Annotated in this window: 47 protein-coding genes and 1 tRNA gene (2 of these 48 running past the window's edge); 26 read left to right on the forward strand and 22 right to left on the reverse strand. The window is 63.1% G+C overall.

Going from position 1 to position 57,671, the window contains the following annotated elements; translation table 11 throughout:
• The 6 genes from NKI99_RS06720 to NKI99_RS06745 all read left to right on the forward strand — a co-directional run.
• Positions 1 to 114 carry the 3' portion of an acyl-CoA dehydrogenase family protein gene (locus NKI99_RS06720; RefSeq protein WP_023810113.1) on the forward strand. Its footprint begins 1,128 nt before the window's first position, so the window shows 114 of its 1,242 coding nt (coding positions 1,129–1,242); its start codon lies beyond the left edge, outside the window; it ends in the stop codon at positions 112 to 114.
• Positions 115 to 166: 52 nt separating this feature from the next.
• A complete protein-coding gene (locus NKI99_RS06725; protein WP_023810112.1) occupies positions 167 to 1,204 on the forward strand; it encodes a zinc-binding dehydrogenase in 1,038 nt (345 codons plus the stop codon).
• A gap of 215 nt (positions 1,205 to 1,419) precedes the next feature.
• Positions 1,420 to 2,583, forward strand: coding sequence for a glycosyltransferase 87 family protein (locus NKI99_RS06730; RefSeq protein WP_023810111.1), 1,164 nt, complete (start codon positions 1,420 to 1,422; stop codon positions 2,581 to 2,583).
• Positions 2,576 to 3,565, forward strand: coding sequence for a glycosyltransferase (locus tag NKI99_RS06735; RefSeq protein WP_023810110.1), 990 nt, complete (start codon positions 2,576 to 2,578; stop codon positions 3,563 to 3,565). Before NKI99_RS06730 ends, NKI99_RS06735 begins: the two co-directional genes overlap by 8 nt.
• Positions 3,562 to 4,371 (forward strand): ChbG/HpnK family deacetylase, encoded by an 810-nt coding sequence (locus tag NKI99_RS06740; protein ID WP_023810109.1) that lies wholly within the window; start codon positions 3,562 to 3,564, stop codon positions 4,369 to 4,371. Before NKI99_RS06735 ends, NKI99_RS06740 begins: the two co-directional genes overlap by 4 nt.
• Positions 4,368 to 4,778 (forward strand): GtrA family protein, encoded by a 411-nt coding sequence (locus NKI99_RS06745; protein WP_023810108.1) that lies wholly within the window; start codon positions 4,368 to 4,370, stop codon positions 4,776 to 4,778. Before NKI99_RS06740 ends, NKI99_RS06745 begins: the two co-directional genes overlap by 4 nt.
• A gap of 61 nt (positions 4,779 to 4,839) precedes the next feature.
• Here NKI99_RS06745 and NKI99_RS06750 read toward each other — a convergent pair whose 3' ends face one another.
• The 3 genes from NKI99_RS06750 to NKI99_RS06760 form a co-directional block, all read right to left on the reverse strand.
• Positions 4,840 to 7,971, reverse strand: coding sequence for an efflux RND transporter permease subunit (locus tag NKI99_RS06750; protein WP_352610292.1), 3,132 nt, complete (start codon positions 7,969 to 7,971; stop codon positions 4,840 to 4,842).
• Positions 7,968 to 9,131, reverse strand: a complete 1,164-nt coding sequence (locus NKI99_RS06755) for an efflux RND transporter periplasmic adaptor subunit (RefSeq protein WP_023810106.1) — start codon at positions 9,129 to 9,131, stop codon at positions 7,968 to 7,970. The genes NKI99_RS06750 and NKI99_RS06755 overlap by 4 nt, the downstream gene beginning before the upstream one ends.
• 193 nt (positions 9,132 to 9,324) lie before the next feature.
• Positions 9,325 to 10,152 (reverse strand): MurR/RpiR family transcriptional regulator, encoded by an 828-nt coding sequence (locus NKI99_RS06760; RefSeq protein ID WP_023810105.1) that lies wholly within the window; start codon positions 10,150 to 10,152, stop codon positions 9,325 to 9,327.
• A 144-nt stretch (positions 10,153 to 10,296) separates the two neighbouring features.
• Between NKI99_RS06760 and NKI99_RS06765 the strand changes: the two genes are divergently transcribed.
• From NKI99_RS06765 to NKI99_RS06820, 12 genes are all read left to right on the forward strand, one after another.
• A complete protein-coding gene (locus NKI99_RS06765; RefSeq protein ID WP_352610295.1) occupies positions 10,297 to 11,115 on the forward strand; it encodes an N-formylglutamate amidohydrolase in 819 nt (272 codons plus the stop codon).
• 18 nt (positions 11,116 to 11,133) lie between these two features.
• Entirely contained in the window at positions 11,134 to 12,696 is a 1,563-nt protein-coding gene (locus NKI99_RS06770; RefSeq protein ID WP_023810103.1) for an amino acid permease, read from the forward strand.
• 87 nt (positions 12,697 to 12,783) lie between these two features.
• On the forward strand, positions 12,784 to 14,154 hold the full coding sequence (locus NKI99_RS06775) for a glutamine synthetase family protein (RefSeq protein ID WP_352610298.1): 1,371 nt from the start codon (positions 12,784 to 12,786) through the stop codon (positions 14,152 to 14,154).
• A 184-nt stretch (positions 14,155 to 14,338) separates the two neighbouring features.
• Positions 14,339 to 15,727: an aldehyde dehydrogenase family protein gene (locus NKI99_RS06780; RefSeq protein ID WP_023810101.1), complete on the forward strand. Its 1,389-nt coding sequence runs from the start codon at positions 14,339 to 14,341 to the stop codon at positions 15,725 to 15,727.
• A gap of 17 nt (positions 15,728 to 15,744) precedes the next feature.
• Entirely contained in the window at positions 15,745 to 16,917 is a 1,173-nt protein-coding gene (locus NKI99_RS06785; RefSeq protein ID WP_352554230.1) for an iron-containing alcohol dehydrogenase, read from the forward strand.
• Between the two features lie 242 nt (positions 16,918 to 17,159).
• Positions 17,160 to 18,266, forward strand: coding sequence for an ABC transporter substrate-binding protein (locus NKI99_RS06790; RefSeq protein ID WP_127290572.1), 1,107 nt, complete (start codon positions 17,160 to 17,162; stop codon positions 18,264 to 18,266).
• Between the two features lie 63 nt (positions 18,267 to 18,329).
• Positions 18,330 to 19,244 (forward strand): ABC transporter permease, encoded by a 915-nt coding sequence (locus NKI99_RS06795; RefSeq protein WP_023810098.1) that lies wholly within the window; start codon positions 18,330 to 18,332, stop codon positions 19,242 to 19,244.
• Positions 19,241 to 20,032: an ABC transporter permease gene (locus tag NKI99_RS06800; protein WP_023759707.1), complete on the forward strand. Its 792-nt coding sequence runs from the start codon at positions 19,241 to 19,243 to the stop codon at positions 20,030 to 20,032. Before NKI99_RS06795 ends, NKI99_RS06800 begins: the two co-directional genes overlap by 4 nt.
• 30 nt (positions 20,033 to 20,062) lie before the next feature.
• Positions 20,063 to 21,127 carry an ABC transporter ATP-binding protein gene (locus tag NKI99_RS06805; RefSeq protein ID WP_352610301.1) on the forward strand — a complete coding sequence of 355 codons (1,065 nt, stop codon included), beginning with the start codon at positions 20,063 to 20,065 and terminating at the stop codon, positions 21,125 to 21,127.
• A 273-nt stretch (positions 21,128 to 21,400) separates the two neighbouring features.
• Positions 21,401 to 22,951, forward strand: a complete 1,551-nt coding sequence (locus NKI99_RS06810; RefSeq protein WP_352610303.1) for a cation:proton antiporter — start codon at positions 21,401 to 21,403, stop codon at positions 22,949 to 22,951.
• Between the two features lie 164 nt (positions 22,952 to 23,115).
• Positions 23,116 to 24,018: an endonuclease/exonuclease/phosphatase family protein gene (locus NKI99_RS06815; RefSeq protein ID WP_023810095.1), complete on the forward strand. Its 903-nt coding sequence runs from the start codon at positions 23,116 to 23,118 to the stop codon at positions 24,016 to 24,018.
• Positions 24,015 to 24,860: an EamA family transporter gene (locus NKI99_RS06820; protein WP_013529691.1), complete on the forward strand. Its 846-nt coding sequence runs from the start codon at positions 24,015 to 24,017 to the stop codon at positions 24,858 to 24,860. Before NKI99_RS06815 ends, NKI99_RS06820 begins: the two co-directional genes overlap by 4 nt.
• A 7-nt stretch (positions 24,861 to 24,867) precedes the next feature.
• On the opposite strand, the gene NKI99_RS06825 is transcribed toward NKI99_RS06820, so the two are convergent.
• From NKI99_RS06825 to NKI99_RS06885, 13 genes are all read right to left on the reverse strand, one after another.
• Positions 24,868 to 26,103 (reverse strand): MFS transporter, encoded by a 1,236-nt coding sequence (locus NKI99_RS06825; protein ID WP_031212831.1) that lies wholly within the window; start codon positions 26,101 to 26,103, stop codon positions 24,868 to 24,870.
• Positions 26,104 to 26,255: 152 nt separating this feature from the next.
• Positions 26,256 to 26,564: a Dabb family protein gene (locus NKI99_RS06830; protein ID WP_023810093.1), complete on the reverse strand. Its 309-nt coding sequence runs from the start codon at positions 26,562 to 26,564 to the stop codon at positions 26,256 to 26,258.
• A gap of 17 nt (positions 26,565 to 26,581) precedes the next feature.
• The gene (locus NKI99_RS06835; protein WP_023810092.1) at positions 26,582 to 28,210 is read right to left on the reverse strand and encodes a GMC family oxidoreductase; all 1,629 of its coding nucleotides are present in this window, start codon (positions 28,208 to 28,210) and stop codon (positions 26,582 to 26,584) included.
• Positions 28,211 to 28,222: 12 nt separating this feature from the next.
• Positions 28,223 to 28,981 carry a 3-ketoacyl-ACP reductase gene (locus NKI99_RS06840; protein ID WP_023810091.1) on the reverse strand — a complete coding sequence of 253 codons (759 nt, stop codon included), beginning with the start codon at positions 28,979 to 28,981 and terminating at the stop codon, positions 28,223 to 28,225.
• Positions 28,978 to 30,480, reverse strand: a complete 1,503-nt coding sequence (locus NKI99_RS06845; protein WP_352610306.1) for a GMC oxidoreductase — start codon at positions 30,478 to 30,480, stop codon at positions 28,978 to 28,980. The genes NKI99_RS06840 and NKI99_RS06845 overlap by 4 nt, the downstream gene beginning before the upstream one ends.
• A gap of 88 nt (positions 30,481 to 30,568) precedes the next feature.
• Complete coding sequence (locus NKI99_RS06850; RefSeq protein ID WP_023810089.1) at positions 30,569 to 31,684, reverse strand: ABC transporter ATP-binding protein; 1,116 nt, start codon at positions 31,682 to 31,684, stop codon at positions 30,569 to 30,571.
• A 4-nt stretch (positions 31,685 to 31,688) separates the two neighbouring features.
• Complete coding sequence (locus NKI99_RS06855) at positions 31,689 to 32,633, reverse strand: carbohydrate ABC transporter permease (protein ID WP_023810088.1); 945 nt, start codon at positions 32,631 to 32,633, stop codon at positions 31,689 to 31,691.
• The gene (locus NKI99_RS06860) at positions 32,630 to 33,586 is read right to left on the reverse strand and encodes a carbohydrate ABC transporter permease (RefSeq protein WP_024502750.1); all 957 of its coding nucleotides are present in this window, start codon (positions 33,584 to 33,586) and stop codon (positions 32,630 to 32,632) included. Before NKI99_RS06860 ends, NKI99_RS06855 begins: the two co-directional genes overlap by 4 nt.
• Before the next feature lie 104 nt (positions 33,587 to 33,690).
• Entirely contained in the window at positions 33,691 to 34,944 is a 1,254-nt protein-coding gene (locus NKI99_RS06865) for an ABC transporter substrate-binding protein (RefSeq protein ID WP_292139034.1), read from the reverse strand.
• A gap of 57 nt (positions 34,945 to 35,001) precedes the next feature.
• Positions 35,002 to 36,513, reverse strand: a complete 1,512-nt coding sequence (locus NKI99_RS06870) for an aldehyde dehydrogenase family protein (RefSeq protein ID WP_352610309.1) — start codon at positions 36,511 to 36,513, stop codon at positions 35,002 to 35,004.
• A gap of 10 nt (positions 36,514 to 36,523) precedes the next feature.
• Entirely contained in the window at positions 36,524 to 37,300 is a 777-nt protein-coding gene (locus NKI99_RS06875; protein WP_128303133.1) for an enoyl-CoA hydratase/isomerase family protein, read from the reverse strand.
• On the reverse strand, positions 37,293 to 38,894 hold the full coding sequence (locus NKI99_RS06880; protein WP_128303132.1) for an acyl CoA:acetate/3-ketoacid CoA transferase: 1,602 nt from the start codon (positions 38,892 to 38,894) through the stop codon (positions 37,293 to 37,295). Before NKI99_RS06880 ends, NKI99_RS06875 begins: the two co-directional genes overlap by 8 nt.
• Positions 38,891 to 39,949, reverse strand: a complete 1,059-nt coding sequence (locus NKI99_RS06885; RefSeq protein WP_023810081.1) for a LacI family DNA-binding transcriptional regulator — start codon at positions 39,947 to 39,949, stop codon at positions 38,891 to 38,893. The genes NKI99_RS06880 and NKI99_RS06885 overlap by 4 nt, the downstream gene beginning before the upstream one ends.
• Positions 39,950 to 40,189: 240 nt before the next feature.
• On the opposite strand from NKI99_RS06885, the gene NKI99_RS06890 reads away from it, so the two are divergent.
• Positions 40,190 to 41,344 carry a dihydrodipicolinate synthase family protein gene (locus tag NKI99_RS06890; protein WP_352610311.1) on the forward strand — a complete coding sequence of 385 codons (1,155 nt, stop codon included), beginning with the start codon at positions 40,190 to 40,192 and terminating at the stop codon, positions 41,342 to 41,344.
• A gap of 189 nt (positions 41,345 to 41,533) precedes the next feature.
• On the forward strand, positions 41,534 to 41,743 hold the full coding sequence (locus NKI99_RS06895; protein WP_128303130.1) for a hypothetical protein: 210 nt from the start codon (positions 41,534 to 41,536) through the stop codon (positions 41,741 to 41,743).
• A gap of 154 nt (positions 41,744 to 41,897) precedes the next feature.
• On the opposite strand, the gene NKI99_RS06900 is transcribed toward NKI99_RS06895, so the two are convergent.
• Together NKI99_RS06900 and cpdR are read right to left on the reverse strand one after the other, a co-directional pair.
• Positions 41,898 to 41,972: transfer RNA gene (locus NKI99_RS06900), tRNA-Val, on the reverse strand.
• Positions 41,973 to 42,088: 116 nt separating this feature from the next.
• Positions 42,089 to 42,451 (reverse strand): cell cycle two-component system response regulator CpdR, encoded by a 363-nt coding sequence (gene cpdR, locus NKI99_RS06905; RefSeq protein WP_006199474.1) that lies wholly within the window; start codon positions 42,449 to 42,451, stop codon positions 42,089 to 42,091.
• A 163-nt stretch (positions 42,452 to 42,614) separates the two neighbouring features.
• Here cpdR and NKI99_RS06910 point away from each other — a divergent pair, with 163 nt between their 5' ends.
• Both NKI99_RS06910 and hisN read left to right on the forward strand, forming a co-directional pair.
• A complete protein-coding gene (locus NKI99_RS06910) occupies positions 42,615 to 43,556 on the forward strand; it encodes an N-formylglutamate amidohydrolase (RefSeq protein WP_128303129.1) in 942 nt (313 codons plus the stop codon).
• 327 nt (positions 43,557 to 43,883) lie between these two features.
• Positions 43,884 to 44,657: a histidinol-phosphatase gene (gene hisN, locus NKI99_RS06915; protein WP_023810077.1), complete on the forward strand. Its 774-nt coding sequence runs from the start codon at positions 43,884 to 43,886 to the stop codon at positions 44,655 to 44,657.
• Between the two features lie 97 nt (positions 44,658 to 44,754).
• On the opposite strand, the gene NKI99_RS06920 is transcribed toward hisN, so the two are convergent.
• Complete coding sequence (locus NKI99_RS06920; protein ID WP_352610314.1) at positions 44,755 to 45,732, reverse strand: alpha/beta fold hydrolase; 978 nt, start codon at positions 45,730 to 45,732, stop codon at positions 44,755 to 44,757.
• Between the two features lie 480 nt (positions 45,733 to 46,212).
• Here NKI99_RS06920 and NKI99_RS06925 point away from each other — a divergent pair, with 480 nt between their 5' ends.
• Entirely contained in the window at positions 46,213 to 46,680 is a 468-nt protein-coding gene (locus tag NKI99_RS06925) for an Hsp20 family protein (protein WP_013529716.1), read from the forward strand.
• Between the two features lie 71 nt (positions 46,681 to 46,751).
• Here NKI99_RS06925 and NKI99_RS06930 read toward each other — a convergent pair whose 3' ends face one another.
• Complete coding sequence (locus NKI99_RS06930) at positions 46,752 to 47,801, reverse strand: threonine aldolase family protein (RefSeq protein ID WP_352441859.1); 1,050 nt, start codon at positions 47,799 to 47,801, stop codon at positions 46,752 to 46,754.
• Positions 47,802 to 48,295: 494 nt separating this feature from the next.
• Here NKI99_RS06930 and gltB point away from each other — a divergent pair, with 494 nt between their 5' ends.
• Complete coding sequence (gene gltB, locus NKI99_RS06935) at positions 48,296 to 53,032, forward strand: glutamate synthase large subunit (RefSeq protein ID WP_128303126.1); 4,737 nt, start codon at positions 48,296 to 48,298, stop codon at positions 53,030 to 53,032.
• Positions 53,033 to 53,173: 141 nt separating this feature from the next.
• Entirely contained in the window at positions 53,174 to 54,628 is a 1,455-nt protein-coding gene (locus NKI99_RS06940; protein WP_023810073.1) for a glutamate synthase subunit beta, read from the forward strand.
• 158 nt (positions 54,629 to 54,786) lie between these two features.
• Here the strand turns inward: NKI99_RS06940 and NKI99_RS06945 are convergent, their stop codons facing one another.
• Complete coding sequence (locus NKI99_RS06945; RefSeq protein WP_023810072.1) at positions 54,787 to 56,001, reverse strand: SGNH/GDSL hydrolase family protein; 1,215 nt, start codon at positions 55,999 to 56,001, stop codon at positions 54,787 to 54,789.
• A gap of 128 nt (positions 56,002 to 56,129) precedes the next feature.
• Positions 56,130 to 57,350: a lytic murein transglycosylase gene (locus NKI99_RS06950; protein WP_352610317.1), complete on the reverse strand. Its 1,221-nt coding sequence runs from the start codon at positions 57,348 to 57,350 to the stop codon at positions 56,130 to 56,132.
• A gap of 209 nt (positions 57,351 to 57,559) precedes the next feature.
• Between NKI99_RS06950 and galU the strand changes: the two genes are divergently transcribed.
• On the forward strand, positions 57,560 to 57,671 hold the 5' portion of the coding sequence (galU, locus tag NKI99_RS06955) for a UTP--glucose-1-phosphate uridylyltransferase GalU (protein WP_352610320.1). 794 nt of this gene lie beyond the right edge of the window; 112 of the gene's 906 nt are visible here — the first part of the coding sequence; its start codon is at positions 57,560 to 57,562; the stop codon falls past the right edge of the window.

Genomic DNA, 57,671 nt, shown 5'->3' on the forward strand with positions numbered 1-57,671 from the left:
GCGCGGTCGTGGACGCATCTGCGGACCTTGCGCCTTGCCGACGGGCCGGACGCCGTGCATCGCCGTCAGGTGGCGCGCACCGAGCTGAAGAAATACACGCAAGAAAAGGTCTGAGCGCCGGCATCGTCATCTGGCGATGCCGACAGTCCAAGCACGGAGTGTTCCAATGGCCGTCCCCTCCGAAATGAAGGCGCTGCTGCTGGTCGGCGACGGCTACACCAGGACGCCGAGCGGCAGTGTGCTGGAGGCGATGGAGCCGTATCTCGAGCCGGGCAACATCGCGGTGCCGACACCCGGACCGACGCAGGTGCTGATCAAGGTCAGCCTCGCCTCGATCAACCCCTCCGACATCGCCTTCGTCAAGGGCCAGTACGGCCAGCCGCGCGCCAAGGGACAGCCGGCCGGCTTCGAGGGCGTCGGCATCGTCGTCGCCAGCGGCGACGAGACCTATCCCCAAAGCCTGATCGGCAAGCGCGTCGCCTTTGCCACCGGCGTCACCAACTGGGGCTCGTGGGCCGACTATGCCGTCGCTGAAGCTGCTGCATGCATTCCGCTGCTCGACACGGTCCGCGACGAGGATGGGGCGGCGATGATCGTCAACCCGCTCACCGCGCTCGCCATGTTCGACGTCGTCAAGGAGGAAGGCGAGAAGGCCTTCGTCATGACCGCCGGCGCCAGCCAGCTCTGCAAGCTGATCATTGGCCTGGCCAGCGGAGAGGGCTTCCGGCCGATCGTCACCGTGCGCCGCGACGACCAGATCGCGGCGCTGAAAGCGCTCGGCGCGGCGCACGTCCTCAACGAAAAGGCGCCGGATTTCAAGGCAGCGCTGCGCGAGGTGATGAAGGCCGAACAGCCGCGCATCTTCCTTGACGCGGTGACCGGGCCGCTGGCTTCCGCCATCTTCGACGTCATGCCGAAGCGTTCGCGCTGGATCATCTATGGGCGGCTCGATCCCGAACACACTGTTATCCGCGAGCCCGGCCAACTGATCTTCCAGCACAAGCATATCGAAGGGTTTTGGCTGAGCGAGTGGATGCGCCAGTTCCGCGATCGCCGCGGCCCGGCGATCCTGGAAGCGCAGAAGCGTTTTTCCGATGGGCGCTGGTCGACCGACGTGACGGCGGTGGTGCCGCTTGCCGAGGCGATGGCGCGGGTGCCAGCGGAACTGGCCAAGCCGAACGGCAAGGTGTTCATCCGGCCTTAGGCCAATTCGAAAGATTCGAGCAGCTTGGACGGGAGGGGCCTCGGAGGGCTTTGCGGGCAGAGATTGCCGGTTATCCGCCGACGCGGGACCGTCAGGCCGATATCCTGGTCCATCAAGCCCCCTATGCCACGCCGCTGCGTCCGTGATATGCCGCCGCCATCGAATGCCGGGACAGGCTGGACTGAGCCTGTTCCGGGATTGTGTGGGGTGCCTTGATGACGATTTCCAAGCCGGTTTTCGACCGTTTGGGGTTTGGCCTGTGGATCGGAGCGTTCCTGGTCGTTCTTGCCATGGTCCTGTGGTCGCCGTACACGCGGACGGTATGGAAGGCCTATATAGATGGCAGCGAGGCGCTTCTGGCCGGTCTGCCACTCTACGACACCCAATCCGAGATGGGGTATCTCTACGCGCCGGCCTTCGCCGCGCTCTACACTCCAATAGTCAAGCTCGGTCCGCATCTGGGCGGCGTGATGTGGCACTCCCTCGGGTTTGCGGTGCTGACCTATGCCGCGATGCGGCAGGTGCGCAAGCTCGGTGGTGACGAGTTGATGTGGCTGCTTTCTTTCGGCCTCTTCCTCGCTGTGCCGATGGCGCTCGGCGCGATCCGCAACGGCCAGGCGACGATCCTTTTGACCGGCGCTTGCTGGCTTCTCACATTGTCGGCGCTGGAAGGACGACGGGCGGAGACGTTCTTCTGGGCTTCGCTCGCCATCATCGCCAAGCCGACCGCGATCATAATGCTGTTGTTGGTAGGAGCCCTTCGGCTTCGGTTGATACCGGTGCTGGTGCTGGCGGTGCTGTTCGTGCTCGCACTGCCTTACGCTTTTGCTCCCGCCGGCTATCTCAACGATCAGTATCGTGTCTTCGCCCAGATGCTGACCTCCATGGCCGTCGAGAACACCAGCCATTTCGTGTCCACCGATTTCACGGCACCGTTCACCACGATAGGGCTGCCGATACCGGAATTCGGCGCAACGATCGTGCGCATGGTCATGGCCCTGCTTACGCTTTCAGCCGTCATCTGGTTCGACCGCAGGCTCGAACAGGGAAAGGCGGCGCTGGCGATCTTCCTGACGGCCACCTTCTACATGTGCGTCTTCAACCCGCGCGTCGAACCCAACACCTTTGCCATGATCGCGGTACCAGCCGGTCTTGCCATCGCCCTGTTGTGGCGCGAAGAACGGGGCGGCGTCCTCGCCTCGGTGCTGTCGATGACGCTGTTCGTGACCGGGCTGAGCGGCGTCGAGCGCCATGTGCACGATTTCCTCTTCCCCTGGTTCCGGCCGGTCGCTGTCACTTTCATCGCCGGTTCGCTGATCTGGTGGTTCTGGGCCAAGGCACGGGAAAAGGTGGTGAATGCGGGAGTCGCGAATGGCTGAGTTGCGACAGAGCCTCGATATCGTTGCGCCATTCTTCAACGAGGCGGCATCGGCATCGGCCTTCGCGCGCCTGCTAGGCGAGCTCGAAGCGGCCGTGGCACAGCGCTTCGGCATGACCGTGCACAAGATCCTGGTCGATGACGGCAGCGGTGACGATGGCGCTGGACGATTTTCGCAAGCGCTGACGGGATCGTGGGAGATCGTCCGCCTCAGCCGCAATTTCGGCAAGGAAGTCGCTGTACTCGCCGGCCTCGACCAGTCGCGCGGCGACATGGTGCTGATCATGGACGCCGACCTCCAGCATTCCCTGGACATCAGCCTGAAGCTGATCGCCGAGCTGGTGGACCATCCGGACATCGACGTCGTCTTTGCCCAGAACGACCGCCGCGAGGCGAGCTGGCGGCGCAGCCAGCTTGCACGGCTTTTCTACAGCCTGATCAACAGCAGTCAGCGTTTCGATATTCCCGAAAATGCCGGCGACTTTCGCGTCATGCGCGGCGCTGTCGCGCGCGCTCTGACCAGCCTGCGTGACAAGCGTCGCTTCAACAAGGGCCTGTTTGCCTGGGCCGGCTTTCGCCAGAAGGCGTTGCCCTATTCGCCGGAAGGCCGCGCCAGCGGCACATCGAAATGGAGCCGGCTCAACCTCATCGCCTTCTCGCTGGAGGGGTTCACCTCGTTCTCCGTCATTCCGCTACGCCTGATCAGTCTTAGCGGGCTGCTCGCGGCGATGGCCGGCGCGCTCTATGGCGCCAAGGTGTTCTTCGAGGTGATCTTCTACGGCATTGCCGTTCCGGGCTACCCCAGCCTGCTGGTTGCCGTCGTTCTGCTCGGCGGCCTCAACCTGACCCTGCTTGGCCTGATCGGCGAATATGTCTGGGTGACGCTCAGCGAGAGCAAGGATCGGCCGGTCTATCTCGTGCGCGATGTCGTGCGCAGCGAGGCCCCCGCCGACCGGCCGGAGCCGGGCACTTCGAACAGATGACGCGGCGCATTCGCCTGATCGCTGACGATTACGGCCTGGCGCCTGGCGTTTCCGCCGGGATTCTCGATCTTCTCGATCGGGGGCGCCTGACCGGCACCAGCTGCATGACCGGCTTTCCCGAGTGGGCAAAGGAGGCAGAGCGCATAAAACCGCTGTGCGGCCGGGCCGCGGTTGGGCTGCACCTCACCTTGACCGACCAGTTGGCCGCCACCGGCCGGTCGGCCTTGGCGCCGGAAGGCCGGCTGCCACCGCTCCGCGCACTGGCCTTGCCTGTTCTGCGCGGCCGCATCGGCGACCGCCATGTCCATGCCGAGCTTGACGCCCAGTACGGCCGCTTCGTCGAGGCGCTTGGCCGCCGCCCCGATTTCGTCGACGGGCACCAGCATGTGCATTTCCTTCCCGTTGTGCGCACATGGCTGCGCACACGGTTTCCAGAAGGCGCCGACAGGCCGGCCCTGCGCGGCGCCCCGGCGCTGGCCGCAGGGTCGAAAGTCGCCGCCATTGCCGCGCTGGCTGCCGGGTTCAACCGCTCGATGCAGCGCGCGGGCTTCATCGTTTTCCAGCCGCTCGCCGGCATCTATGACTGGCGACAGCCCGAAAAGTTCGCTGCGGTTCTGCAGGCGGCCGTCGAAGGGTTGCCGGAGCGAGGGCTGTTCATGTGCCATCCCGGCCATGTCGACGAGACGCTGCGCGCGCGCGACACCATGCAAGATGTGCGCGAGGTGGAATTCGCGGCCCTCGCATCGGACGAATTCGGCGCTGGTCTGGCCCGCGCCGGCGTCGAGATCTTGGACGGCAAGAGATGAGCGAAGCCGATCGGCCCCAGCGTTCGGCCGGCAGCAAGATCGTCCGCTTCGCCATTGTCGGACTGGCGAACACGGCCATCGACCTTGCCAGCTTCTTCCTGCTGCTCAAGCTCGGGGTTCCGCCGGTGCCGGCCAACATCGCTGCCTGGTTCGTCGCCGTCACCTTTTCCTTCGCGGCGAACGGCTTGTGGTCGTTCGAGCGCAATCGAGCCATCCGGCTGCATGATGCGTTCCTTCGTTTCGCCACGCTTGGAGCGCTGATTTCGCTCGGTGTCTCCAGCCTCTCGATCGCGCTATTCGCCGGCATAATCGGGGTGTGGCCGGCGAAAATCGGGGGCGTCGTGGTGGCGGCGGTGCTGAATTTCCTCGCCGCGCGCTGGTCGATCGAAGGTCGGTTGCTGAGATAGCCGGAATTATTTTTCTTACGAAATTCCGGACGAAAAACCGCTACACACTTTCCTGGAATTTCTATTCTGCCGGCTCCACATTGGTGTAGGCGGCTTCCTCCAACTCGCGCTTCAGCCGGGCTTCCTCGTGGGTCTTCGGCGTGACGAAGCGGCCAAGCAGGAGATAGGCGACCGGCGTCAGGAACAGCGTCGAGACGGTGGCCAGCCCCAGGCCGCCGACGATGACCCAGCCGAGCGCGACGCGCGCCTCGGCACCGGCGCCGCTCGCCAGCACCAGCGGCAGGCCGCCGAGCACGGTGCAGATCATCGTCATCATCACCGGCCGCACGCGGATGATCGAGGCCTGTTCGATCGCCTCGCGCACGCCAAGCCCGCGGTCGCGCAACTGGTTGGCGAATTCGACGATCAGGATGCCGTTCTTGGCCATGACGCCGACCAAAAGCACCAGGCCGATCTGGCTGTAGGCGTTGAGACTGGTGCCCGAGAGGAGAAGCGCGAAAATCGCACAGGCCAGCCCGAGCGGCACCGTCGCCATGATGATCACGGCGCTGACAAAACTTTCGAACTGGGCGGCCAGCACCAAAAGGATGATGACCAGCGCGAAGCCGAAAATGGTGACCATGGCGCTGTTGGTCTCGCCTAGCGTCGCCGCCTCGGCCAGGGGCAGGATGCGGCTGCCTGGCGGCAGCAGCGGTGTGGCGATTTGCTCGGCGCGGGTGAGCGCGTCGCCAAGCGCGAAGTCGCCGCTGAGGTTGGAGGTGATCGCCACAGAGGGCTGCTGCTGTTCGCGCGACAGCGACGGTGGCACGGCGCGTTCGGTCAGCGTTGCGATGGTCGACATCGGCACGAAACGTCCGTCGGCTGTTTTCAGGAAGATGTTTTCCAGATCCGTCGGATCGTTGATCGGATTGGTGGTCGAGACCAGCTTCACGCCGTAGCTGCGGTCGGCGATGTAGACGTCGACGACGTCGTTGCCGTCGAGCATGGCCTGCAAGGTGTTGGCCAGTCCTGATATGTCGATGCCGAGGTCGGAGGCGCGCTCGCGGTCGATGGCCACGGCTAGCTGCGGCTGCGTCGGGTCGATGGACAGGCGCGGTGTCTGGAAGCGCGGGTCCTTCTGCATCTCGGCGATGATCTTCACGGCGGCATCGCCGAGTGCCTTGCGGTCGTTGCCGACCAGCGCGAACTGCAGGCCGTTGCCGGCGCCACGGATACCGAGGCTGTTGGGCTGCACCGGGAAGATGCGCACGCTCGGCACCTGCCTGGTCAACTGGCTGATCTCGGCCATGATCTCCTGCTGGCTGCGGCTGCGCTCGTTCCACGGCGCCAGCGTCATCACCATGAAGCCGGAGTTGTAGGAGCCGTTCTGGCCGGCATTTTCGAAAGTGCTGCGGATCTCGCCGGAATCGCGCATCGGCTGGATCAGTCTCTCGATCTTCTGCATCTGCTGCGTTGTGTAGTCGAGGCTGACGCCTTGCGGGGCGCTGATGCGCAGAAGCACGGCGGCGCGGTCCTCGGTCGGCGTCAGCTCCTGGCGGATGGTGCCGAACAGCGTGAAGGCGGTGCCGGCGAACAGCACCGCGACCAGAAGCACGATCCATGGCGCGTCGAGGCAGGCGTGCAGGCTGCGCTTGTAGGCCGTATTGAGCGCGCCGCCGATGCGGGCGCCGATGCCATGGTCACCTTCGTGGTGGAGCGATGCGCTGGTCAGCATGCGCGAGGCGAGCATTGGGCACAGCGTCAGCGCCACCACGCAGGACAAGAGCACCGACATGGCAAGCACGAAGCCGAATTCGCGGAACAAGCCGCCGGTCTGGCCGGGCAGGAACGAGATCGGCACGAAGACGGCGACCAGCGTCAAGGTGGTGGCGATGACGGCGAAGAACACCTCCTGCGCGCCGAGCACGGCGGCGGCGCGCGGCCCCATGCCTTCGTTGCGTCGTCGCACGATGTTTTCGAGCACGACGATGGCGTCGTCGACGACCAGACCGGTCGCCAGCACCAGCGCGAGCAGGGTCAGGATGTTGACCGAGAAGCCGGCCAGATAGATGGCGGCGATGGTGCCGATCATGGCGACCGGCATCGACAGGCCGGGGATCAGCGTCGCACGCCAGTCGAGGAGAAACATGTAGATGACGATCAGCACCATGGTGACGGACAGGCCGAGCGCGATCTCGACCTCGTGCACCGCCCCCTTGACGAAGACAGCGTCGTCGCTGGTGATCTTGATCGACATGCCCTCGGGCAGGTTTTCCTGCAGCTTGGCGACGGCGGCCTGGACGCCGGTCGAGATGTCCAGCGTGTTCGATTCCGCCTGGCGGATGATGCCGATGCCGATGCCGGTCTTGCCGTCCGAGCGCAACGTGGTCTGGCCGACGTCGGGGCCGAGCGTGACGGTGGCGACATCGCGGATGCGCGTCGTGCCGCCGACAATTATGTTTTCGAACTCTTCAGGCGTGGTCACGTCGGCAGTCGTGCGGACGATCAGGTCCTGGTTGGTCGTGGTGATCGAACCGGCGGGGGAATCGAAGGCGACCGAGGCAAGGGCGGCCCTGAGGTCGGCGACCGTGAAGCCGAGGCTGGCCAGCTTGTTCTGGTCGACATCGATGCGGAAGATCTTGTCGCGGTCGCCATAGACCTGAACGTCGGCAACGCCGGGCACGGCGGCCAGCTCGTCCTCGATCTGGTCCTGGACCACCACGGTCATGTCCTGGATCGACATGTTGTCCGAGGTCACCGCCAGTCGCATCACCGCGTCGGAATTGGCGTCGGCCTTGACGATGCGCGGCGGATCGGCGGTGTCCGGCATCTGGTTGGCGACGCGGCCGACGGCATCACGCACGTCCGAGGCGGCGACATTCAGATCGACGCCATCGTTGAACTCGATGGTGACGCGGCTCGAGCCGAATGAGGAAGACGACGAGATCGACTTGACGCCGGAGACGCGGGCGACGGCGCCCTCGATGGTGTCGGTCAGTTCGCGATCGACGGTCTCGGCCGCCGCGCCCTCGAAGGTGGTGGAAACGGTGACCACCGCGCGATCGACGTCCGGCAGTTCGCGGATCTCGACGCCGTAGAAGGCGGCCAGGCCGGCGACCGCAATCAGTGTGTTCAGCACGAAGGCCATCACCGGCCTGCGGATGAACAGGGCGGTGAAGCCGGTCTCGCTGGCAGTGTTGGCGGGGCTGGTCATGTGCCTGCGGCGGCGTCCGCGGCGCGCTGCTCTTCGCCGGCGAGGCGGACCGCGCCGCCCTCGCTGACGCTCTGGGTGCCTTCTGTGACCACCATGTCGCCATTGTCGATCTCGGCGTCGATCAGCACGGTCTCGGTGTTGCGCTGTACGATGCGCACCGGGACCCGCCTGGCCTTGCCGTCCTCGATCTGCCAGACATAGGCGCCGTCCGCCCCCCACAGGATCGCCAGCGGGCTGACGGCCGGATAGGTTTGCCCCGGAAATTTCATGGTGATGCCGAACGACATGCCGGCGCGCAGTGAATCCGCCGGGTTGGCGATCTTGGCCTTGACCAGCAGGGTGCGGCTCTTTTCATCGATGTGGTTGTCAATGGCCGAAACGGTGCCGCTATAAGCATTGCTGGGATTGGCGATCGGCGTCGCCGTCAATTGTGCACCGATCTTGACGGCGGCAGCGAAGCGCTCGGGCACCAGGAAGTCGACCAGGATCGAGGACCGGTCGTCGAGCGTGGCGATGGCCGACTGGTTGGTGACATAATTGCCGGCCGAGATCGGCAGGATGCCGACGGTGCCGGCGATCGGCGCCAGAATCGACCGGCGCTGCAGTGCGAGTTCCGCATCCTGAAGCGCCAGCTTGGCGCCCGCCAGCACCACCTCGGCGTCAGCCACTGCGACTGGTGTCGCGGCATTGGAGGCACGAAGCGACCTGACACGGTCGAGTTTGGCCTGCGCATCCTGCAAGGCGAGCTTGGCGCGGTCCTGAGAGATCACTTCGGTCTCGGAATCCAGGGTGGCGAGAATCTGTCCCTTATCGACATGGCTGCCGGATTCGACCAGCAGTTCGGCGAGGCGGCCGGAGCTGTAGGGATTGACGGCCACCGAGGCGTTGGCACGGCCGGTGCCGATTGCCTGCAGGCGGTCGTTGATAACAGCCGAAGTGGCCGCAAGGGCGACCACGTTCACCCGCTGGTTGCCGCTATTGCGGCCGTTTGACTGCTTCGCGTTGGCGGCGCCGGTCTCAGCCGGGGGCGTTGCCGCGGAGGCCCAGTCGATGCCCCAGCGTGCCAGCACGTCCGGCGCGCCGGGATAAAAGCGCAGCCAGGCGGCTGCCGCCACCACCAGCACCACAAGTGCAAAAAGTATCTGTTTCCAGGCGGCCATCGGCACTCCGGTTGGTAAAACAATCCTTCCGTCTACCGGTTTCCCGAAATGAAGCAGACGCAGCGAGGCTATTGTAAGGCAAAGAAGCCGCCTCGATATCGCGTCTTTATGACAATTCTCCGGGGGCTGCGCACATTAAATATATGTAACGTTTGAGAAAATATGCATAACGCTTTGGATCATCACACAGGCACTAACGCAGACTTTCCATCTCGCGAATGCGTTTGGCGCCTTCTGCTTCCAGTTGCCTGGTGACGGCGCCGATCAGCGTTTCGGCGACGACGAAAAGGGCAGCCGAAGAGTCCCATGCCGACGGCACCGCGGTTCGTCCGGCGATAACATGACGAGCAAAGCGGGCGATCGGCGACAGCCACTGGTCGGTGAACAGCACGATCTGGACGCCACGCTGATGCGCCTTTTCGGCGAAGCGGACGAGGCTGTCCTGGTAGCGCCTGATGTCGAAGATCACCAGCACGTCGCGCTTGCCCATGTCGATCAATCGGTCGCGCCACATGCTCTCCTGCCCGGCGAGGTGAAAGACATCCGGCTGGATGACAGCGAGGTGGGCGGCCATGTAGCGCGCCAGCGGATCGGTGAAGCGGCCGCCGATCAGGAAGGTCTTGCCGCGCCGGTCCGCTAGCCGGGCGGCGATGTCGGCAAGCTGCCTGTCGGACAGGTGTCTGAACGTCTCGCGCATGTTGTCGAGCGTCGCTTCCAGCATCGGTGACACCGTCCCACCACCAGGCGAGGGCGGATTGAGCGTCCTTGTCGCCGGCGATTGCAGTTGCGCCGCCAGTTCGTCCTGCAGGCTCGACTGGAATTCCGGATAGTTCTGAAAACCCAGCCGGGCGACGAAACGCAGGATCGTCGGCGAGGAGACGCCCGCCGCGGCCGAGAATTCAGCGACCGTTTTCAGGCCGATCATCGGATAGTTGGCGATCAGTGTCTGGGCCGCGCGCCGTTCGCCGGCCGGCATCGTGCCGAGGCGATCGGCGATCAGTTCGGCAATGCTGGAAATCATGTTTTCCCCACCCCTGGCCCGGCCGAAGGCCTTTTCCGAGATCGCATTTGACAAAGCCGGACAAACTGTATGAAATCATCCACAGGGACGCAATGAGGCAAAATACGTAACATACGATACAGCGCTCCCCGGGGACGGCACAGTATGGAGAAAGCACGGCCCGCCAGCTTTGCATCGTCTGATACCGTAAGGGTGACGAACCCCGGCGGATCGAGCCCTTTCGTGCTGACTTGCGATCACGCCTCGAACTTCCTGCCGGCCGAATTCGGTACGCTCGGCCTTGCCGCCGAGGACCTGTCCCGTCACATCGCCTGGGATCCCGGCGCGCTGCCGGTTGCCCGCCGCATGGCGCAGGCGCTCGACGCGACGCTGGTGGAAACTCGTATTTCTCGCCTTGTCATCGACTGCAACCGGCCACTCGACGCGCCCGACCTGGTACCGCCGGTCAGTGAGACAACGGCCATACCGGGCAATGCCGGCCTGTCGGAGAGCGAGCGGGCGGCGCGTGTTGCCCTGTCATGGCAGCCGTTCCACAACACGATTGCCGGTATCATCGACAACAGGCTGTCACAGGGTCAGCAAACCCGGCTGGTTTCGGTCCACTCCTTCACGCCGGTCTACAAGTCCATGAGCCGGCCCTGGCATATCGGCATCATCCACGACGAGGATCGCCGGCTGGCGGCGCCGCTGATATCGGCGCTGAAGCGGCTTGCCGGCGTCACCGTCGGCGTCAACGAGCCTTATTCGCCTGATGACCGCGTCTATTTCACGCTGGAACGGCATGCGCGCTCGCGCGGCCTGCCCTGCGCGATGATCGAAATCCGCAACGACGAAATCGCCGGCGAGACCGGGCAGCGGAAATGGGCGGATCTGCTCACGGGCATTTTTTCGGATCTGGAGCCAGAGGAGGCCGGATATTCCAGATCGCATTCAGTCGGAAAGTCAGTTCAATCGGCCAATTAGAACCACAGGGGAATGAAAATGGCAGGACCGGATTATACGGACGTTGACAAGAAGGAGGACCTGAAGGTTCTCCATGGCATGGGCTATGCCCAGGAACTGTCGCGAAGCATGAGCCGCTTCTCGAATTTCGCGATATCGTTCTCGATCATCTGCATCCTTTCGGGCGGCATCAACTCCTTCGCGCAAGCCACATCGTCGATCGGCGGCGCAGGTGCGGGCATCGGCTGGATCGTCGGCTGCTGCGTGTCGGGCTTCTTCGCCCTTGCCATGGCGCAGATCGCCTCGGCATTTCCGACCGCCGGCGGCCTCTATCACTGGTCGTCGATCCTCGGCAACCGCTTCACCGGCTGGCTGACGGCCTGGCTAAACCTGTTCGGCCTGATCACCGTGCTCGGCGCCATCAACATCGGCACCGCTTTCTTCTTCGTTGGAACGTTCGGAAGCTGGTTTGGCATCACCGGCACGCCGGGCGAAATCGTCGGGTTCGTCGCCTTCATCACCGTGCTGCAGGCGCTGTTCAACCATTTCGGCATCAAACTGACGGCAATGCTCACCGATGCTTCGGGCTTTCTTATCCTGGGCGCAACAGCAGTGCTGATCGTGGCCTGCCTGGTGTTCGCACCGGCAATCGACATCAGCCGGCTGTGGACGTTCACCAACTATTCAGGCGATGCGGGCGGCGGTGTTTTTCCGCAAACCGACTCCATGAGCTACCTGTTCCTGCTCTGCCTGCTTCTGCCCGTCTATACCATCACCGGCTATGACGCCTCGGCCCACACCTCCGAGGAGACCGTCAAGGCAGCACACTCCGTCCCGCGGGCGATCGTTTCGTCGGTGCTGTGGTCGTCGCTGATCGGCTGGGTGATGCTGTGCGCAATCGTTCTCGCGATCCCGGACCTGGCTGCCGGCGCCAAGCAGGGATGGAGCGTATTCTTCTCGACAATGGATGCAATCCTGCCGGTGTGGCTGAAGGAACTGCTTTATTTTGCAATCCTGATCTCGCAATTCCTCTGCGGCCTCGCCACCGTGACCTCGGCTTCGCGCATGCTGTTCGCCTTCTCTCGCGACGGCGGCATGCCTGTTGGCTCCGCGGCTCTCGCCAAGGTCAACCCGACCTGGCGCACGCCGGTCAATGCGATCTGGACGGCCGCGATCCTCGAGATCCTTTATGTGTTCCTTGCCCAGTTTATTTCGATCGGCGGCACCAACATCTACACCATCGTCGTCAATTCGACGCTGGTGTTCCTGTTCCTGTCGTTCACCATCCCGATCGCACTCGGCATGGTCGCATTCGGCACGGCCAAGTGGCCCAATCCTGGCCCGTGGAACCTGGGCGCCGGACTGTTCAAGCTCTTCTGTGCGCTGTCGATTGTCGGCATGGTGATCATCTTCTACATCGCCATCCAGCCGCCGAACGACAAGGTGCTTTACATCACCATAGGCTTCATCTTGCTGACCGCCGTGCTTTGGTTCGGTTTCGAGAACCGCCGCTTCCAGGGTCCGCCGATCGGTGACCAGATTGCCAAACGCCAGGCCGCGATCAGGGCAGCCGAGGTGGCTATCGGCGAAGCTGGCGCCTGATATCGCCCTATATGGCCATGGCCGGCCTCGCGCCGGCCATGGCTACGTTTATCCCTTTCAATCGACAAGTGCTGGAGTGCCAAAGGAATGGCCGGAAATTTCTCGTTCGATCAGTTGAAGAAAGCGGTCTCCAGCGGTGAGATCGACACCGTGCTGGCCTGCATCGTCGACATGCAGGGACGGTTGGCGGGAAAACGCTTCCTGGCGCAGTACTTCATCGATTCCGCGCATGACGAAACGCATGGCTGCAACTATCTGCTGGCGGCCGACATCGATATGGAACCGGTGCCGGGCTACAAGGCCGCGAGCTGGTCAAAGGGCTATGGCGATTTCGTCATGAAGCCGGATCTCGCCACGCTGCGGCGCATTCCCTGGCTGGAAAAGACCGCACTCGTGATCTGCGACGTGCTCGACCACCACACCCATGATGACCTGCCGCACTCGCCGCGCGCCATCCTGAAGAAGCAGGTCAAGCGGCTGAGCGAGCGCGGCTATATCGGCTATTTCGCTTCCGAGCTCGAATTCTATCTGTTCAACGAGACATACGATTCTGCCCGAAAGAAGCACTGGCAGGGTCTCGACACCGCATCGCCCTATATCGGCGACTACCAGATCGGCATCACCACCAAGGAAGAAGGCGTCATGCGCCGGCTTCGCAATGAGATGGAAGCGGCCGGCATCCCGATCGAAAATTCCAAGGGCGAGTGGGGTCCGGGCCAGGAAGAGATCAATGTGCGCTATGCCGAGGCGCTCGACATGGCCGACCGCCACGTCATCCTGAAGAACGGCGCCAAGGAAATCGCCGAGTCCGAGGGCAAGGCGATTTCGTTCATGTCCAAGTATAATTACGGGCTCGCCGGCAATTCCAGCCACATCCACAATTCGCTGTGGAGCGCCGACGGCAAGACACCGCTGTTCTTCGACAAGACGGCCGACTGGACGCTGTCGACGCTTGGCCAGCAATGGGCCGCCGGCCAGCTCAAATACGCCAAGGAATTCACCTGGTTCCTGGCGCCCTATATCAACTCCTACAAGCGCTTCCAGGCCGGCACCTTCGCGCCGACTAAGATCATGTGGAGCGAGGACAACCGTACCGCCGGCTTCCGCCTGTGCGGCGAGGGCACCAAGGGCATCCGCATGGAATGCCGCATCGGCGGCGCCGACCTCAACCCGTATCTTGCGTTCGCCGCGCTGATCGCCGCAGGCCTCGCGGGCATCGACGAGAAGCTGGAATTGCAGAAGCCGTTCGTCGGCGATGCCTATCAGGCATCGCGCCTGCCGGAGATCCCGAAGACGCTCCGCGATGCGACCGAGACGCTGGCGAAGTCGAAGATGCTGAGGCAGGCGCTCGGCGAGGATGTGCTCGAACACTATGTCCACACCGCAAAGTGGGAGCAGTTCGAATACGACCGCCGCATTACGGATTGGGAACTGCACAGAGGGTTCGAGCGGTACTAGTTATCGACTGTTCGTCGGCGCCGTCGGCGCCGTCCCTTACCCTTCCTCTCCGTGTGAAGAAAACGGAGAGGAGGCGAAGACGCTGGAGCTCCATCCTTCTCCCCGTCACTATGCGGGGAGGGGTGCCGGCAGGCGGATTAGGGGCAGCGTCAGCCCTTTGTTGTAGAATGCGAGGACTTCCAAAATGACCGAAACGGTCAAACTCATATCCCCCATCGATGGCTCGATCTATGCCGAGCGGCCGATCGCGACCGACCAAGCGATCAACGCCGCGGTCGAGCGTGCCAAGGCGGCGCAGGAGAAGTGGGCTGAGACGCCGATCGTCGAGCGCGGCAAGTTTATGCTGGCCATGCTGGAAGCGCTGGTCGCGATGACCGACGAGATCGTGCCGGAGATCGCCTGGCAGATGGGGCGCCCGGTGCGTTATGGCGGCGAGTTCGGTGGCGTCAAGGAGCGCACCACCTACATGGTCGAGATCGCCGAGGCGGCGCTCAAGGCGGTGCCGGCCTCCAACCCGAAGGACGGCTTCCGTCGCTATGTGAAGAAGGATCCGCTTGGCGTGGTCATGGTGATCGCGCCGTGGAACTATCCCTACCTCACCGCCGTCAACACCATCGTGCCGGCGCTGATGGCCGGCAACACCGTGGTCCTCAAGCATGCGGCGCAGACGCTGCTGGTCGGCGAGCGCTTTCAGCAGGCTTTCGACAAAGCGGGCCTGCCCAAGGGCGTATTCCAGAATGTCGTGCTCAACCATGCCCAGACCGAGAAACTGCTCGGCTCGGGCAAGATCGACCATGTCAATTTCACCGGTTCGGTCGGCGGCGGCCGTGCCATCGAAAAGGCCGCGGCCGGGACCTTCATGACGCTCGGCCTCGAACTTGGCGGCAAGGATCCGGCCTATGTGCTGCCCGACGCCAAGATGGACCATGCGGTCGCCAATCTGGTCGACGGCGCCTTCTACAATTCCGGCCAGTGCTGCTGCGGCATCGAACGTGTCTACGTGCACGAGAAGGTCTATGACGAATTCGTCGAAGGCTTCATCGCCGAGACCAAGAACTATGTCGTCGGCAACCCGCTCGACCAGGCGACGACGATGGGACCGATGGCGCAGGCGCGCTTCGCCGACCTGATCCGCGAACAGAAGGCCGAAGCGCTGCGCAAGGGTGCCAAGGCGCACATCAATATGAAGGTGGCTAACGACAAGGCGGGTTCGCCCTATCTGGCGCCGGAAGTGCTGACAGAAGTCGACCATCAGATGAGCGTCATGCGTGAGGAAAGCTTTGGCCCGATCGTCGGCATCATGAAGGTGCGCAACGACGAAGAGGCGATCGCGCTGATGAACGACAGCCCCTACGGGCTGACCGCTTCGATCTGGACGCGCGATACCGAGCATGCGGTGGCGATCGGCAACCGCGTCGAAACCGGCACGGTGTTCATGAACCGCTGCGACTATCTTGACCCGGCCTTGGTCTGGACCGGCGTCAAGGACACCGGCAAGGGTGCGGGCTTGTCGGCCATCGGCTACGATAATCTGACCCGGCCGAAATCTTTCCATCTGCGCGAAGCCATCTGATTTATTGAAAGACAAAAATGTCCAAGCTGATCTCCAAATGGAACTATCCCACCACCGTCCGCTTCGGCGCCGGTCGCATCAAGGAATTGCCCGAGGTATTGACGGCCACCGGCATCAAGCGGCCGTTGTTCGTCACCGATCCGGGCCTGGCGAAACTGCCGGTCGTCGCCTCGACCTTGAAGATCCTCGACGATGCGAAGGTCCCTTACGGCGTTTTCTCCGAGGTCAGGCCGAACCCGGTCGAATCCAACCTGACCGCCGGCATCGCCGTGTTCAAGAAGGGCAAGCATGACGGCGTCATCGCCTTCGGCGGCGGCTCGGCGCTCGATCTTGGCAAGCTGATCGCCTTCCAGGCCGGGCAGACGCGGCCGGTGTGGGATTTCGAGGATGTCGACGACTGGTGGACGCGCGCCAACTCGGATGCCATCGCGCCGATCATCGCCGTGCCGACCACCGCCGGGACCGGATCGGAGGTTGGCCGCGCCGGCGTCATCACCAATGAGGCCACGCACACCAAGAAGGTCATCTTCCATCCCAAATTGTTGCCGGCTATCGTCATTGCCGATCCGGAGCTTTCGGTCGGCATGCCGGGCTTCATCACCGCCGGTACCGGCATGGATGCGCTGGCCCATTGCCTCGAAGCCTATTGCGCGCCCGGCTACCATCCGATGGCCGACGGCATTGCTGTCGAAGGTGTCCGGCTGGTCTTCGAGAACCTGCCCAAGGCCTATGCCAACGGCAGGGATCTCGTTGCGCGCGCCCATATGATGAGCGCCGCTGCCATGGGCGCCACCGCCTTCCAGAAAGGGCTCGGTGCCATCCATTCGCTTTCGCACCCTGTCGGCGCGCTCTACGATACCCATCACGGTATGACCAACGCGGTGTTCATGCCCTATGTTCTGGCCTTCAACCGGGACTCCATCGAGGAGCGTATTGGCCGGCTCGCCGCCTATTGCGGCATCAAGGGCGGCTTCGACGGCTTCGCCAAAGCCATCATCAAGCTGCGCAAGGAATTGAAGGTGCCGCATGCGCTGCCGGGCCTTATCAAGGGGCTCGACATGGACAAGAAACGTAAGGCGCTGATCGCCGACATGGCGGTGGTCGATCCGACCGCCGGCGGCAACCCGGTCAAGCTGACCAAGAAGGCGGCGCTGACCTTGCTCGAAAACGCCATCGCCGGCACGATCTGAGGCGTTTTCCGCACGCAAAGTGATCTGAAAAGGGGCTATGAAAACAAAGGGGGAGGATGACGGGCAAGGCAGAAATTAGTTAGCCGGAAAAAGAATCCCGAAGCGATTGCTACATCAGGTTAAAAAGAGTTTACTTTTTCGCACTGCGAGCAGCCGCTTTCACAAAGCTTTCATCTGGCTGTCACATGAAAACGATACCGCATCGCAGGCGTCCAACGGCGTCAGTTCAACGGAGAGAACACATGTTCAAATTCACGGGGAAAGTGCTTTCCCTTTCGGCCGCGGCGCTTTTCGCGTCGACGGTGATTTCGTCCGCGGATTCGCTGGACGATCTCGTCAAGGCCGCCAAGGCGGAAGGCCAGCTCACCACCATCGCGCTGCCGCATGACTGGTGCGGTTACGGTGACGTCATCGCCGGCTTCAAGGCGAAGTATCCGGAAATCACCGTCAACGAACTCAATCCCGATGCCGGTTCCGGCGACGAGATCGAGGCGATCAAGGCCAACAAAGACAACAAGGGCCCGCAGGCGCCTGACGTCATCGACGTCGGCCTGTCCTTCGGTCCGACCGCCAAGGCCGATGGCCTGATCCAGCCCTACAAGGTGTCGACCTGGGACTCGATCCCCGACAGCGCCAAGGATGCCGAAGGCTTCTGGACCGGCGACTATTACGGCGTGCTTTCCTTCCAGGTGAACAAGGACCTCGTCAAGGAAGCTCCGGCCGACTGGGCCGACCTGCTGAAGCCGGAATTCGCCAACTCGGTAGCCCTTGCCGGTGATCCGCGTGCCTCGAACCAGGCGATCCAGGCGGTTTATGCCGCCGGCCTGTCGTCAGGCGCCGCCGCCGGTGAGGCTGCCGGCACCGCGGGCCTCGACTTCTTCAAGAAGCTCAATGCCGCCGGCAATTTCGTGCCGGTCATCGGCAAGGCCGCGACGCTAGCCCAGGGCCAGACCCCGATCCTCGTCACCTGGGACTACAACGCGCTCGCCGGCCGCGACACGCTGAAGGGCAATCCGCCCGTCGACGTCGTCGTGCCGAAGACCGGTGTTGTCGCCGGTGTCTATGTGCAGGCGATCAGCGCCTACGCGCCGCATCCGAATGCAGCCAAGCTCTGGCTCGAATACCTCTACTCGGACGAAGGCCAGATCGGCTGGCTGAAAGGCTATTGCCACCCGATCCGCTTCAACGATCTCGCCAAGAACGGCAAGATCCCGGCTGACATCCTCGCCAAGCTGCCGCCGGCCGAAGCCTATGCTTCCGCCGTGTTCCCGACGCTTGACGAGCAGGGCAAGTCCAAGGAAGCCATCACCAAGAACTGGGATGCCGTCGTCGGCGCCAACGTCAAGTAACTCACACCATGCCGGGCGGCCTCGCGGCCGCCCGGTCCTTCTCTCGAAGACGGTAGCCGGCGCATGACCGATATCTCATTGTCCGACCACGCTGTTACCGGGAAGACCGCGCCTCCCGCCGAGGCACGCAGCATGCGGCTGCCGACCCAGTGGCTTGGCGTTGCACCGTTCTTCATCTTCGCCATCATGTTCCTCATCCTGCCCACGCTCTATCTGATGCTGGGTGCATTCCAGAACGATGCCGGCGAATTCACTCTCGAAAACATCGCAGCGCTGGCGCAACCGTCCATCGTTGCCGCCTACTGGATTTCTATCAAGATCAGTCTTGCTTCATCGCTGATTGGCGCATTCGCGGGCCTGGCGATTGCCATTGCCATCGTGCGCGGTGGCCTGCCGGACTGGATACGTTCGGCGACACTGACGTTTTCCGGCGTGGCCTCCAATTTTGCCGGCGTGCCGCTGGCCTTTGCCTTCCTCGCCACGCTCGGCCGCCTCGGCCTTGCGACGGTGATCCTGAACACCGTGTTCGGCCTTAACATCTACGCGCATGGCTTCAACATCCTGTCATTCTGGGGCCTGACACTGACCTATGTCTATTTCCAGATACCGCTGATGGTGGTGATCATCGTGCCAGCCATCGACGGGCTGAAGAAGGAATGGGGCGAGGCAGCCGCGACGCTGGGCGCGACCATGTCCCAGTACTGGCGCATGGTGGTCATTCCGGTGATCTGGCCGAGTTTCCTCGGCACCGTGATCCTGTTGTTCGCCAACGCCTTCGGCGCCATCGCCACCGCCTATGCGCTGACCGGCTCGTCGCTCAACATCGTGCCGATCCTGCTTTATGCACAGATCCGTGGAGATGTGCTGCACAATGCCCATCTCGGCTATGCCATCGCCTTCGGCATGATCGTCATCACCGGTCTTGCCAATGTGTTCTACATCTGGTTCCGGACCCGTTCCGAGAGGTGGCTGAAATGAAGTCGGGAAAGTTCTGGGCCTGGCTCGTCTTCGCTCTTGGCGCGGCCTACTTTTTCATCCCGCTGATCGCGACCGTGGAGTTCTCGATGCGCATGCGGCGCGGGGAGTACTCCTTCGACGCCTACAAGGTCGTGTTGGGCGACGCCCGTTTCCAGGCCACCTTCGGCTATTCGGTACTGGCCGCCGTTTTCACCATCATTCTCGGTGTGCTGATCGTGGTGCCCGCCGCTTATTGGATCCGGCTTCGGCTGCCGCAATTGCGGCCGATCGTCGAGTTCATTACCCTGCTGCCGCTGGTTATCCCAGCCATCGTCATCGTCTTCGGCTACATCAGAATGTACGGGTCGAATTCGCCGCTGCCGTTTCTGGCGACCGATACAGGCACCAATGCCTTGTTGGTCATCGGCTATGCGACACTGGCGCTGCCCTATATGTATCGCGCCGTCGACACCGGGCTTCGCACAATCGACGTGCGCACTTTGACGGAAGCGGCCCAGATCCTTGGGGCTGGCTGGGGCACCATCATCACCCGTGTCATCCTGCCCAACGTGCTGATCGCGGTGCTCTCGGGCGCCTTCCTCACCTTCGCCATCGTCATCGGCGAATTCACCATGGCCAGCCTGCTCAACCGGCCTGCCTTCGGCCCTTATCTGCAGAATATTGGTGCCAACCGCGCCTATGAGCCGGCGGCACTTGCCATCATCGCCTTCGCCATCACCTGGGGCTGCATGTCGCTGATCCAGATACTGTCCCGCTTCGCGCCGAGATCCGCGAACCGTCCCAACTGATCGAAAAGTACTGATCGAAAGAAGAACGCCATGGCCGACCCCTTCCTCTCCATCCAGCACGTTCGAAAATCCTTCGGCGCCACCACGGTCGTGGAGGATTTCAATCTTGACGTCGAGCGTGGTGAATTCGTCTCCTTCCTCGGTCCGTCCGGTTGCGGCAAGACCACCGTGTTGCGCATGGTCGCCGGTTTCGAGGAGCCGAGCGCGGGCGCGATCGTCGTCGGCGGCAAGGACATTACGAGGCTGAAGCCCAACCAGCGCAATGTCGGCATGGTGTTCCAGGCCTATGCGCTGTTCCCGAACCTGACCGTGGCGCAGAATATCGGCTTCGGCCTGAAGGTCGCCGGCATGCCGAGGGCCGATATCGATGCCCGCGTCGCCGAGATGCTCGGCATCATCAAACTGCCGCAGATGGCGGATCGCTATCCCTACCAGCTCTCGGGCGGCCAGCAGCAACGCATCGCGCTGGCCCGCGCCATCGCGCCGAAGCCGAAGCTCTTGCTGCTCGACGAGCCGCTGTCGGCGCTCGATGCCAAGGTGCGTGTGTCGCTGCGCGAGGAAATCCGCTCGATCCAGAAGAAGCTCGGCATCACAACCATTTTCGTGACGCACGACCAGGAAGAGGCGCTGTCGATCTCCGACCGCATCGCCGTCATGTATGGCGGCAAGGCCGAGCAGGTCGGCACGCCGTTCGAGATCTACAACCGCCCGGCGACCAAGTTTGTCGCCAATTTCGTCGGCACGCTGAACGTGCTGGAAGGCACCGTCACCGATGCGGCTGCAGGCACGGTGCGGGTCAATTCCGAACAGGTCTCGCTTAAGGGCAAGCTCAACGGTTCCAAGTCAGGCGACACGCTGTCGCTGGCGTTGCGGCCTGAGGCAATCTCGCTCGGACGACAGCCCGGCCGCGATTCCAGCCTTTCGGGAGAGATATCCGAGGTGCATTTCCTCGGCTCGGTCATCCGGGTTCGTGTCGGCATCGGCGGCAACACGGTCTCGCTCGACACCTTCAACAGCCCGGCGACACCGCCCCCCGCAGTCGGTGAAAAGGCCGAGATCTCGTTCTCGTCGAGCGATATGCTGGTGCTTCACTAGGCTGATGCGCTTGTTCAAAATGAATGGCTGCATCCCGGTCTGCGAAGACGGGAGGATGCTTCCGTCCGCGTGGCATGGGCTGCAATGCAGGGTTTAAGCGAGCCCTCTATCGGTGATTTCGATGTCAGTGCGGTCGGCGCATTTGTCGATTTGGCAGGGCATCGGCGGAAGGCAATTCGAGGCATATTCCCATCGGCTCGAGCTTGCTGGCCAATCAACAGTTTCCAGCCGCTTTGCCACTGCCAGCGTCTCGCTTCCCGGCTATAACAGGCCATGGCGCTTTTCGAACTGACACTCGTTCTGCTGTTGATCGCCGTTGCGCTGACGGCGCTGTCGCGGCGCGTGCAGGTTCCCTATCCCTCTTTGCTGGCGCTGGCAGGGGTGGCCATCGCCTTCGTGCCTGGCGTCCCGACCATAGAGATCGATCCGGAACTGGCGCTAGCCCTGTTCATCGCGCCGGTGCTGCTCGATGCCGCCTATGATACCTCGCTGCGCGATCTCAACCGTTACAGGGTGCCGCTTGTGCTGCTGGCGCTTGGTGCCGTCCTTTTCACGACAGCGACGGTCGCGCTTGCCGGCTGGGCGATGGCAGGTCTGCCGATCGCCGCGGCCATAGCGCTTGGCGCCATCGTGGCGCCGCCCGATGCGGTTGCAGCATCGGCCGTGCTTGGCCAGTTCAAGGTCCCGCATCGCATCACTGCCATTCTGCAAGGCGAGAGCCTGCTTAACGACGCCACCGCGTTGCTGATCTACCGGATGGCGATTTCGGCGGCAGCAGGTTCCATTCTGCTGAGCAGCGCCGTTCCGATGATCCTGCTGTCCACGCTCGGCAGTCTTGCGGCCGGCTACCTGCTTGGCCGGGTGTCTCTGATGACGCTGGGCCGCATCGAGGACCCGGCGAGCGGCACTGTGGTGCAATTTGCCGGCACATTCGGGGTCTGGATCCTGGCCGACAGGATCGGACTGTCGGCCATCATCACCATAGTCGTCTATGCCATGACGATCGCCCGCACCGCGCCGCGCCGCATGCCGGCCAGAAACCGCATCAGCTCTTATTCGGTCTGGGAAACGGCGGTGTTCGTGCTCAATGTCCTGGCTTTCGTGCTGATGGGCCTGCAGGCACGTACGATCGTCGGCCGGCTTGCCGGGCAGGGGCAGACCGATGCGTTCGTCCTGGCCGGGACAGTGCTTGCCATCGTCATCGTCTCACGCCTCATCTGGGTGCTGGGGTGCGGCGCGATCATCAGGTGGTTTGACCGTTCCGGCGGAGCTGATCGTCAGCGTGACGCACCGTCGTTTCGGGGCGGCGTGCTGATCGGCTGGTGCGGGATGCGCGGTTTGGTGACGCTTGCGGCGGCATTCGCCCTGCCGGCTGAATTCCCGGCCCGCGACCCGATCGTGCTCGCTGCCTTCACGGTCGTGCTCGGCACGCTGGTGCTGCAAGGCATGAGCCTGAAGCCGCTGCTGCGCCTGCTAAATCTCGACCCTGACGAAACGGTCGACCGCGAGGTTGCGCAGGCACGCGTCGTGGTCATGCAGGCCGCGCTCGACATATTGGGCGGCAAGACATCGGACGCGGCGGCCGCGGTGCGCGAGCAATATGCCGCTCAACGCAAGATCGCCAAAAATCCCGACGATGCCCAGGCAGCGACCGAATATGACCGCTTGCGTCTTTATGCGATCAAGAGCCAGCGCGACGCGCTGGAGGAATTGCGCCGCAACGGGACGATTGGCGACGAAGCCTATCATCGCCTTGAGGAAGAGATCGACTGGACCGAACTGGCGGCGTCGCCACCCGGCCGGTTCCAGCCGCTGAGTACATAAGGCATCGCACGCCGTTTTCCGGCGCACGGAAGATACCGAAGTGCTTCGGGATCGGTGCATGATCCCGGTGAAGCAAGGCTGGTCCAAGCCACGTCCATTCTCCTGCACATTGCAACCGTGGCATCGAACCGCTACTGCCAACACGAAATTGAGCCGGATAAGCAATGAAGCTGGTCAGCTACAACATCCAGTACGGGTTCGGCGGCGACGGCCGCTACGATCTTTCGCGCGCCGCGCGCATCGTTGCCGGCGCCGACATCATTGCGCTTCAAGAGGTGGAGCGGAATTGGCAGCGCAGCAATTTCGATGATCAGCCGGAGCTGCTTTCCCGTCTGCTGCCCGAACATCACTGGGTTTACGGCCCGGCCTTCGACATGGATGCCAGCGAAAGGCGCGACGGCCGTCTGGTCAATCGGCGCCGCCAGTTCGGCACCATGGTGCTGTCGAAACTGCCGATCGTCTGGTCGCGGCTGCATGCGCTGCCGATGCGCCGCACGCAGCGGCCGCTCAACACCCGCAACGCCGCGCTTGAATGCATGATCCGCACGCCGGCAGGGCCGGTGCGGGTGTTGTCGCTGCATCTCGCCCACATCGCGGCCGAGGAGCGGCTGGAGCAGATCGACTATCTCTTGGCCGAGCATCGCCGGGCACCGTCCGATGGCGGGCCGTGGAGCGGCGTCGACGACGAGCCCACGCGCAACTGGACCAGCGGCGAAGCGGAACCGGAAAACCCGCTGGCGGCGATCTGGATGGGTGATTTCAACATGGAGCCGGGCAGCGCCGAATATCGCCGCATCGTCGGCAGCACGCCCTACCATCGGGGTGCCGCCTATCTTGATGGTTTCGTCGATGCCGCCGCCGTTGCCGGGGAGCCGGTTCCGGACTTCCACACCCATGTGAAGACCATCGACGGCAAGCTGGCAAAGCGCCGGCTCGACCATTGTTTCGTCGGCGGCGTGTTCGCCGGGCGGGTGCGTTCGATCAGTGCCGACATCGGCGAGGTTGCGTCGGATCATTTTCCGCTACGGGTCGACATCGACCTGGAAACGCCCGGAATTGCCACATGACGCTTTTCGTCTTCTTCGCAGTGCTTGCCGCCGCCGCCATGCACGCGATCTGGAACGCGCTGGTCAAGGTCCATCTCGACCGCTTCCTGTCGATCACGCTGATGACGCTCGGCATGGGCGCTGCGGCCCTCGTGGTGCTGCCTTTCGTCGAAGTGCCGAAGGCGGAAGTGTGGCCCTACATCATCGCCTCGGTCATTTTCCACATGGGCTACCGGACGTTCCTGATCGGCGCCTACAAGGCCGGCGATTTCGCACAGACCTATCCGCTGGCGCGGGGCACAGCACCTCTGCTCTCGGCCTTTGGAGGCATGTTCGTCGTTGCCGAAATCCCCGGCCCGTTCGCCATGCTCGGCATCTTCCTGTTGTCGGCCGGCACGCTGGTGATGTCGTTTCGCGGCGGCGCGCATCTGGAGAAGCTCAATCTGCGCGCGGTCGGCTTCGCGCTGGGCACCTCTATCTTCATCGCCAGCTACACGCTGTCCGACGGTAGCGGCGCGCGGCTGGCGGCAACCGCGCAGAGCTATGCAGCCTGGCTGTTTATCTGCGATGCTTTTGGCGCCTTGGTGCTGTGCCTCATCTTCCGCGGGCCGAAGGCGCTGCCGGTGCTGGCGCGCGACTGGAAGGCAGGGCTGTTCACCGGCGTGCTCAGCGGTGCCGCCTACTGGATCGTCATGTGGGCGATGACCAAGGCGCCGATCGCTTCGGTGGCATCGCTGCGTGAAACCTCGATCCTGTTTGCCATGATGATCTCGGTCTTCGCTCTCGGCGAAAAAATGACCGGCTGGCGCGGTGCTGCCGCGCTCAGCATCGTGGCCGGCGTCGTCGCGCTGAGGCTTGGTTAGGCGCCGCTCAGGTCAGGACCGTCATCACCTGGCCACGTCGTTCCGGGCTGAAGCGGATGACGATGATGATGCAGACGGCGACCACGCCTGCGAACAGCGCCAGGGCATAGCCATAGCTGCCTCCGGCGCTTTCAGCGATTCCTGCTTGATAGGGGCCGCCATAGGACGCGGCGAGATTGCCCGCCTGATAGATAAAGCCGGGCAAGGTCGCCCGCACCGCGCCGGGCGAAAGCTCGTTGAGGTGCACGGGGATGACGCCCCAGGCACCCTGGACCGCGACCTGCATGACGAAGGCGCCGATGGCGAGCATGAACGGCGTGGTCGAGTAGGCCCATAGCGGGATGGACGGCAAGGCGATCAGGCATGCCAGCGTGATGGCGTTGACGCGGCCGATCTTCTCCGACAGCGCGCCGAATGCCAGGCCACCGACGATGGCGCCGATATTGGCAACGATGGTGATCCAGCTCACTGTGTGCGGATCAAAGCCATGCTGCTTCTTCAGGAAGGTCGGATAAAGATCCTGCGTGCCATGGCTGAAGAAATTGAAGAACATCATCAGCACGACGGCATAGAGCGCGACGCCCCAGTGTTTCTGCAGGGTTTCCCACATGCCCGGTCTCGCGGTCTTCTGCGCTTCGACGAAGGCCGGCGATTCCGGCACATGCGAGCGGATGAAGAGCACGATCAGCGCCGGCACGAAGCTGAGCAGGAACATGGCACGCCAGCCGATCGTGTAGCCGCCGATCGTCTGCTGATAGAGCAGACCATAGACCACCGCCGCCAGCAGATAGCCGGCCGGATAGCCGCATTGCAGGATGCCGGAGACCATGCCGCGTGCGCTCGGCGGAATGGACTCCATGGCCAGCGAACTGCCAAGCCCCCATTCGCCGCCCATGGCGATGCCGAACAAAGCACGCAGGGCGAGGAATATGCCGAGATTGGGCGAGAAGGCGGCCAGCGCGCCAATCACCGAATAGCTGACGATGTTGAGCATGAGGATCGGCTTGCGCCCGTATTTGTCGGCAAGCATGCCGAAGAAGAACGCGCCGATGAAGCGTGTCGCCAAGGTCAGGAACAGCGCCTTGGAGACCGCGGGCACGTCGGCGTGGAATTCGGTCGCGATATCGGTGAGCAGGAATGTCAGAAGGAAGAAATCGAAAGCATCGAGCGTCCAGCCCAGGAATGAGGCAAGGACGGTCTTCTTCTGCTGCGAATTAAGGGGCAAATCTTCCTCCATCATCATCGATGGGGGGAATTATCGGCCAGTTCAGGGAAGACCGGTGGTCACGTTTTCGCGTGGCTCATTTGATCGAACGCCCGCAGGAATGGCGGAAGGTGCGATGAGACCGACCGGTGCCATCTGTCGATGAACTCGATCGTGGCTTGAGGGTAGGTTTAGATTTCGAGATCAAACACCAGCAGTCCGTCCGTGCCGCCTTCCAGGGCAGCGACCAGGCGCGCGCCGGCGCGCTGGTGCGCTTCATGCACAAGATAGGCATCGCGCGCGGCAGCATCGCGGAAATCGATGGTGAAGCCGTGGGTGAAGCCGCGTGCGAACGGCTCCGGGCTGACATTGGCGCTGAATTTTACTGCGTCCATGCCGTCGATCACCTGTCGCAGCGCCTCGAGATCGGCATGGATCGCCGTGCGCTCGGTGGCGTCGACATCGTTGCGCAGCTTGACGAAAACACAGTGCCTGATCATGTCTTACTCCTCAGTGGCTAAGCAGCCCGGTTTCCGGAAAACACCGCCGGCGGCAGCGGCTCGCGGCCAAGGACCAGGTCGGCGCCCTTTTCACCGACCATGATGGTCGGCGCATTGGTGTTGGATGAAGGCACGCGCGGCATCACCGAGGCGTCGCAGACGCGCAGGCCCTCGATGCCGCGCAGCCGCAGATCCGGCGTCACGACAGCCATATCATCATGGCCCATGCGGCAGGTGCCGACCGGATGGTGGTCGGTCTTGGAACTGCGGCAGGCATAGTCGAACAGCTCGTCGTCGCTGGCGAGTGACGGGCCGGGCAGCACCTCGCGCAGCACGTAAGGGGCAAGCGCCTTCTGCCGCATGATCTCGCGGGCCAGCCGCAGCCCCTTGATCGACATGGCGCGGTCATAGGGATCGGACCAATAGTTCGGATCGATCAGCGGGTGGTCGGCCGGGTCGGCACTCTTCAGCCGGACCGTGCCGCGCGAACGCGGACGCAGGAAAGCCGAGTTCAGGGTGACGCCAGGGTTTTTCAGCTTCTCGACGCCGGCTTCGATGCCGGAACCCAAGCCGAGATGAAACTGGATGTCGGGCGAGGCGGCGGTCGGGTCGGCGTACCAGAAGCCGCCGGTCTCGAACAGGCTGGAGGCCACCGGCCCTTTCTTCAGCAGCAGATACTGCAGGCCGGCCCAGGCCGTGCGGTGCAGCTTGGCGTAGTTGTCATAGGTGTGATCGCCCGTACATTCGGCGATGACGAACAGATCAAGATGGTCCTGCATGTTGGAGCCGACGCCGGGCAGGTCGTGCACCGGCGTGACGCCGACCGACTTCAGATGGTCGGCGGGGCCGATGCCCGACTGCATCAAGAGTTTCGGCGAGCCGATGGCGCCGGACGAGACGATCACCTCGCGCTCGGCGCGCAGGATTTTCTTCTCGCCGCCCGGTCTGTCGACAATTTCGACGCCGATGGCGCGGCCCTTCTGGACGACGATGCGCGTCACCAGCACATCGGTTCGGACGGTCAGGTTCTTGCGGGCGCGGATCGGCCTCAAATAGGCGACTGAAGCGGACGAGCGCCGGGCATCCTTCTGGGTCAGCTGGTAATAGCCGACGCCTTCTTGGGCAGCGCCGTTGAAGTCCGGGTTGAAGGGGATGCCCATCTGCTGCCCGGCACGGAAATAGGCCTCGCAGATCGGCAGCGGCGCAATCGGGTTCGAGACGCCGAGCGGGCCCTGGTCACCGTGAAAATCGTTGGCGTAGCGCTGGTTGTTCTCAGCGCGCTTGAAATAGGGCAATACATCGCGATAGCCCCAGCCGGCGAGGCCTTCTTCCTTCTCCCAGTCGTCGTAGTCGCGGGCGTTGCCGCGCGTGTAGATCTGGGCATTGATGGACGAGCCGCCGCCGACCACCTTAGCCTGCGTGTACCAGAAGACGCGGTCCTTCATATGACTCTGCGGCACGGTCGACCAGCCCCAGGAAGCAATACCCTTGGTCATCTTGGCAAAGCCGGCAGGCATGTGGATATAGGGATGCCAGTCCTTGCCGCCGGCTTCCAGCAGCAGGACCGAATTTGCCGGATCCTCGCTCAATCGGTTGGCCAGAACGCAGCCGGCCGGACCGGCGCCCACGATGATGTAGTCGGTCATGACACTGTCCACTTATAGTCGCGGCACGGAGAGGGCGCCATCGACATTGATGATCGAGCCGGTCGAAAAGCCGAGCCTGCCGCCGGCGAGCGTCGCCACCACCGCACCGATGTCCGATGCTTCGCCCCAGCGTTTGGCCGGCACCAGTCCACTGTCGATGAGGGCATCGTATTTGGCGGTCACGCCTGAAGTCATGTCGGTGCGGATGATGCCGGGCCGCACCTCGAACACGCCGATGTTTTCGGGCGCCAACCGCAGCGCCAGGTTCTTCACCCACATCGAAAGCCCGGCTTTCGAGATGCAGTAATCCGGCCGCTCCGGCGACGCCATTTCGGCGCTGACCGAGGTGATGGTGATGATCGATCTCTGATCGCCCGAAGTGGCCAGCATCGCCTTGGCGACAGCCTGGCTGAGGAAGACGGTACCGCGCAGGTTGATGCCCATTGTGCGGTCGAAGTTCTCCGGTTTGAGGTCCAGGAGGTCACCGCGCACCACGGCGCCGATGCCGGCATTGTTGACCAGGCAGTCGATGCGGCCGAAGGCGCGCATCGCGGTATCGACAAGTACGGTGTGGCTTGCGAGATCGGCGATGTCGGACTGGACGTAGGCGAACTTCGCGCCACGCTTGGTGATGTCGGTGGCAAGTCCGTCAGCGGCCGTTTCGGCAAGGTCGACGACCAGAATATCGAAGCCGGCATCCGCCAGTGCCTGGGCGCAGGCAAGCCCAATGCCGCGCGCGCCGCCGGTGACGATGGCGGAGGGGCGGGTCATGCGGCGAGGTCCGTCTTATGGATGTGATCGGCGACACGCAGCGCCTGCGCGGCGATCGACAATGCCGGATTGACCGCCGCCGAGTTCGGCAGGAAGCCGGCGTCAACGACAAACAGGTTCCGGTGATCGAATGAGCGGCAGAACGGATCGAGCGCCGCCGTCGCCGGATCGTCGCCCATCTTTATCGTGCCGCATTGGTGCGACGGCGTGCGCTTGTCGAAGGGGCGCGAGAGAACGATGGGATAACCGCAGGCGCGGAAGTTTTCGCGCATCACCTTGGTCAGCCCGTCGAGCGATTGCATGTTGGAGCGCCGCCATTGCATGACGATGTCCTTGCCATCAACCATGATGCGGCTTTCGGGATCCGGCAGGTCCTCGCACATCAGGTACCAGTCGACGGCGTGGCCGGCCATGAAATCAAGCGCGAATTTTGGCGTGTACCTGACATTGGCCTGCAGCATGTTGCCGTCGATCTTGCCGAGCAGCTGGACGTTGCCGAGCGGCTTGCCGCCCTTGCCGCCGGACAGGTAATAGTCGTTCAGCATCAGCGTCTTCTGGTACACGGCATCGTTGCGGCGGCGCGGGTCGATCGCCAGCATGGCGCTCGAATTGTGGTTCATGAAATTGCGGCCGACCTGGTCGGACCGGTTGGCCAGGCCTTTGCCATCAGGAGAGGGCGAGCGCAGCAGGATGACTGCGGAATTGACCGCGCCGGCTGAGAGGATGACCAGCTTCGGTGATACTTTCTTCAACTCGCCATTCTGGCGGTAGTGAATGGCTGATATCGTCGTGCCGTCCGCCGAGGCTTCGAGATATTCGACGCAAGCGCCAGTCTCGAGCCGAATGTTCTGGTCGGTCAGCGCCGCCGTCAGCGGACCGGTCTGCGCGTCGACCTTGCCCTGGCCGGTGTTGGGAAACGCGTCCCAGCCGGTCTTGCCCTCGTTCAGCCAGGTTTCGATGTCGACACCGAGCGGCAGCGAGGCCGGATGCAGGCCAAGGTTTTTCAGCTCGGCGCGGGCGCGGGCGATCGGTGCCTCGTCGGGCACCGGCTTGTAGGCATAGGGGACCGAATGGAACGGCTCGGTGGGATCCTCGCCCAGTGCACCGCGCACGCGAAACAGCTGTTCGGCTTTCGAATACCAGGGCTCGAATTCGTCATAGGTGAACGGCCAGGCCGGAGAGACGCCGCCGAAATGCTCCATGGCCGCAAAGTCCTCCTTGCGGTAGCGGATCAGCACCGCGCCATAGAACTTCGAATTGCCGCCGACATAGTAGTAATTGCCGGGGTTGAAGGCGGCACCACCCGCCTCACGCCACATCTCCTTCGGCCTGTAATGGCCGTCGACGAAGATCGAGCGTGTGTCGCGCGCGTGCGGTGTCGCCGGCAACGGCTCGCCGCGTTCCAGCATCAGGATCGAGGCGCCGCTGCCGGCAAGGCCGGAGGCGATCGTGGCGCCGCCAATGCCGGAGCCGATGATGACGATGTCCGGATTTGTCATGGCCTAAATCGCGTCCCGACGCGCTTTAGTTTCTTGTTTTGATGCATGTCGTTGCCCCAAAACCGGATCCACTTTTGGGCGACATACATTAGCGAATACGGGTCTCGGTCGCCGGATCGAAGAACACCGCCTTGGTCAGGTTGAAGGCGAGCGGCGTGTTGGTGCCCGGCTGGATGTTGGCATCGGCGCGCAGCCGCGCCACCACGCCCTTGCCGCCGAGATTGGTGACGGCGAAGGTATCCGAGCCGGCCGGTTCGACGACCTCGATGTGACAGTCGGCGGTTGCGATGTGCGAGGCGTTGCGCTCGGCACCTTCCGGATCGGTCAGGGCTTCGGGGCGGACACCGAAGATAATCGGCTTGCCCTGGAATGCCGACAGGCCGGCCGGTGCATTCGCCATCGGCAGCGAGATCGGCTCGCGCGCCTCGCGCTGCAGCACGACCGACAGCGCATTGCCTGACGTGCCGATGGTCGCCGGGATCAGGTTCATCGCCGGCGAGCCCATGAAATCGGCGACGAAGAGATTGCTCGGGTTGTTGTAGATCTCGGCCGGGGTGCCGAACTGCTGCACCTCGCCATCGCGCATGACAGCGATCTTGGTGGCCAGCGTCATCGCCTCGATCTGGTCGTGGGTGACGTAGACGATTGTTGTGCCGGTGGTGGCGTGCAGACGCTTGATCTCGATGCGCATGTCGACGCGCAGCTTGGCGTCGAGGTTGGACAGCGGCTCGTCGAACAGGAACAGTTTGGGGTCGCGCACCAGCGCCCGGCCCATGGCGACGCGCTGGCGCTGGCCGCCCGAAAGCTGGCTCGGCTTGCGCTGCAAGAGGTGGCCGATCTGCAGCACCTTGGCCACCTTGTCGATGGCCTTCTGGCGCTCCGCCGCCGGCACGCCGCGCATCTCCATGCCGAAGGAGATGTTTCCGGCCACCGTCATGTTCGGGTAGAGCGCATAGCTCTGGAACACCATGGCGATGTCGCGCTTGGAGGGGTGCAGATCGTTGATGGTGCGGCCGTCGACACGGATTTCGCCAGACGTGATCGTCTCCAGGCCGGCGATGGTGTTGAGCAAGGTCGACTTGCCGCAGCCGGAAGGGCCGACCAGCACCAGGAAGCCGCCTTTCTCGAGTTCGACATCGATCCCTTTGAGGATCTCGACCTGGCCGAAGCGCTTTCTCAGACCATCAATTTCCAGAAAAGCCATCAGATCATCCTTTGACGGCGCCAGCCATGAGACCACGCACGAAGTAGCGGCCGGCGAGCACATAGACGAGAAGGGTGGGCAGTGCCGCGATCATCGCGGCGGCCATGTTGACGTTGTATTCGACGACGCCGGTCGAGGTGTTGACGACGTTGTTGAGCGCCACCGTCATCGGCATCGCGTCGCCGGTGCCGGCGTAAGCCGAGGCGAACAGGAAGTCGTTCCAGATGTTGGTGAACTGGTAGATCACCGTGACGACGAAGATCGGCATTGAATTCGGCAGCATGATGCGCCGGAAGATCTGGAAGAAGGAGGCGCCGTCGACCTGTGCCGCCTTGACCAGTTCGGTCGGGAACGCCTCATAGTAGTTGCGGAAGAACAGCGTGGTGAAGCCGATGCCGTAGACGACGTGGACGAAGACGAGGTTGACCGTCGGGTTGCCTAGGCCAAAGCTGGTTCCCGTTGCATTCTGCAGCGTGACGCCGAAGCGGCCGAGACTGCCGAGGATGGTCGCCATCGGCAGCAGCACCGACTGGAACGGGATGAAGCAGGCGAACAGCATCAGCCCGAACACCAGCGTTGCCCCGCGAAAACGCCACTTGGTCAGCACGTAGCCGTTGAGCGCGCCGAGCATCGTCGAGATCAGGACGGCCGGGACCACCATCTTGATGGAGTTCCAGAAATAGCCCTTGATGCCGGCGCAGGTGAGGCCGACGCAGGTCTCGCCCCAGGCCTTCAGCCACGGATCGAAGGTCGGCGCCCTGGGCAGCGCCAGCATGTTGCCGTTCTGGATCTCGTCCATGGTCTTGAACGAGGTCACCAGCATGACGAACAGCGGCATCAGATAAAATAGCGCAAACAGCGCCAGCAGCCCGTAGATGACGATGCGGTTGATAACCTTGACGTTGACGCCGCCGGAGGCCTGGCGGGCGGGAGTGGTGACGGCGCTCATCGCGGCTTCTCCCGCAGTTCCGAATAGAGATACGGCACGATGATTGCGACGATGGTCATCAGCATGATCACGGCGCTGGCCGAGCCGACGGCCATTTCGTTGCGCTTGAACGTGTACTCATACATGAAGTTGGATGGCAGCCAGGCCGAGCCGCCGGGGCCGCCGCTGGTCAGCGCCACGACCAGATCGTAGGACTTGATGGCGAGGTGCGCGAGCACGATGAAGGCCGACAGGAAGATCGGCCGCAGCAGCGGGATGACGATGCGGCGGTAGAGCTGGAAGGTGGTGGCGCCGTCGATCTGCGCCGCCTTCATGATCTCGCCGTCGATGCCGCGCAGGCCGGCCAGGAACATCGCCATGATGAAGCCGGAGGCCTGCCAGACGCCGGCAATGACCACCGTGTAGATGACGAAATCCTTGTTCTTGATCCAGTCGAAATGGAAGCTCGTCCAGCCCCATTGATGCAAGGTCTGCTCGAGGCCGAGGCCGGGATCGAGGAACCATTTCCAGGCGACGCCGGTGACGATGAAGGACAGCGCCATCGGGTAGAGATAGATCGGCCTCAGCACGCCTTCGCCGCGGATCTTCTGGTCGAGCAGGATGGCCAGGAACAGGCCGAGCGCCAGGCAGATTGCGATGTAGAGGAAACCGAAAATACCCATATTGGTGATCGACGTGTACCAGCTCGAGGGCGGGTCGGTGTCGAAGGTCCAGCCCCACAGTCGCTGATAGGCGCGCGAGCCGGTTAGGACATAGGATGGAAAGGTCTTGGAATTGGTGAAGGACAAATAGATCGTCCACAGGATGAAGCCGTAGACGAAGACGATGGTGATGGCGAAGCTGGGCGCCAGCACGATCTTCGGCAATGCGTCCTGCAGGCGTGAGCGCACCGAGGCGCGTGGCCGCGCATGCTCCGGCGTCAGCTTGATCTGGCTTGTCGCTACCGTGCTCATGGGGCTCCTCCCGTCGACTCGCGGCCAACCAGCTTCGCAGACATAAGTTCGCGGATCTGGGCCTTCCCCGCCGGAGCGGGGAAGGCGTTTTTGGCGCGTGGCGCTTACTTGGCGTCGTCGATCGCCTTGACCAGCTCGGTCACGGCTTCGTCCGAGGTCTTGATCTGACCATGGACGAATTTGGAGACGACATCCTTATAGGCATTGGCGACCGCCGGGGGCGCGCCATAGCCCTGGGCCAGCGAGCCGAACAGCGTGCCGCCTTCGTTAGCTGCCTTCAGGTCGGCGATGCCCTTCTTGCCGCACGCGTCGAAGTCGGTGTCCGGAACGTCGGTACGAGCCGGAACCGAACCCTTGACGACGTTGAAGGCCGACTGGAAGCTCTTCGACAGGGTGGCGGTGGCCAGCGCGACCTGGGCGGCCTTGCGGTCGTCCGGAACATTGAACATGCCGAACATGTCGGAGTTGTAGATCACCGAGCCGTCGGTGCCCGGGAAGCGATAGCACAGGAAGTCGGTGCCCGGCGTTTTCTTGGCGGCGTTGAACTCGCCCTTGGCCCAGTCGCCCATGACCTGCACAAGAGCATCGCCCTTGATGACCATGGCGGTGGCAAGGTTCCAGTCGCGGCCCGAGAAGTTCGGGTCGACATAGGTGACGAGCTTGGCGAGGTTATCGAACGACTTCTTCATCGTGTCGGACTTCAGGGACTCGTCATCGAGGTCATTGAAGGCCTTCTTGTAGAACTCAGGTCCGCCGGTCGACAGCACGACCGAGTCGAACATGGTGGCTTCCTGCCAGTTCTGGCCGCCGAGAGCGAGCGGGATCACCCCTGCCGCCTTGGCCTTGTCGAGCAGGGCAACGAAGTCGTCGAAGGTCTTCGGCTCGGTGCCGCCGATCTTGTCCAGTACGGCCTTGTTGATCCACAGCCAGTTGACCGAGTGAACGTTGACCGGAGCCGCGACCCACTTGCCCTCATAGACCGAAAACTTCTGCAGGGCTGCCGGAACGGACTTGTCCCAGCCTTCCTTCTTCGCCGTTTCGGTCAGGTCGCCCATGACGCCGGCAGCGGCGTAGTCGAGCACGGTGTAGCCGAGCATCTGCGAGGCGGTCGGATAATTGCCGGCCGCGACCATCGCCTTCAGCGCGGTCATGGCGGCGTCGCCGCCACCGCCGGCCACCGGCACGTCCTTCCAGGCATAGCCTTCCTTGGCCAGATCGCCCTTAAGGACGTTGAGAGCAGCCGCTTCGCCACCCGACGTCCACCAATGCAGCATCTGGACTTCCTTGACGTCCTCGGCGTGGGCCGCGAAAGCCAGGCCGGATGCGAGAGCGGTTCCGATAAGCAGTTTGCGCAACATGTACTACCTCCCTTGTTGCATTACACGACCGGTGAAGCCCACCGGGTTCTTCTCAACTCAGCCGACCCACCACCCGGTGCGCTGGCCGCGATGAAACTGGATTGTCTTTTCCTCGGTATAGTCCTCGACGGCGCGTTTGCCGAGTTCGCGTCCGAGACCGGACTGCTTGTAGCCTCCGAAAGGCAGCTCGGAATAACCTTCCATGAACGTGTTCACCCAAACGGTTCCCGAACGCACCCCACGCGCCACCGACATGCAGGTGTCGATGCTGGCGCTCCACACGCCCGCCGACAAACCATAAGGCGTGTCGTTGGCGATGTGCAACGCCTTTTCAATCGATTCAAATGTCAGCACCGAGAGCACCGGGCCGAACACTTCTTCGCGGGCGATGGCCATATCCTCGGTGACGCCGCGAATGATGGTGGGATCGAGATATTGGCCGACATTGGAGGCCAATTGCTTGCCTCCGCTGTAAACCTGGCTGCCGTCGCCTTCAGCCGCAGAAACATAGCCGGCCACCTTCTTCAGATGGTCGGACGAGATCATCGCGCCCACCTTGGTTTGGTCATCGAGCGGATCGCCGACCGTAACCCTGGCGGTAAGCGCCTTGACAGCGCTGAGAAAATCGTCGGCGATCGCCTCGTGCACGATCAGCCGGCTGCCGGCATTGCAGCACTCGCCGGCATTGAAGAAGCCGCCGAACACCGCCGCATCGGCGGCCGCTTCGAGGTCGGCGTCCGGGAAGACGACCTGACCGTTCTTGCCGCCGAGCTCCATCGAGACTTTCTTCAGCGATTGCGCGGCCGAGGCCATCGTCATCTTGCCGACGCGGGTCGAGCCGGTGAACGAGACCATCTCGACCAGGGGATGGCTGACCATCGGCGCGCCGACGTCGGCACCAAAGCCGGCCAGGATGTTGACGACGCCGGGGGGTAGGCCGGCCTGCAGCAGGATATCGCCGAGCACAAAGCTCGACGCCGAGGTCATTTCGCTCGGCTTGACCACCGCCGTGCAGCCGGCGGCGAGCGCGAAGGGCAGTTTCTGGCTGACGATCAGGAACGGGAAATTCCACGGCGTGATGATCGAGACGACGCCGATCGGCTCGCGCAGCACGACGCCCAGCATGGCATCGCCGAGATTGGCATAGCTTTCGCCGTGCAGCGTGCGGGCGAGCGAGGCGGCGTAGCGCCAGATATCGACGGCGCCGCCAATCTCACCGCGCGCCTGGGCGATCGGCTTGCCGGATTCCAGTGCATCGAGCCGGGCGATCTCTTCCAGCCGGCCCTCGATCAGGTCAGCCGCCTTGAGCAGGATCGCGGCACGCTCAGCTGCCTTCATGCGCGGCCATGGTCCGGTCTCGAACGCCTTGTGGGCGGCCTGCACAGCGGCTTCCACTTCGGCCTCGCCGGCCTGCGCGTAGTGCGAGACGGTGAAGCCGTGGCCGGGGCTATTTCGAGCAATCGTGCGGCCGTCGCGGGCATCGACATGCTTGCCGTCGATCAGCAGTCTGTACGCTTTCGGTGCCGCAGCCGCCTCGGCCGGCATGGCGATCTTGAGGGGGGCGTTCATCTGTTTTCCTCTAGGATCTCGAAAAGGCTGGCTTCTGCTTGGCCTTGAAGGCATCGACGCCGGCCTTGAGATCTCCGGTCAGGGCGATGAAGCCGCTGGCCAGCGCTTCGGTGGCGGCGGCACTTTCCTCGCCTTCGGCGACCGCGATCATCAGCTTGGCGGCTTCGGTCGCCAGCGGGCCGCGCTCGGCGATCTTTTCCGCCCACGCCCTTGCTTCGTCGTATGCCTTGCCAGTCGCGACCACCCGGTCGACGATGCCCAGAGCGAGTGCCTCGGGGGCGAGAAAGATCTCGCCGCCGAGCGCCATGCGGCGCACCGTCTGCGCGCCGAAGCGGCGCACGGCGCGCTGCGTGCCTGACCAGCCGGGCACGACACCGATCGAAGTTTCAGGGAAGCCCAGTTTCACTTGTGTTTCCGCCACGCGGAAGTCGCAAGCCACAGCCAACTCCAGGCCGCCGCCCAGCGCATGGCCGGACAGGACGGCGATGGTCGGCTGCCGCAGCCGCGCCAAGCGGTCGAAGACGCGGTGGCCATAGCGCACCCATTGCACCTGGAAATCGGCGGCACTCATCCGCGCCCACGCCTCGACATCGCCGCCGGCGCAGAAGCCCTTGCCTTCGCCACGGATGAGCACGACGCGCACGCCGTCGGCCGCTTCCGCTTCGTCGAGCGCTGTTTCGAGCGCGCGAAGCATGGGGATATCCAGTGCGTTGAATTTCTCCGGCCGGCGCAGCGTGACGATGCCGAGGGCGCCATCCTGTTTGAAGGTGACGAGAGGCTCAGCCATGCGCGCCTCCGAGCGAGGCGCCGCCATTCAGTGACAGGCCTATCGGTTGCTCCTGATAGAGGGCTGCCGGTGTCGTCTTGAGGTCCTTGGCAACGCCCAACGGGATTTCCGACTGCGCCAGCACATCGCGCTGTAGATCGATGCCGGGTGCGAGTTCTGTGACGACCAGGCCCTCCGGCGTGAGCCTCATCACGCAGCGCTCGGTGACATAGGTGATGTCCTGCCCCTGCGCGACCGCGCGCTTCCCCGAAAACGAGATGTGCTCGACCTCGTTGACCACCTTCTTGACCTTGCCCTCCTGCTCGATGCGGATACCGCCATCGGCCAGAGACAGCTTGGCGCCGGCGTTGAAGAAGCCGGAGAAGACGATCTTCCTCGCCCGTGCGGTGATGTCGACAAAGCCGCCGGCGCCGGCGGTGACATGCGGGCGCGCCGAAAGCTTCGAGACATTGACCGAGCCATGGCGATCGATCTGCAGGAAGGACAGCAGCGAAGCGTCGAAGCCGCCGGCCTGGAAATAGATGAACTGGTGCGGCGAGGGCATGAAGGCGTCGGCGTTCGACGAACAGCCGAATTTGAAGTCGAGCAGCGGCACGCCGCCGACCGCGCCCTGTTCGATCACCCAGGTAATCTTGCCGTGCTGTCCTTCCTCGAGAAGGATGCGAGGGACATTGGCGGAAATACCGAAGCCGATGTTGACGGCCATGCCGTCGCGCAACTCCATGGCGACGCGGCGCGCGATCACTTTCTGGACGTTCATCTCCGGCGTGCGGAAGCTCGACAGCGGCCGGAAAATTTCTCCGGAGATGGCCGGGTCATAGGGTGTCAGCGTCGTCTGCAACTGGTCGGGCGCGACGACGATGTGGTCGACCAGGACGCCTGGCACGCGCACATCATGCGGTTTCAGCGTGCCGTTTTCGACGACGCGCTTGACCTGCGCGATAACGATGCCGCCATTGTTGCGGGCGGCGAGTGCCTGTTCGAGGCCGCCGAGATAGGCACCCTCATGCTCATAGGTGAGGTTGCCGCGCTCGTCGGCTGACGTGGCGCGGATGATCGAGACCTGCGGCACGATGGAGCGGAAATAGAGCCATTCCTCGCCGTCGAACTGCTGCACCGAAACGATCGGCTCGCTGGCGGCGGCGTTCATGGCGCAGCCCTGGTGGCGCGGGTCGGCGAAGGTGTCGAGACCGACCTTGGTCAGCACGCCCGGCCGCTTGGCGGCCGCTTCGCGGTGCATGTCGAACAGGATGCCGGACGGCACGTTGTAGGCGGCGACCGAATTGTCGCCGATCATCTTCCAGATCTGCGGCGGTTCGGAAGAGGAGGGGCCGGACGGGTAGGAGCCGCACAAAGTACGCTTCAGCAGGCCGGGCTTGGCCAGATGGTCGATGCCTTTGATGCCGTACATGTCGCCGGCGGCGATCGGGTGAAGTGTGGTGATATTTTTTGGGTGGCCTTCCCCATCGAAGCGTTCGCCGATCGCGGCAAGCACCGCGTCCGGACAGCCGAGACCGCTCGACGACGACACGGATACGACCATGCCGTCCTTGATCAGGCCCGCTGCCTGCGCTGCCGAAACGACCTTGCTCAATTCATGCTCCCCGAACCGGCCGTCCTGTTTCGGGTGCGGCGATCCGGGCCACAGCTTTCCCTGACGACCAGATTGACCGCGCCGATATGGTCCTCGGCCCGCGTGGTGCGCGACTGGATCATTTTCAGCATGACATGGGCGGCGCGTTCGCCGAGGCCGGCCGAGTCCACCGCGACGCTGGTCAGCGCCGGCATGTAATGCTCGGCCTCGGCCACGTCGTCGAAACCGACGATGGCGAAATCAGTTCCCGGCTCAAGCCGACGCTTGCGCAGCGCCAGCATGGCGCCAAAGGCGACAGCGTCGTTGAAGCAGAGCGCCGCGGTCGGCGGCTCAGCCATAGCGAGAGCGGTTTCCAGGCACGCTATACCACCTCTGCGGCTGGTCTCGCCCTCGACGACCAGTGCGTCGCGGGCGGCGATGCCCTGCGTCTCGCAGGCTTCGCGAAATCCGCCAAGCCGCTCGTGATAGACCACCAGGTCGGACGAGCCGCCGAAGAAGACCAGCCGGCGATGTCCCTTGCCGATCAGATGAGCGGTGGCGAGATAGGCGCCGCGATGATTATCGGGCGCGATCACGGGGATGCGGCTTTCCGGTAGCCGGCGCATGGCGAAGACCACCGGCAGGCCCGCCGTCTCGATCCTACGGAAGGCGCCCGGCGTCGTGCCGCGAGCCGGCGACACGATGAGACCGGCGACGCCTTGCTCCATCAACGACTTCAGCACTTCTTCCTGGCGCACCGGATTTTCCGCCGTGTTGGCGATGAACGGCACGATACCGGCCGACTGGAAGACGCGTTCCATGCCAACCGCCAGCTCTGCGAAGAAAGGATTGGTGAGATCGTTGATGACCATGCCGATGACGTTGGAGTGCGCCTTGCGCAGATTGGCGGCGCCGCGGTTGTAGACGTAACCGACATCCTCGATCGCCTTGCGCACCTTGCTCGCTGTTTCGGGCCGGATCAGCCCGCTGCCCTGGAGCACGAGCGATACCGTCGATTTGGACACGCCTGCTTCGCGGGCGATGTCGAATATCGTTGCCTTGGCCCGGTTGGCCATCCAGATGCATCCTCCCCGAGTGCAGCTCAAAAGTATTGGAACGTTCTAATCTCTGCTCCGCTCGTGAGTCAATCGGGATTTTTCCAGCGCCTCGAACATCGATTGTGCGTACTCAAATGGCATGCCCTGTAAGGCTTTTTTGTTGCAATGCAGCATTCTCTTCTGCGGGGGCGTGCGAATCTTAAAGGTTCTTGATTTATTGGAACGTTCCATTTAGTAGCGTTTCGAAGGGAGAGATGGATGGACATTTCCTTGCCTGGTGAAGGTGGCGGCAGCACCCGCTACACGCTGATCGGCGAACCCGTGCAGCCGATGGTCGGCGCGCGATTTTCGCGTATCGCCTATGCCGCCGCGCACATCGTTGCCGATCCGCTCGCCATGACCGATCCGTGGTCCAGGCCGGTGGTCGACTGGGACAGGACGATGGCGTTCCGTCACCATCTGTGGCGGCTGGGCTTCCGCATCGCCGAAGCGATGGACACGTCGCAGCGCGGCATGGGCTTCGACTGGGCAAACGCACAGGAATTGATCCGCCGTTCGATCGCCGAGGCGCGCACCGTCGATGGCGCCGATCTCGCCTCGGGTGCCGGCACCGACCATCTGGCGCCCGCCGCTGCCAGGACGCTCGACGATGTAATCAGCGCCTATGAGCAGCAGTTCGCTTTCATCGAAGGGCTCGGCGGCAACGCGATCATGATGGCCAGCCGGGCGCTCGCGGCGACAGCCAAGGGCCCGGATGACTATGTGCGTGTTTACGACCGAATTCTCGGCCAGGTCTCCGGCAAGGTCATCCTGCACTGGCTGGGCGACATGTTCGATCCGGCGCTCAGGGGCTATTGGGGCAGCAGCGATTTCGAGGCCGCGCTCGACACCGTGGTTGCCATCATCGAACGCCACGCCGGCAAGGTCGAAGGGATAAAAATCTCATTGCTCGATGCCGGCAAGGAAGTTGCGCTCAGGAACCGGCTGCCGGACGGCGTCGTCATGTTCACTGGCGACGATTTCAATTATCCCGAACTGATCGCCGGCGACGGCAGGAAGCACTCGCACGCACTGCTCGGTATTTTCGACGCGATTGCGCCGGTCGCCAACGCAGCGCTGGCGAAACTGGCGGAAGGTGACCGCGCCGGCTATGACGCGTTGATGGCGCCGACCGTGCCGCTATCGCGAAAAATCTTCGAAGCGCCGACCGAATATTATAAGGCCGGCATCGTCTTCATGGCCTGGCTGAATGGTCATCAGGACCATTTTGCGATGATCGGCGGCATGCAGTCGGCGCGCGGCATCCGTCACTATGCCGACGTGTTCCGCCTTGCCGACCAGGCAGGTTTGCTCGCCGATCCCGATCTGGCGGTAGCCAGAATGAAGAGCCTTTGCACCGTCGCGGGCATCTGAAGCGCAGAAAGGCTGACCGGTCGAAGAGGACGCGTCGCCACGCGATTGCTGCGCCAGCCCAGGCGTCTCCGCTGTCGAACGACCGCGAGGGTGGTTATCGCCGTCGTCACCAATTTTCTTGTGAACCAATTTCTCTCGAGGCGCGACCAAGCGATGTGTCCAAACATGGTCCATCAAGGAGAACGTCTGATGTTTACTGTTTCAAGAAACGTCCTTTTGGCCGCCATCGCCGTTTCGGTGCTGGCCGGCTGCAAGACAACCGCTCCCAGGGAATGCGACAAGCTGAAGCCTGGCGTCACCTACAACGGCAAATGCTGCGGTCTCGGAGAGCCTTGTCGCGAAGGCAAGGGCGGCACGCCGGACAGGCCGGGAAATACGCCTGATCCAGAGCCGCAATGATCTGATCGAGTGCGGCCCGTTCCGGTCAAACGCCGGGACGGGCGCGTTGCGCTCGAAAAACTCGCCAGTGTCCAGCTTCCCTTGGGCGAACGAAAATTGTCCAGCTCGGGCGAGCGGGCCAGGATGCCGATTCAAGTCTGATCGTCTGGTTGGATGGTGGGCGTGACAGGGATTGAACCTGTGACCCCTGCAATGTCAATGCAGTGCTCTCCCGCTGAGCTACACGCCCATCCGAAGCCGCGCATACACCATTTTTGATCCAGCGCGTCAATAGCAGGAAAAAGGAAAGAAGGCGTCGTCTCGCCGCAGTGGCGAAGAGGTGCGGCGCCTTGCCTAGAAAACGGCTCAGGCCGCCTGCAGCATCTTCTCGACCTCGTTGACGAGGTCACGCAGATGGAACGGTTTCGACAGCACCTTGGCGTCTTTCGGCGCCTTGGAATCAGGGTTCAGCGCAACGGCGGCGAAACCGGTGATGAACATGACTTTCAAATCAGGATCGATCTCTGTGGCGCGGCGCGCCAGTTCGATGCCGTCCATCTCCGGCATGACGATGTCGGTCAACAGCAGCGAGAACGGTTCCTCGCGCAGCCGCTCATAGGCGCTGGCGCCATTGTCGAAATCGCTGACCTGGTAACCGGCGCGCTCCAGCGCCTTGACGAGGAACCGACGCATATCGTCGTCGTCTTCCGCCAGAAGAATGCGTGCCATGATATCCCGTCCGAATCACCCGCCCGAGATTGCCGTTGGGCAAGCCCGTTAACCATCCTGTATATGAGGAGGTGAGGGTAAACATCAAGTGAACGCTGACGGGGATGATCCATATTTGCCGGGCGTGTGCTGCGGCCGAAATGCTGGACACGAGGCTTGCAAGGTGGCACTTTCACATCATGATGCACTGGTGTTTTCGGGTTCGTTCAAATTGAAGACGGCAGCCGAGGATTTTTCGGTCTTTCCACCCTTCGAAATCCGGTCGGGCGTCGAGCAGCGCGTCCCCTTCCTCTTCAACTCACCGCATAGCGGCCGCTACTATCCGGAGCGCTTCCTTGCCATGGCAAGGCTGGACCGCAACGCCATCCGCCGGTCGGAAGACTGTTACGTCGATGAGCTGTTCGGCGGCGCCGTGGCGCTAGGCGCGCCGTTGCTGGCAGCGAATTTTCCGCGCGCCTATCTCGACGTCAATCGCGAGCCGTGGGAACTCGATCCGCGCATGTTCGCCGAGCCAGTGCCGTCTTTCTGCAACATCCGCTCGGCGCGGGTGGCCGGCGGGCTTGGCACGGTGCCGAAGCTGGTGGGCGAGGGGCTCGACATCTATTCCGGCCGCCTGCCGCTGGCCGAAGCGATCGCCCGCATCGAGGCCGTCTACAAGCCCTATCACGAGACGCTGAAGCGGCTGTTGACCAGAACCCATGCGCGGTTCGGCTTTGCCGTGCTGATCGACTGTCATTCGATGCCGGCGAGCATCCGTGTCGGCGACAGCGGTCTGCGGCCCGACTTCATCATCGGCGACCGCTTCGGCATCTCGGCAACCGCCGCCCTGACCGAGACCGCGATCGGCCTGCTCAGCGCCATGGGCTATTCGGTTGCCCACAACAAGCCCTATGCCGGCGGCTTCATCACCGAGCATTACGGCCGCCCGGCGCGCCATCTGCATGCGCTGCAGATCGAGGTCAATCGCGGGCTCTACATGAACGAGCGGACATTCGAGAAGGCCGCCGGCTTCGATGCGCTGGCCGATGATCTGACGCGGTTCTCAGCCGACCTGATGTCGATGCCCGACCATCATTTCATCGACCTGCCGCTAGCCGCCGAGTGAGCGACCGGCCGTTGGCCGCAGAGTGAAATCGCGGCGTAAAAAAAGACCGCATCGTTTGCACGATACGGTCGAAGTCTAGGGAGGAAACGCCCAAGGAGGGCATGGACAGGAAACCCTGTCCGAGATCAAGGGTATTGTGCGCTGCACAAATGTCAAGCGACCTTGAGGCTTTTTTAATTCACTCTGATGTGGAAATTGCGTTTCGACGACGCTTGTGTGACATCCGGGCAACAGATGCCGTCGCGGAAAAGTCGTCGAACACTCTTGTTTTGGTACGAAATTGGCGGCAGAGCACGGCTCCGACATGCTGCAGTGCGGGAGAATCAGTTGGACATCAGTGTCGGTTTCATGCGCCGCATCGCGCAGGTGGCAGCGGCGGAGACCTTGCCGCGCTTTCGCAGCCAAGGTGCGGTCGCCAACAAGGAACAGGGCAGTTTCGATCCGGTCACCGAGGCCGATCGCGAGGCCGAGCGCGCCATCCGGGCGCTGATCTCTGCTGAGTATCCCGACCATGGCATTCTTGGTGAAGAGCATGGCAGCGAGAACATTTCGAGCCGGCATGTCTGGGTGATCGACCCGATCGACGGCACGCGCGCGTTCATTTCCGGCCTGCCGGTGTGGGGCACACTGGTCGGGCTGACGATCGACGGCGACGCCGTTGCCGGCATGATGGCGCAACCCTTCACCGGCGAGCTTTTCTACGCCAACGGCTCGGGCTCCCATTATGAGGGGCCAGGCGGGCCGCGAAAACTGACGACCCGCAAGACGACGAAGTTGGACCAAGCGACGCTGTTCACCACCACGCCGGCCCTGTTCAAGGGCGAGGCGCGCAACCGTTACGATGCATTCGAAAGACAGATCCAGCTCGCCCGCTATGGCGCCGATTGCTATGCCTTCGCCATGATCGCCTCAGGAAGCGTCGACATCGTCGCCGATCCCGGATTGAAGCCCTACGACATCGTGGCGCTGATCCCGATTATCGAAAAGGCAGGCGGCGTCGTCACCACATTCGATGGCGGGCCGGCGGAACAGGGCGGCGATGTGCTCGCCGCGGCGACGCCGGAGCTTCATGCCGCCGCCATGGCCGCCTTGCGCGGCTAAACGAGCGTCCGCTGCCATTCAAGTGATGCCGACCGCTTGAAGCAGTCGTTTTACTGCCGGCGCACCCCTTGGGGAGCGGGCCAGCGACCGGCGCCTGTCAGGCTGTGGGGTCGTCGCTCCCGGGAATGAAGGCGTCGAAAGCGGCGAGCAATTGCTCGCGATAAATGTCGGCTTCCTGCAGGATTTCGTGGCGGGAGCCATCGATCATCAGCAGCGAACCGAGCCGCAGACGCCTGGCGTAGGTTTCCACGGCCCTGGTCGAGACGACCTGGTCGGCGCCGGCGGCGATTATCAGCAGGGGGACCTGAATTCCTGCCATGAAGTCGGGGTCGCTGACAGCTTCGGAGGCTTTCGCGGCTGCCCGCAGCCAGCGGATCGTCGGACCCCCAAGCGCCAGTTGCGGATGTTCTTCATAGAGCCGCGTGTTGCGTCGATAGCGTACCGGGTCAGACGTCAGCTTGTTGGTCTCGAAAGGGGCCGTCACCTTCGGCCGCGGACCCCAGGCGGCATAGAGCCGGCCGAGGCCGAGAGCGCAGAACAGAGAACAGACGCGGCGAACCGTCGAGATCGAGACCGGCAGGTCGGGCAGCGTCAGGAAGGGCGCGATCAGCACCATGCGCCGGATGCGGTTCACCATCGACGGGGCGGCAAGCAGGGTGATCAAGGCACCTGCCGAATGGGCGAGGATGTAGTACGGTCCGCGGCAATCGGGCAGCACGATCTCCTCGAAGAATTGTTCGAGGTCGGCGGTGTAGTCGCGGAAGCTGCTGACGTAGCCGCGCTGGTGATCGCGGATCAGCCGGTCGGAATCGCCCTGGCCGCGCCAATCGAGGGTGGCGACGCCAAAGCCGCGATCGGCAAGGTTGCGGATGGTTTCGAAATATTTCTCGATGCACTCGTTGCGGCCGGTGAGCAGGACCACGGTGCCCTTCATCGGGCGAGCGACTGTGCCGAACAGGCCGTAGCGGATATTCTTGCGGTCACGCGTGGTGAAGAAGCCGCCGGTGGCATTTTCCGGCCGCGGATTGCCCTCGATTTCGTGAAAAAGGGAGTTTTCGGTGAAAAGATCCGTCATTCGGCGCTTCGTGCTCGGCGTCTCGCATGCCCGCCTGCGCTGGCCGGCTCCGCTAAGGTGATAGACGCCCATGCGCCAAAAGCCAAGGAATTCCCGGTGAAGGGGAGGCTGCACCAGGGAAGGCCGGAAGCCGCTCGAAAGCGTGCTTCCGGCCTCTGTCGATCCGGGAGGAAGGGACGTTACACCCGGTCGGCCTCGTTGCGGTGCCTGTTGTGCAATCGGCGCCGCCAGTCCTTGATCCTGAAATGCACCCTAGCGCCGGCTGCCTGAACGCGCGCCGAAGTGCCGGTTCATCTGCCGTTCATCAAGGGACCGGCCGCCGTGGCTTTTGCCGCCAGGTGAAATCTTGAAATGCTTTCCAGCGCTCCCCAAATGTCTCGTGCGGTCGCCAATGTCGGGGCCGCTGGCCCATCCGAAACGCCGCTCAAGGGTTTCGCACCGGCCATACGCAAACCATGTTGCTCAACAGGAGAACACCTCATGCGTCACGTTGATTTTTCCCCGCTTTATCGCTCTACCGTCGGCTTCGATCGTCTGTTCACGATGCTCGATTCGCTTGCGCAGCCGGATGGCGCGCAGACCTATCCGCCCTACAACATCGAGCGCACCGGTGAGGATTCCTACCGCATCTCGATGGCCGTTGCCGGTTTCTCGGACGAGGAAATCTCGATCGAAGCCCATCGCAACGTGCTGACCGTGAAGGGTGAGCGCAAGGACGAGGGTACCGGCGAAGGCTCTGAGCTGCTCTATCGCGGCATTGCCTCGAGGGCTTTCGAACGCCGCTTCCAGCTTGCCGACCACGTCGAAGTTGTCGGTGCTTCGCTGAAGAACGGCCTTCTGTTCGTCGACCTCAAGCGCAACATCCCCGAGGAGCTGAAGCCGCGCAAGATCGCCATTACGGCGTCTTCGGCCAAGGCCAAGCAGATCGAGGCCAAGACCGCTGCCTAAATACAAGTCTCCTCCCGAGACGGAAGCGGCGCCCAAAGGCGCCGGTTTTTTGTTGTCCGGGATATCCGTTATCAGGCGATCAGCTGGCCAAAACGGTCGACTTCATCGGCTGTCGTCGCAAAGCTGGTGACGAAGCGGTAGAGCAACTCGTCCTCGCCGATGTGGCCGTCAAAGCCATGCGGCTTGTGCCAGTCGTAGAAGGCGGCCCCCGCGGCCTGCAGCCCCTCGGCCTCGGCTTTCTTGATCACCGCGAAAACCTCGTTCGCCTGCGGCAGCCATGCCAGCTTGGCCGTGGCCGAATCCTCGATCGCGGCGGCAAGGCGTGCGGCCATAGCGTTGGCGTGGCGGGCGGTGTCCAGCCACAGTCCATCCTTGAAATAGGCCTCGAACTGCGCCGCGACGAAGCGCGATTTCGAAAACAGCTGGGCGGCGCGCTTGCGCAGGAAGGCCAATTCCCTGGCACGATCAAGATCGAACAGCACGACCGCCTCGGCGCACCAGCAGCCGTTCTTGGTGCCGCCGAAGGAGAGGATGTCGACGCCGCGTTTCCAGGTCATTTCGGCCGGTGTCGTGTCGAGTGCGACCAGCGCATTGGCAAAGCGGGCGCCATCCATGTGCAGGGGCACCGAATATTGTTTGGCGATCGCGGAGATCGTCTCGATCTCATCCAGGCCGTAGATGGTGCCGACCTCGGTCGACTGGGTGATCGAAACGGCCATCGGCCGTCCCCAATGGACGATTTCCGGTGCGAAACGGCCGATGGTCCTTTCCAGATTGGGCGGATCGATCTTGCCCAGCGCGCCATCGATGTCATGCAGGCGAGAGCCGCCGGAAAAATACACCGGCGCGCCGCATTCGTCCTCGATGACATGCGATTCGCGATGAGCAAAGGAAATGCCGCCCGGCTTGTTGTAAGCGGTGAGCGCCAGCGAGTTGGCGGCCGTGCCGGTGGCGACGAAGAACACCGCGACCTCTCGTTCGAAAATCTCGCTGAAGCGCTGGTAGACTGCCCGGTCGAGCGCACCGTCGCCATAGGCGGTGGAAAAGCCGCCGGCATTGGCCGACAGGCCGGCGGCAATATTGGGATGGGCGCCTGCCCAATTGTCGGAAGCGAAGAACATGCATCTGCCTATGTCTTGGGAGATCGGGGCTTTGGGGAAATCAGCCTGAAGTTGACCGGTTTCGCGAGCGGACCGCAAGGGGCCAGGCGCCGGAAAAATGGTAAAGCCAGCCAACCGACAAAGCCCGGGTCGAAGATTGAAGCTTACGTTTTTCCTCAACTTCACGACATTTTCTGTCGCGGAAAGCCCAAGTTTTTTGTGAATCGGTCTTGTGTGCGTCCCAGATTTCTGCAATAAAAATTTAGGACAGTAGTGCTGTCTTATTTTGTCGCACAAAACGAGCTGGATTGGCGTATCATTTGGGCCTCTCCGGCTGTTGCCGCGAGCGACAGGTGGACAGCCAGACTCTGGCCTGTACGATTACCAGATGCGATCCATGCGGAAAGCCGCCTGGTTCGGCAAGGATTTCGCAAGACGTGCCACAAGGATCAGGGTGAGCCAAGCGCTTGCCGAGGCAAACCAGCGCCTGAATGGCTGGGAATGGAGGACAGGAGATGACGGACATGACGCACTCTGCGACGAACGGCCAGGCCGCGCAGACGAAAGCGGCAACCGTCAAAACCATGTCCCGGACCGATATTGGCCGAACCGCCAACGGCCTTTCCGCCCAGGGCCTTTACGATCCTCGCAACGAGCATGACGCCTGCGGCGTCGGCTTCATCGTCAATATGAAGGGGGTGAAGTCGCACCAGATCGTCAAGGACGGGCTGGCTGTGCTCGAAAACCTGACGCATCGCGGCGCCGTTGGCGCCGATCCGCTGGTCGGCGATGGCGCCGGCGTGCTGGTGCAGCTTCCCGACCAATTCTTCCGTGAGGAGATGGCGGCCCAGGGCATCGACCTGCCGCCGGCCGGCCAGTACGGCGTTGGACACTGGTTCATGCCGCAAGACGTGGCCCTTCGCGCCCATATCGAGGACATCATTGCCGAATCGGCGCAATCCGAGGGGCTTCCGCTCATCGGTTTCCGTGACGTGCCCGTCGACAATTCGTCGCTGTCGAAGGCGCCTGACATCGTGGCATCCGAGCCGTTCCATCGGCAGATATTCATCGGCCGCACGCCAGACATTACCGATGACGAGGAATACGAGGCCAGGCTCTATCTGTTGCGCAAGGTGATATCGGGCCGCATCTACGCCGAGAACGACAACAAGGACATCGGCGCCTATTGCGTGTCGCTGTCGGCGCGCACCATCGTCTACAAGGGCATGTTCCTGGCCTACCAGGTCGGCGCCTATTACAAGGACCTGATCGATCCGCGCTTCGAGACCGCGCTGATCCTCGTCCACCAGCGCTTCTCGACCAACACCTTCCCGTCTTGGAAGCTGGCGCATCCCTACCGCATGGTCGCCCACAATGGCGAGATCAACACCGTGCGCGGCAACAACAACTGGATGGCCGCGCGCCAGGCGTCGGTCGATTCCGAACTGTTCGGCAACAACATCTCGAAGCTGTGGCCGATTTCCTATGACGGCCAGTCCGACACCGCCTGCTTCGACAATGCGCTCGAGTTCCTGTTCCAGGGCGGGTACAGGCTCAGCCATGCCATGATGATGCTGATCCCGGAAGCCTGGGCCGGCAACAAGCTCATGGATGCCGATCGCAAGGCCTTCTACGAATACCATGCGGCACTGATGGAGCCGTGGGACGGGCCGGCGGCGGTGGTTTTCACCGATGGACGCCAGATCGGCGCCACGCTCGACCGCAATGGCCTGCGCCCGGCACGCTACATCGTCACCGACGACGACCGCGTCATCATGGCCTCGGAAGCCGGCGTGCTGCCGGTGCCCGAGGAGAAGATCGTCAAGAAGTGGCGGCTGCAGCCAGGCCGGATGCTGCTGATCGACCTGGAGAAGGGGCGTATCGTCTCCGACGAGGAGCTCAAGTCGGAGATCGCGACCAAGCATCCCTACAAGACCTGGCTCGCCAACACACAGCTCATCCTCGAAGATTTGAAGCCGGTCGAGCCGCGCGCGCTGCGCAAGGATGTCAGCCTGCTCGATCGCCAGCAGGCGTTCGGCTACAGCCAGGAAGACACCAAGCTTTTGATGTCGCCGATGGCGACAACAGGCCAGGAGGCGGTGGGCTCGATGGGCACCGACACGCCGATCTCGGCGATGTCGGACAAGTCGAAGCTGCTCTACACCTATTTCAAGCAGAATTTCGCCCAGGTCACCAATCCGCCGATCGACCCGATCCGCGAGGAGCTGGTGATGAGCCTGGTGTCCTTCATCGGGCCACGGCCCAACATCTTCGACCTGGTCGGCAATTCGCGCCGCAAGCGGCTTGAGGTGCGCCAGCCGATCCTGACCAATGGCGATCTCGAAAAAATCCGTTCCATCGGCCACACCGAGGACCGCTTCGACACCAAAACGATCGACATCACCTATGGCTCGGCCGAAGGGGCCGCGGGCATGCAGGGCGCCATCGACCGCTTGTGCGAGCGGGCGGAGGCGGCGGTCGCCGGCGGCTACAACATCATCATCCTGTCCGACCGCCAGGTCGGGCCGGACCGCATCGCCATACCGGCGCTGCTGGCTACGGCTGCGGTCCATCATCACCTTATCCGCAAGGGGCTGCGCACCTCGGTCGGGCTCGTCGTCGAATCCGGCGAGCCGCGCGAAGTGCATCATTTCTGCTGCCTTGCCGGCTATGGCGCCGAGGCGATCAACCCTTACCTTGCCTTCGACACGCTGCTCGACATGCACAAGCGCGGGGAACTGCCGAAGGAGGTGGACGCCTACGAAGTCGTCACGCGCTACATCAAGTCGATCGGCAAGGGCATCCTCAAGGTGATGTCCAAGATGGGCATCTCGACCTACCAGTCCTATTGCGGCGCGCAGATTTTCGACGCCATCGGCCTGAAGACCGATTTCGTGCAGCAATATTTCACCGGCACCGCGACGCTGATCGAAGGCGTCGGGCTGGACGAGATCGCGGCCGAGACGCTAAGCCGCCACAATGACGGTTTCGGCAACGACCCCGTGCTGCGCAACAGCCTCGAGGTCGGCGGCGAGTACATGTACCGCATGCGCGGCGAGGCCCATATCTGGTCGCCCGACGCTGTCGCCACCTTGCAGCACGCCGTGCGCCAGGGATCGTGGGAAACGTTCAAGGACTATTCCGCCCAGATCGACAGCGAGACGGCCCGCGCCCAGACCATTCGCGGCCTGTTCAAGATCAAGCTGGCCGGAGAAACCGGCCGCAAGAAGGCGGCGCTCGACGACGTCATGTCAGCGGCCGACATCGTCAAGCGGTTCTCGACCGGGGCGATGTCGTTCGGTTCGATCTCGCGCGAAGCGCACACGACGCTGGCGCGCGCGATGAACCAGATCGGCGGCAAGTCGAACACCGGCGAGGGCGGCGAAGAGGCCGACCGCTATCTGCCGCTGCCCGGCGGCGGCAAGAACCCGGAACGCTCGGCGATCAAGCAGATCGCCTCGGGGCGTTTCGGCGTCACGGCCGAATACCTCGTCAATTCCGACATGATGCAGATCAAGGTGGCGCAGGGCGCCAAGCCCGGCGAGGGCGGCCAGTTGCCCGGCCACAAGGTCGACGCGACCATCGCCAAGGTCCGGCATTCGACGCCGGGCGTCGGCCTGATCTCGCCGCCGCCGCATCACGACATTTATTCGATCGAGGATCTGGCACAGCTGATCTACGATCTGAAGAACGTCAATCCGGCGGCCGACGTGTCGGTCAAGCTGGTGTCGGAAGTCGGCGTCGGCACGGTTGCGGCGGGCGTTGCCAAGGCACGCGCCGACCACATCACCATTTCGGGCTATGATGGCGGCACGGGCGCCTCGCCGCTGACCTCGCTCAAGCATGCCGGCAGCCCATGGGAAATGGGCCTTGCCGAGACGCACCAGACGCTGGTGCTGAACGGTCTGCGGTCGCGCGTTGCGCTGCAGGTCGATGGCGGGTTGCGCACGGGACGCGACGTGATCATCGGCGCGCTGCTCGGCGCCGATGAATTCGGCTTCTCGACCGCGCCGTTGATCGCGGCCGGCTGCATCATGATGCGCAAGTGCCATCTCAACACCTGCCCGGTCGGCGTCGCGACTCAGGATCCGGTGCTGCGCAAGCGCTTCAAGGGCACGCCCGAGCATGTCATCAACTTCTTCTTCTACGTCGCGGAAGAGGTCAGGGAGCTGCTCGCCGAGATGGGCTACACCCATCTCGACCAGATCATCGGCGACACCGATCTTCTGGAAAAGCGCGACCTGATCGTGCACTGGAAGGCACGCGGGCTCGATTTCTCGAAGATGTTCTTCAAGCCGGATGCGCCGCATGAGGCCGTGCATTGGACCGAGCGGCAGAAGCACCCGATCGACGACGTGCTCGACCGCAAGCTGATCGAGCTGGCAAAGCCGGCGCTCGAAAGCAAGCAGCCGGTCAAGATCGAGGTCGACATCCGCAATGTCGACCGCTCCACGGGCGCCATGCTGTCGGGTGAAGTGGCCAAGCGCTTCAAGCACAAAGGCCTGCGCGAGGATACGATCCAGGTGAAGCTGACCGGCACCGCCGGCCAGTCCTTCGGCGCCTTCCTGGCGCGCGGCATCTCATTCGAGCTTGTCGGCGCCGGCAACGACTATGTCGGCAAGGGCCTGTCGGGCGGCCGCATCGTCATCCGGCCGCCGGAAGGGGCCAAGATCGTCGCGGCTGAGTCCATCATCGTCGGCAATACGGTGCTCTATGGCGCAACCGAGGGCGAGGCCTACTTCGCCGGCGTCGCCGGTGAGCGTTTCGCCGTGCGCAATTCGGGCGTCGCCGCCGTCGTCGAAGGCGTCGGCGACCATGGCTGTGAGTACATGACCGGCGGCATCGTGGTCGTCATCGGCCAGACTGGCCGCAACTTCGCCGCCGGCATGTCGGGCGGCGTTGCCTATGTGCTTGACGAGGCAGGCGACTTCGCCGAGCGCTGCAACATGGCGATGGTCGAGCTGGAGCCGGTTCCGGAAGAAGACGATCTGATGGAAAGGCTGCTGCACCATGGCGGCGACCTCGATCACAAGGGTCGCGTCGACGTGTCCGGCGACATGACCAGCCATGACGAGGAGCGGCTCTACCAGCTGATCTCGAACCATGTGCACTACACCGGCTCGGTGCGTGGTCGCGAGATCCTTGACGACTGGACGACATTCCGGCCGAAATTCCGCAAGATCATGCCGGTCGAATACCGCCGCGCGCTGATCGAGATGGAACGCATGCGCATGGGCGTGGCGGCGGAATAGATTTGGAATTTGCCGGGAGGCCCAGGTTTCCCGGCCCATCTTCATCGATAGTTTGACCTCGTGCGCAAGGTTGCCATGGCTGCCTCAAGAGGTTAACGGGTGCGGCGAAAACCGCACCATCTGGACAGCAGGAACTGGACTATGGGCAAGGTAACAGGCTTTCTCGAAATCGACCGGCAGGTGCACAAGTACCAGCCGGCCTCCGATCGCATCCGGCATTTCCGTGAATTCACGCTGCCGATGTCGGACAAGGAGGTCGAGAAACAGGCAGCGCGCTGCATGGATTGCGGCATTCCGTTCTGCCACGGACCGACGGGCTGCCCGATCCACAACCAGATCCCCGACTGGAACGACCTCGTCTACAATGGCGACTGGGACAACGCGATCCGTAACCTGCATTCGACCAACAATTTCCCGGAGTTCACAGGCCGCATCTGCCCCGCGCCCTGCGAGGAAGCCTGCACGCTGAACCTCGAGGACATTCCCGTCGCCATCAAGACGGTGGAGCAGGCGATCGCCGACAAGGCCTATGAAACCGGCCACATCAGGCCCTATCCACCGGAGAAGAAAACCGGCAAGCGCGTCGCCGTCATCGGCTCCGGCCCTGCCGGCATGGCGGCCGCCCAGCAGCTTGGCCGCGCCGGACACGATGTCCATGTCTACGAGCGCGAAAGCCGGCCCGGCGGGCTGATGCGCTACGGCATTCCCGACTTCAAGATCGAGAAGCACTACATCGACCGGCGCATCGAGCAGATGCAGGGTGAGGGCGTGACATTCCATTGCGGCGTCAATGTCGGCGTCGACAAGCCGGTTGCCGAGCTGCTCGCCGAACATGATGCCGTGCTCTATTGCGGCGGCTCGGAAACGCCGCGCGCGGCCGGCATTCCCGGCGACGATCTCGGCGGCGTGCATGACGCGATGCCCTATCTGGTGCAGCAGAACAGGCGAGTCGGCGGCGAACCGATCCAGTCGGTGGCGTGGCCGTCGCATCCGATCATCGCCGGCGGCCAGCATGTGGTCGTCGTCGGCGGCGGCGATACAGCGTCCGACTGTGTCGGCACGGCCTTCCGCCAGGGCGCCGTGCGTGTCACCCAGCTCGACATCCGCCCGCAGCCGCCGGAGAAGGAAGACAAACTTTCGGTCTGGCCCTACTGGGCGACCAAGATGCGCACCTCGTCCTCGCAGGCCGAGGGCGCGGAGCGCGAATTCCAGGTGGCGACGCTCGAATTCATCGGCGAGGAAGGCCAGCTGACCGGCGTCAAGTGCTGCGAGGTCGATGACAAGCGCAAGCCGATCGCCGGTACCGAATTCGTCATTCGTGCCGATCTCGCTTTCATCGCCATCGGCTTTGCCGGGCCGGCCGCGGCCGGTGTGGCGAGAGAATTGGACGGGCAGATGAAGATCGCCACCGACAGCCGCCGTTCCAGGAATGTCGAGGCCAATGACCGGGACTACAGGACCAGCGTCGACAGACTCTATGCGGCCGGCGACGTGCGTCGTGGCCAGTCGCTGGTCGTCTGGGCAATCCGCGAGGGCCGCCAGGCGGCACGCTCGATCGACGAGGCGTTGATGGGGTCGAGCGTTCTCCCGCGCTGAGCCCGTTTGGAAACTCTACTCCTGCGGCCATCTGAAGGCGTTTTCTGCGCTTCCGGTGCTCGCGTACTCAAATGTACGCTCCGCTCCGGTTCTCGCAAACACCATCATATGACTCGCAGGAGCGAGTTTCGAAACGGCCTTGGAGTAGCTCTGCGATACTAACGATTGATCGCGGTCGTGGTGTCGCTCGCGGCCGCGGCTTTCGGCGGCCATGAGAAATCGTCCGCGCGGCCGGGCGATGCAATAGGTGCCTTGCCCTCGACCACAAGCTTTTCACCGGGCAGGTCCGGATTTGCTTTCGCCGGCGGGGCCGCGCCAAGCAGCTCGGAGCCGCCGTCGAGTGCCGGATCGCTGAGCAGCATCGGCGCGGTGCGGTCGATGACGATGGGTGCCGCGGCCGGCGCCGGCGCCTCGACAGGGGCGCCCGCCGGAGCGGACGGTGTAATCACGCTTCCAGGCGCGGTCAGGCCGAGGATCTTCAGCAGCGGTTTTTCGGTATAGAAGGCGAGTTTGCGCTTGCCCGCCCTCGAGACGTTGATGCCGTCATCGGCGCGCAGCCGCACCGGCTGGCCGTTGATGTCGGGGCCGCTGGTGACGAAAGCACCGTTCTCATCGACGAAACCGTCCCAGACGTCGACGAATTCACCGCCATGGCTTTCAGCGGCCTGATGGTAGATGTCGTTGAAGGCCAGCATGTCGGAGGTCATCTTCGGCACCCGGAACGCCGGCATGCCGACCCACAGGAAGGGGACTTTGGCCGCGGCGATGGCTTTGCCCAGCGCGTCGGTCCGCCGTTCATATTCCTTGGTCCAGTTCTCGGAACGTGGCTGCTCGCGCACGTCACCCACCTTCATCTGCTGGCGGTCGTTGGAACCCAGCATGACGATCACGGCGGCAGGTTTTTCGGTCTCGATCAGCGATTTGATCTGTTCGGGCCAGTTGTAGAAGTCGTCGCGTACGAAGCCGGACGAACCATTGCTGCGAACGACGATCCTGACGCCGGCATTCTCGGCAAAGGCGGTGTCGAGGCCTTCGGCGAGGCCGGCCGCCATGAAGTCGCCGACTACCAGGACGGTGCGGGCGTCCGGTGCCTTGACGACCACCGGGATTTCCGGTTCCGCGGGCGGGCGAGGGGCGCGGGGTTTTTTCGCCTTGGGCCTGGGCCTTGCTTTCTGGATGTCCTGCGGCGGCTCGATGCGCTCGCTGCGGCGCGGGAACAGAAGGTCGCGCAGCGACCAGCCGCGGTTTTGCTGCTCCTGCGCCATGGCCGGCGCATGAAAGGCGCCAGCCACACCGACGGTGAGCACGATCACGGCCAGGATGAGCACCGGCATGCGACGAACAAGCCCTGCGATGCGCGCAGCCGAAGCCAATCGTTTCCTCCATCCCTTGGCGCAGCCCTTTTTTTGAAAAGTCGTACTTTTCAAACGGACTTTGCGCCAACCAGATTGCTACAGCGTCCTTTGCGCGGCCGAAAGGCCGCGCGGCACCGCAGGCGGCTCTATTTCTGCCGGAGCCACTTCAGCACTTCCATGCTCGGGTAACCGTCCTGGGTCAAGCCGGCCTTGGCCTGGAAAGCCAAGATGGCTGATTTCGAGCCGTCGCCTATCTTGCCGTCGAACTTGCCGTCATAAAGGCCATGTTGGGAAAGCCGCTGCTGCAGCTCCTGCCTTTCCTCGAAAGTGAGCTTGGTGAAAGGCCGCTTCCAGTCCTGCACGAGACCGCTGGAGCCGGCGATTTCGTCTGCAAGAAGGCCGACGGCAAGCGCATATTTGTCGGCATTGTTGTAGGCTTTGATGACCGTGAAATTCTTGATCATCAGAAAGGCCGGCCCGTTGCGGCCGTCCGGCACCTTCAACGTCGCCTTGTCTGAGCCGTTCTTGAACGGCTTGCCGTTGGCCCTGACGACGCCCAGCGCCTGCCATTGCGACAGCGTCTTGGACCCGGCGGAAAGTTTGCCGGCCGGCAAGGCGACCTCATAGCCCCAGGTCTTGCCGGCCTGCCAGCCATTCTTCTTCAACAAATTGGCTGATGTCGCCAGCGCATCGGGGATCGAATTCCAGATGTCGCGTTTGCCGTTGCCGTCCATGTCGACGGCATAGTGCAGATAGCTGGTCGGAATGAACTGGGTGTGGCCCATGGCGCCGGCCCAGGATCCGCTCAGATGGCTTTCGTCGATGTCGCCGGTCTGCAGGATCTTCAGTGCGGCGACCAGCTGGGTGCGGGCGAATTTCGCCCGCTTCGGATCGGCATAGGCCAAGGTTGCCAGCGAGCGCACGACATTGCGCATGATGTCGTCGCGCTTGAGGATCTCGCCATAGTTCGATTCCATCGACCAGATGGCCAGCAGGATGTAACGGTTGACGCCGAACCTGGCCTCGATCCGGTCCAGCCACGGCTTCCATTTCCTGGCCATCTGCTGGCCGACGGCGACCGACTGGTCATGGACGCGGTTGTCGAAATAGTCCCAGGCAGGAGCCGTGAATTCAGGCTGCGTACGCGCCTTTTCCAGCACCACCGGATCGATATCCCTGATGTTCCTGAAGGCCTGGTCGTAGAGGGCGCCGGAAACGCCGCTCTGCACGGCGGTGGCGCGGAAGCCGGCGACCCACTGCCGGAAACCGGCATCGGCGAAAGCGGGGCCAGGCATCAGCAGAGCGAGCGATAGGCTGGCTGCCGCTATGACGCTGGTAAAACGTTTTGCGGCATTGCGAACGGACATCTTTTCCTCCTTCTCTGTCTCAGGAAAGACCATTCATCGCCGAACCAGGTTAGGAATTAGTTTACCATAGGCGCCACCGGGAACGAAAAGACGCTTCGAAGCTTTACCGGTGGACATTCCCCTCAGTTGCCCAGTAGTCCCCAATTCCGGCGTGAAAATGTCTTGGAACGGGGATTGCGGAGCTGGCCCTCAAACGGATAATTGAAAGCATGAAGAGAGTTCGCAAGGCAGTCTTCCCGGTCGCCGGTCTCGGCACACGGTTTCTCCCGGCCACCAAGGCTGTCCCCAAGGAAATGCTGACCGTCGTCGACCGGCCGGTGA

The sequence above is a fragment of the Mesorhizobium sp. M0239 genome (genome assembly GCF_040321815.1).
In the GTDB taxonomy this organism is placed as follows: Bacteria; Pseudomonadota; Alphaproteobacteria; order Rhizobiales; family Rhizobiaceae; genus Mesorhizobium.

Excerpts from the sequence above, each read along its gene's own strand:
- NKI99_RS06755 (WP_023810106.1), bottom strand. The coding sequence starts at position 9,131 with ATGGCCGCCTGGAAACAGATACTTTTTGCACTTGTGGTGCTGGTGGTG.
- NKI99_RS06870 (WP_352610309.1), bottom strand. The coding sequence starts at position 36,513 with ATGAACGCCCCCCTCAAGATCGCCATGCCGGCCGAGGCGGCTGCGGCA.
- NKI99_RS06740 (WP_023810109.1), top strand. The coding sequence starts at position 3,562 with ATGACGCGGCGCATTCGCCTGATCGCTGACGATTACGGCCTGGCGCCT.
- NKI99_RS06830 (WP_023810093.1), bottom strand. The coding sequence starts at position 26,564 with ATGATCAGGCACTGTGTTTTCGTCAAGCTGCGCAACGATGTCGACGCC.
- NKI99_RS06725 (WP_023810112.1), top strand. The coding sequence starts at position 167 with ATGGCCGTCCCCTCCGAAATGAAGGCGCTGCTGCTGGTCGGCGACGGC.
- NKI99_RS06745 (WP_023810108.1), top strand. The coding sequence starts at position 4,368 with ATGAGCGAAGCCGATCGGCCCCAGCGTTCGGCCGGCAGCAAGATCGTC.
- NKI99_RS06815 (WP_023810095.1), top strand. The coding sequence starts at position 23,116 with ATGAAGCTGGTCAGCTACAACATCCAGTACGGGTTCGGCGGCGACGGC.
- NKI99_RS06805 (WP_352610301.1), top strand. The coding sequence starts at position 20,063 with ATGGCCGACCCCTTCCTCTCCATCCAGCACGTTCGAAAATCCTTCGGC.
- NKI99_RS06760 (WP_023810105.1), bottom strand. The coding sequence starts at position 10,152 with ATGATTTCCAGCATTGCCGAACTGATCGCCGATCGCCTCGGCACGATG.
- NKI99_RS06820 (WP_013529691.1), top strand. The coding sequence starts at position 24,015 with ATGACGCTTTTCGTCTTCTTCGCAGTGCTTGCCGCCGCCGCCATGCAC.
- NKI99_RS06840 (WP_023810091.1), bottom strand. The coding sequence starts at position 28,981 with ATGACCCGCCCCTCCGCCATCGTCACCGGCGGCGCGCGCGGCATTGGG.
- NKI99_RS06790 (WP_127290572.1), top strand. The coding sequence starts at position 17,160 with ATGTTCAAATTCACGGGGAAAGTGCTTTCCCTTTCGGCCGCGGCGCTT.
- gltB (WP_128303126.1), top strand. The coding sequence starts at position 48,296 with ATGACGGACATGACGCACTCTGCGACGAACGGCCAGGCCGCGCAGACG.
- NKI99_RS06895 (WP_128303130.1), top strand. The coding sequence starts at position 41,534 with ATGTTTACTGTTTCAAGAAACGTCCTTTTGGCCGCCATCGCCGTTTCG.
- NKI99_RS06890 (WP_352610311.1), top strand. The coding sequence starts at position 40,190 with ATGGACATTTCCTTGCCTGGTGAAGGTGGCGGCAGCACCCGCTACACG.
- NKI99_RS06850 (WP_023810089.1), bottom strand. The coding sequence starts at position 31,684 with ATGGCTTTTCTGGAAATTGATGGTCTGAGAAAGCGCTTCGGCCAGGTC.
- NKI99_RS06860 (WP_024502750.1), bottom strand. The coding sequence starts at position 33,586 with ATGAGCACGGTAGCGACAAGCCAGATCAAGCTGACGCCGGAGCATGCG.
- NKI99_RS06775 (WP_352610298.1), top strand. The coding sequence starts at position 12,784 with ATGGCCGGAAATTTCTCGTTCGATCAGTTGAAGAAAGCGGTCTCCAGC.
- cpdR (WP_006199474.1), bottom strand. The coding sequence starts at position 42,451 with ATGGCACGCATTCTTCTGGCGGAAGACGACGACGATATGCGTCGGTTC.
- NKI99_RS06795 (WP_023810098.1), top strand. The coding sequence starts at position 18,330 with ATGACCGATATCTCATTGTCCGACCACGCTGTTACCGGGAAGACCGCG.
- NKI99_RS06810 (WP_352610303.1), top strand. The coding sequence starts at position 21,401 with ATGGCGCTTTTCGAACTGACACTCGTTCTGCTGTTGATCGCCGTTGCG.
- NKI99_RS06920 (WP_352610314.1), bottom strand. The coding sequence starts at position 45,732 with ATGACGGATCTTTTCACCGAAAACTCCCTTTTTCACGAAATCGAGGGC.
- NKI99_RS06800 (WP_023759707.1), top strand. The coding sequence starts at position 19,241 with ATGAAGTCGGGAAAGTTCTGGGCCTGGCTCGTCTTCGCTCTTGGCGCG.
- NKI99_RS06855 (WP_023810088.1), bottom strand. The coding sequence starts at position 32,633 with ATGAGCGCCGTCACCACTCCCGCCCGCCAGGCCTCCGGCGGCGTCAAC.
- NKI99_RS06930 (WP_352441859.1), bottom strand. The coding sequence starts at position 47,801 with ATGTTCTTCGCTTCCGACAATTGGGCAGGCGCCCATCCCAATATTGCC.
- NKI99_RS06865 (WP_292139034.1), bottom strand. The coding sequence starts at position 34,944 with ATGTTGCGCAAACTGCTTATCGGAACCGCTCTCGCATCCGGCCTGGCT.
- NKI99_RS06765 (WP_352610295.1), top strand. The coding sequence starts at position 10,297 with ATGGAGAAAGCACGGCCCGCCAGCTTTGCATCGTCTGATACCGTAAGG.
- NKI99_RS06825 (WP_031212831.1), bottom strand. The coding sequence starts at position 26,103 with ATGATGATGGAGGAAGATTTGCCCCTTAATTCGCAGCAGAAGAAGACC.
- NKI99_RS06835 (WP_023810092.1), bottom strand. The coding sequence starts at position 28,210 with ATGACCGACTACATCATCGTGGGCGCCGGTCCGGCCGGCTGCGTTCTG.
- NKI99_RS06940 (WP_023810073.1), top strand. The coding sequence starts at position 53,174 with ATGGGCAAGGTAACAGGCTTTCTCGAAATCGACCGGCAGGTGCACAAG.
- NKI99_RS06845 (WP_352610306.1), bottom strand. The coding sequence starts at position 30,480 with ATGACAAATCCGGACATCGTCATCATCGGCTCCGGCATTGGCGGCGCC.
- NKI99_RS06750 (WP_352610292.1), bottom strand. The coding sequence starts at position 7,971 with ATGACCAGCCCCGCCAACACTGCCAGCGAGACCGGCTTCACCGCCCTG.
- NKI99_RS06780 (WP_023810101.1), top strand. The coding sequence starts at position 14,339 with ATGACCGAAACGGTCAAACTCATATCCCCCATCGATGGCTCGATCTAT.
- NKI99_RS06875 (WP_128303133.1), bottom strand. The coding sequence starts at position 37,300 with ATGGCTGAGCCTCTCGTCACCTTCAAACAGGATGGCGCCCTCGGCATC.
- NKI99_RS06785 (WP_352554230.1), top strand. The coding sequence starts at position 15,745 with ATGTCCAAGCTGATCTCCAAATGGAACTATCCCACCACCGTCCGCTTC.
- NKI99_RS06885 (WP_023810081.1), bottom strand. The coding sequence starts at position 39,949 with ATGGCCAACCGGGCCAAGGCAACGATATTCGACATCGCCCGCGAAGCA.
- NKI99_RS06770 (WP_023810103.1), top strand. The coding sequence starts at position 11,134 with ATGGCAGGACCGGATTATACGGACGTTGACAAGAAGGAGGACCTGAAG.
- NKI99_RS06735 (WP_023810110.1), top strand. The coding sequence starts at position 2,576 with ATGGCTGAGTTGCGACAGAGCCTCGATATCGTTGCGCCATTCTTCAAC.
- NKI99_RS06730 (WP_023810111.1), top strand. The coding sequence starts at position 1,420 with ATGACGATTTCCAAGCCGGTTTTCGACCGTTTGGGGTTTGGCCTGTGG.
- NKI99_RS06925 (WP_013529716.1), top strand. The coding sequence starts at position 46,213 with ATGCGTCACGTTGATTTTTCCCCGCTTTATCGCTCTACCGTCGGCTTC.
- NKI99_RS06950 (WP_352610317.1), bottom strand. The coding sequence starts at position 57,350 with ATGTCCGTTCGCAATGCCGCAAAACGTTTTACCAGCGTCATAGCGGCA.